Below are 57251 nucleotides of genomic sequence, written 5' to 3'. Positions count from 1 at the left end.
GATCCTGACTGCCTGCATCGTTGCTGCGGTGCTCTACGGCGTCGTGCTGGAGCGGGATCGACTGATCGGGTTCGCCCGCGCAGTTGCACCGGCCGCACTGGCGGGTGAGCCGGGCGTCACGGATCCGGACCCTGCGTCCGGCGATCCCGGCCCGGACCCGGCCCCGTTGGCAGAGAGTGCCGAGGACAGCGCCCTTCCCAAGGGGGCTGTGCGGGTGATGGCGCGCCGCTCGACCGCGCAGGTGGTCGACAGCGCCGTCATCCTGCGGGGCGAGACAGAAGCCGTCCGGCAAGTGGAGGTACGCGCCGAAACCAACGGCAAGATCGTGTCGGACCCGCTGCGCAAGGGCGCGATGGTCGAGGCGGGTCAACTGCTGTGCGAGATTGACCCCGGAACGCGCGATGTCTCGCTGCAAGAGGCGCTGGCCCGGTTGGCCGAGGCAAATGCACGCCTGCCCGAGGCCAACGCCCGGCTGGCCGAGGCCAAGGCGCAGGTGCCCGCCGCCAAGGCCCGCATTTTGGAGGCCGAAGCCGCCGTGCCCGCCGCCGAGGCGCAGTTGGCAGAGGCGCGCGCCGGTATTCCCGCCGCCGAGGCGCGCCTGATCGAAGCCAAGGCGCGCATCCCCGAATCCGAAGCCCGGCTGGCCGAGGCCAAGGCCAAGGTGCCCGAGGCGCAGGCCCGGCTTGAAGAGGCGCTGGCGCGTATCCCCGAAGCCGAGGCGCGCATCGCCGAGGCCGAAGCCAAGCTGCCCGAATCCGAGGCCCGTCTGCAAGAGGCGCTGGCCCGTGTCCCCGAAGCCAAAGCGCGGCTGGCAGAGGCAGAGGCCGGAGTGCCCGCCGCCGAAGCGCGGCTCGCAGAGGCCCGCGCACGCGTCCCCGAATCCGAGGCGCGGCTGGCAGAGGCCAAGGCCAAGCTGCCCGAGGCCGAAGCGCGTCTGGAAGAGGCGCTGGCCCGCGTGCCAGAGGCCCAAGCGCGGCTGGCAGAGGCCAAGGCCCGCGCCCCCGAGGCCGCTGCCCGCCTGGACGAGGCGCAAAGCCGCGTCCCCGAGGCAGAGGCGCGGCTGGCAGAGGCCAAGGCACAACTGCCGGCCTCCGAGGCCCGCCTCAAGGAAGCGCTGGCACAGGTACCCGCCGCCGAGGCGCGGCTGGCCGAGGCAGAGGCGCAGGTGCCCGCCAGTCAGGCCCGCCTGACGGAGGCCCGCGCCCGCATCAACGAGGCCGAAATCACCCTGCGTGCGTCTGAGGAACTGGCCCGCGACGGCTTTGCCGCGCAGACCCGGCTGGCCGCGTCGCAGGCCGCCTTTGAGTCGGCCAAGGCGCAGGAACAATCCGCACTGGCAGGGCTCAAGACAGCGGCCACCGCCATCGAGGCCGCCAAATCGCAACTCGAAGGCGCGCGCGCCGGGATCGACGCGGCACGCGGCGCGGTGCAAACCGCGATTGCGGCGGTCCGTTCTGCCGAAAGCCAGATCAACAACGCCAAGGCCGGCGTGCAATCGGCCAAGACACAGATCGAAAACGCCAAGGCCGGCATCCAGACCGCCGAGGCGCAGATCGTCAACGCCCGCGCCGGTGTTCAGGCCGCGCGCAGCCAGGTGCAGACGGCCAAAGCCGGAATCAAGGCCGCCGAAAGCCAGATCCAGAACGCACTGGCCGGGGTGAAAACCGCCATCAGCCAGCTTGAAACCGCAAGGGCCGACATCCAGTCCGCCAAAAGCCAGATCAACAACGCCGCCGCCGGTGTGCAGACAGCGCGCGGGCAGATCGTCTCGGCCAAGGCGCAGATCCAGTCGGCGCAAACCCAGATCCGCAACGCAGAGGCCGGTGTCACAACCGCGCGCAGCCAGATCGAAACCGCCAAAGCCGGGGTTCAGGCCGCCGAAAGCCAGATCCAGAACGCACTGGCCGGGATCCAGACCGCCGAGAGCCAGCTTCAGGGGGCCAAGGCCGCCGTGTCATCGGCCTTGTCAGGGGTCGAAGGCGCAAAGGCGGCGGTGATCTCTGCCAAGTCACAACTCGAAGGCGCCGAAGCAGGCGTGCAGTCGGCACGGACCGGCGGCGAAAGCGCACTGGCCGCGATCCAGTCCGCCGAGGCCGGTGTGGCCGCCGCGCGCAAGGAAATCGAGCGGCTGAAGATCCACGCCCCCTTTGCCGGGTTGCTGGAAACCGACACGGCGGAACTGGGCGCGTTGATGCAGCCGGGGTCGGCCTGTGCCACGGTGATCCAGATCAACCCGATGAAATTTGTGGGCTATGTCCCCGAAACCACCGTGGCCCGCGTCAAGACGGGTGCTCCGGCGGGCGCGCGCCTGACCAACGGACGCAAGGTCGAGGGCAAGGTCAGCTTTGTCTCACGCAGCGCCGATCCGACAACCCGCACCTTTGCGGTCGAACTGACGGTGGACAACGCCGATCTGTCGATCCGCGACGGCGAAACCGCCGAAATCGCCATCGAGGCAGAGGGCGCCAAGGCGCATCTGCTGGCGCAATCCACGCTGACCCTGAACGATCAGGGCAAGTTGGGGGTGCGGACCGTGACGGCGGATGACAGCGTCCAGTGGATGGACATCTCAATCCTGCGCGACACCCGCGAAGGTGTCTGGATCACCGGGCTGCCGGACGAAATCAACGTGATCACCGTGGGGCAGGAATACGTGACCAACGGCGTGCGGGTTGTCCCAAGCTATGAGGACGTCCTGCAATGACCGGCATCATCGACTGGGCCGCAGACCGCGCCCGAATGATCATCGCCTTCATCATTCTTGGCCTTGTCGCCGGGACATATGCCTATCTGTCGCTGCCAAAGGAGGGTGAGCCCGACATCGAGATCCCGGCGCTGTTTGTCTCGGTTCCCTTTCCCGGCATTTCCGCCACCGACGCGGAAAAGCTGCTGGTCAAACCGATGGAAACGGAACTGTCCGATCTTGACGGTTTGAAGGCCATGACCGCCACCGCCGCCGAAGGCTATGCCGGGCTGGCACTGGAATTCGAATTTGGCTGGGACAAGACAAAAATCATCGCCGATGTCCGCGACGGAATGAACAACGCCGAGGGGAACTTTCCCGTCGGGGCAGAGAAATACTCGATCAACGAAATCAACTTTTCCGAATTCCCGATCCTGATCGTCAACCTATCCGGCCCGGTACCCGAACGCACCCTGACGCAGGTCGCCAAGGACCTGCAGGACCGCGTCGAGGGGCTGGATTCCGTGCTGGAGGCCGGTATCGCCGGCAGTCGCGACGAAATGCTGGAGGTCGTGATCGACCCGCTGCGGCTGGAAAGCTACAACGTCACCGCGGATGAGCTGATCCGCGTGGTTCAGAACAACAACCAGCTGATCGCCGCAGGCGAAGTCGAGACGGATAATGGCACGTTCTCGGTCAAGATCCCGTCCAGTTTTGACGAGCCGCGCGACGTTTATGATCTGCCGGTCAAGGTCAACGGCGACCGGGTGGTCACGCTGGGCGAGTTGGCCACAATCAACCTGACCTTTGAGGACCGCAAGGGCACAGCGCGGTTCAACGGCGACCAGACCGTTGCGTTGCAAGTGGTCAAGCGCAAGGGGTTCAACATCATCGACACCGTGACGCAGGTGCAGGCGGTGATCGAGGCGGCGCAGGAAAACTGGCCGCCAGAGCTGCGGGCCGTGCTGGACGTGGGCACCTCCAACGACCAGAGCCGACAGGTCGCCAGCATGGTGGGCCAGCTGGAGGGGTCGGTGCTGACCGCCATTGCGCTGGTGATGATCGTTGTGCTGGCCTCGCTGGGTTTGCGCCCCGCCCTGTTGGTGGGGTTTGCCATTCCGACCAGTTTCATGCTGTGTTTCGTGTTGCTGGCGTTGATGGGGGTGACGATTTCGAACATCGTGATGTTCGGCCTCATTCTGGCGGTGGGCATGTTGGTCGACAGCGCCGTGGTGGTGGTCGAATACGCGGACAAGCGCATCAGTGAGGGCACCGGCCCGATGCATGCCTATGTCGAGGCGGCGCACCGGATGTTCTGGCCGGTGGTATCGTCCACGGCGACCACGCTGTGCGCCTTTCTGCCAATGCTGTTCTGGCCCGGCGTGGCGGGTGAGTTCATGGGGATGCTTCCGGTCACGCTGATCTTTGTTTTGTCCGCGTCTCTGGTGGTCGCGCTGATCTATCTGCCGGTCATGGGCGGCGTGTCGGGCCGCTTTTCCCGCAATGTCCACCGGGCAGGCAACTGGCTGCGCGCGCGCCTGCACTGGAGCCTGCGCATCCTGCTGGTGCCGCTAGCCTTGCTGGGGCTGTTTGTCGGTGCGATGATGGTGCTGAACCCCTCTTATCTGGTGCAGACCGACGCCACTGGCTGGGGCGCGCGCGTTCCCGGTGTCGTGGTTTTCATGCTGTTTGCGGTGATCGCATCGGTGGTCATGGACTCGGCCGAATTGCGCCGTCCGCCGCGCCGCATCGAGGGCCGCAACCGCCGGTCGCTGTTTGGCCATTTCACCAAGTTCATCGCCGGCAATCCGATCATGCCGCTGGTCACGGTCGCCGCCGTGATCTTCCTCGTGGTCAACGTCTTCACCTACTACGGTGAGAACAACAACGGCGTGGATTTCTTTGTCGAGAGCGAGCCGGAACAGGCCATCGTCTATGTCCGCGCACGCGGCAACCTGGGACTGGCCGAAAAGGACGCGCTTGTCCGCCGGGCCGAGGAAATCGTGCTGAACCACCCCGGCATCCTCAACGCGTTTTCCTTTGCCGGAGAAGGCGGGCTGGACAACAACACCGGCGGCGCGATTGCCCCCAAGGACACCATCGGACAGGTCCAGTTCGAAACCATTCCCTGGGAGGGCAGACCGGCCTACGCCCGCGACACTGGCGTGCCGCTGGCGCAACTGGACGGTGACGTCATCCTGGACGATCTGACCCGCAAGCTGGAACGCATCCCCGGCATCGAGGTCGAAATCCTCGCCCAGGCGCGTGGCCCGGCCAGCGCCAAACCGGTCCATCTGCGGATCAAGGGCGACGATTGGAACGCCCTGCTGGACGCCGCCGGGACAGTACGCGCAAAGTTTGGCGAAACGCCGGGACTGACCCTGATCGAGGACACCCGCCCCCTGCCCGGCATCGACTGGAAGATAGACGTGGACGTGGAAAAGGCCGGCCGCTACGGGGCCGACGTGGCCACCGTGGGCGCGATGGTGCAACTGGTGACGCGCGGCGTGCTGCTGGACAGCTACACCCCCGAGGGATCGGACGACGAGATCGAAATCCGCGTCCGCCTGCCGGAAAGTGACCGCGTGCTGTCGACGCTGGACAGCCTCAAGGTGCGGACTGCCGACGGTCTGGTTCCGCTGAGCAATTTCATCACCCGAGAGCCGGTCGCCAAACTCGCCGAAATCGAGCGCATCGATCAAAAGCGGTACTTTGACGTCAAGGCGGGGGTGCGTGAAAAGCTGATGGAGATCGGCTGGAACGTGACCTCGACCGCGCCGGATGGCACCGAAACGACCGTTTTTGAACCGCTCCTGACAGGGGTCGAGATGGACCCCGAAACGCAGGACGTGTCGACGGCGGAATGGGAGCGTGATTTTGGTCGGTCATCGGGATTTTACGAATGGCTGCTGGGGCCGAACCATCGATATTTCACCGACGTCCGATGGCTCACCGACCTGTCCCCGGCGGAAATTGACGCGGCCCTGACCCAAGAGGGTCACGCCCCGCTCAAGGCGGTGCCGGTGACCGGCCCCGAACGGATCGAGGTTCTGACCGCTTGGCTGGACACCAACCCGCTGCCCAGCGGCATCGAATGGGAATGGACCGGCGATCAGGAGGACCAGGAGGAATCGCAGGCCTTCTTGCAGTCGGCCTTTGGCGGTGCCCTGTTCCTGATGTTCATCATCCTGCTGGCGCAGTTCAACAGCTTTTACAACGCGGTGCTGGTGCTTTTGGCGGTGGTCATGTCGACCACTGGGGTGCTGATCGGGATGCTGGTGATGGATCAGTATTTCAGCGTCATCATGACCGGCACAGGGATCGTGGCGCTGGCGGGGATCGTGGTGAACAACAACATTGTCCTGATCGACACCTATCAGGACTATTCCCGTTTCATGCCCCGGATCGAGGCGATCGTGCGCACCGCGCAGGACCGGTTGCGACCCGTGCTGCTGACCACCATCACGACGATGGCGGGCCTGACGCCGATGATGCTGGGCCTGAGCCTCGATTTCTTTGGCGGTGGCTATTCCATCGACAGCCCCACGGCGCTTTGGTGGAAGAACTTGGCCACGGCGGTGGTCTTTGGTCTGGGCATTGCGACGGTGCTGACTCTGGTCTTTACCCCTGCCATGCTGGCGATCAGGGTCTGGTTTACCACCTATGTCGAATGGTTCGCCCGCCTGCTGGCCCGGCTGAGCTTTGGGCGCGGCAGTCGGGCAGCCCGCGACTGGGCGCTGAACCGCGCCGCCAAGCGGGTGCAATCGCCGGAAATTATTTGGGAAGACGCCCCGGAGGCACCAAAGGATCTGTCACCGGATCTGCGCGCAGCGGAATAATCGGCCAAGCCCGTCAGCGGTTCACGATGTCCCGGTCCTTGTCCTGCATGCTGGCGTAGAAATCCGACAGCTTGCGCCCCCTTTCCGGGCGAAAGCGGCCCGCATCCGTCATGCGGGCGATACGGTCGAGGCGGAACATCCGGAAATCCTCGCGCAATTCACACCAGCTGACCAACGTCCAGGCGGGTGCCCAGAACCACAGACCCAACGGGCGCACGACACGCGTGGTCTTGGCCCCGGCCTCATCCCGGTACGCCAGTTCCAGTCGTTCGCTCTGTTCGACCGCCTGTTCGATCCGGTCGATCCGGGCGCGCAAGTCCGGGGCCAGGCCAAGCCCCAGGGAATGCACATGCACCGCGCGGGCTCGGGCGCGGGCGGCTGCGGGCAGGACCGCGTCGATCTTGGCCAGCGCCTCTTCGGCGGCCCGCGCCATAGCCGCCCCGCCCCAGGCCTGCACCAACCGCGCGCCCGCCACCAGGGCGACAATCTCGTCGCTGTCGAACATCAGCGGCGGCAGGTCGAAGCCCTCTTGCATGACATAGCCAAACCCCGCCTCACCGTCGATCGGCACACCGGTGGATTGCAGGTCCGCAATGTCGCGGTAGATGGTGCGCCGCGACACTTCCAGCTTTTCAGCCAATGCCGCAGCGGTGGTGCGCCGACCGCCCCTAAGGGCCTGAACGATCTGAAACAGACGGTCGGCGCGGCGCATCAGCGGGTCTCGAAAAAGCCGATGGAATTGCCATCGAGATCCAAACTGTAAAAGAAGCGGCCCGGCGGGATGTCGATCACCGGAGAGACGACCTTGCCGCCTGCCTTTTCGACGCGGGCCATGGCCTCTTCGGCGGTGCCGGGAATGGCGAGGTGAATGGTCGGGCCAGACCCGTCCCCGGCGGGCTTGCCCGGATACAGGTGCAGCGCGACGCCCGTCTTGGGATCCTTCGGTCGGAACATCACGACGGGATTCGGCCCGGTGCTGTCCTCTTCCAGCGCTGCGTCGGTGACGGCTTGGTAAAAGATCATGGACGCCTCCATGTCCGTAACCGGAATTTCGGCCCAGACGGTGAAATGTTCAGGTGCGTAGGTCATCGTGTCCAACTCCTTGGGTAAGCGATGACACCCTTCTCGCATACCCCTGCTGACAGCGTTTTGTCAGCAGGATGTCAGGGGGACAGGATTGCAGCCCACGCGCACCCTGTTACACCTCTTACCAACCCCGCAATGGAGAGCCCCATGAAAGACGCAGCCCCCGTGACCATCCACCTCAAGGATTATACGCCCTTCGGCTGGCAACTCAGCGACGTGCATCTGACCTTTCATCTTGCGCCCAAATCCACGCGAGTGGTGTCCAAGATCCATTTTGCGCCCAACCCCGAAGCCCCGGCGCAGGACTTCTTTTTGCACGGGGAGCAACTGACCCTGATCCGCGCCGCCATCGACGGCGTCGAGGTCACACCGGAAGTGACCGAGGACGGGCTGCGCTGCGCCGTGCCGGACGGTCCGTTCCTGTGGGAATGCGAGGTCGAGATTGCGCCCGCGGACAACACCGCGCTGGAGGGGCTTTACATGTCCAGCGGCATGTACTGCACCCAATGCGAGGCCGAAGGGTTTCGCAAGATCACCTATTACCCCGACCGCCCGGATGTCATGAGCGTCTTTACCGTGCGGGTCGAAGGCGATCTGCCGGTGCTGCTGTCGAACGGCAATTCGGTCAAGCGTGGTGACGGATTTGCCGAATGGCACGATCCCTGGCCGAAACCGGCCTACCTGTTTGCGCTGGTGGCCGGTGATCTGGTCAATTTTCCCGACAGTTTCATCACGATGAACGGCCGCAAAGTCAAGCTGAACATCTGGGTCCGCCCCGGTGACGAGGGCAAATGCGCCTTTGGCATGGAGGCGCTGAAAAAGTCGATGCGCTGGGACGAAGACGTTTATGGCCGCGAATATGATCTGGACGTGTTCAACATCGTGGCGGTGGATGATTTTAACATGGGCGCGATGGAGAACAAGGGGTTGAACGTATTCAATTCCTCCTGCGTTCTGGCCTCGCCCGAGACCTCGACCGACGACAATTTCGAACGCATCGAATCGATCATCGCGCATGAGTATTTCCACAACTGGACCGGCAACCGTGTCACCTGCCGCGACTGGTTTCAGCTATGCCTGAAAGAGGGGCTGACTGTCTTCCGCGACCAGCAATTCACCAAGGACATTCGCTCTGCCCCGGTCAAGCGGATCGACGATGTCGCGTCCTTGCGCGGCCGCCAGTTCCCCGAGGATCAGGGGCCGCTGGCGCATCCGGTGCGGCCTGAGAGCTTTCAGGAAATCAACAACTTCTACACCGCGACTGTCTATGACAAAGGCGCCGAGGTGATCGGCATGCTCAAGACGCTGGTCGGGGATGAGGCCTACGCCAAGGCGTTGAACCTCTACTTTGACCGCCACGACGGCGACGCCGCCACGATCGAGGACTGGCTGAAGGTCTTTGAGGATACAACAGGCCGCGATCTGGCGCAGTTCAAACGGTGGTATTCTCAGGCCGGCACGCCGCGCGTCACCGTGACAGAGGATTGGGCCGATGGCACCTACACCCTGACCTTTGCCCAAACCACGCCGCCCACGCCCGGACAGACCGACAAGGCGCCGCAGGTGATCCCGATGGCGGTTGGCCTGCTGAACCCGAACGGTGACGAGGTGCTTCCGACACGCGTGCTGGAGATCACCGAAGAAACGCAGAGCTTCAGCTTTGACGGCTTGGCCGCGCGCCCTGTCCCGTCCATCAACCGCGGCTTTTCCGCGCCGGTGGTGCTGGACCGCGACTCGACCCCCGAGGAACGCGCCTTTTTGCTGGCCCATGACACCGATCCGGTCAATCGCTGGGAGGCCTCGTTCCTGTTGGGCCGCGACTGCCTGTTTGCCATGATCACCGAAAACACCGGCCCGGATGTGGCTTGGCTGGACGGCTTGGAACGGGTGCTGCGCGACCGCGATCTGGACCCGGCATTCCGGGCCATGATGATGGGCTGGCCGTCACAGGCAGAAATGGCGCAGGTGCTGTTCGAGCGCGGCGTGACACCGGACCCGGACGCGATCTTTGCGGCACAAGAAACGCTGACCCAGTTCAAGGCCGAACGCTGGGCCGATCTGTTGCCGGGACTGGCAGCCGAAGGCACAGTTGACGCCGCCTACAAACCCGACGCTGAACAATCAGGCAAACGGGCGCTGGGGTCCGCCGTGCTGGCGCTGACCTCGCGACTGGATGGCGGCAAGGCGGCGCAGGCGCAATTTGAGCGCGCAGACAACATGACGCTGCAACTGTCGGCGCTGGTGCAACTTGTGCGCGCTGGCAAGGATCAGGACGCCCTTGCGGCGTTTGAGGCGCAATGGCGCAAGGACCGTCTGGTCATGGACAAGTGGTTTGGCCTGCAGGTCGGCGCAACCGCACCCGACAATGTGGTTCCAAGGGCCAAGGCCCTGACACAGCACGCGGATTTCGACTGGAAGAACCCCAACCGCTTTCGCGCGGTTTTGGGGGCCATGGCGATGAACCACGCCGGGTTCCACCGCAAGGACGGGGCCGGGTATCGTCTGCTGACCGACTGGCTGATCAAGCTCGACGATCTGAACCCGCAGACCACCGCGCGCATGTGTTCCGCGTTCCAGACATGGAAACGCTATGACGCAGACCGTCAGGCGCTGGTTCAGGAACAGTTGGAACGCCTGCGCGACAAGCCCAAGCTGAGCCGCGACACTGCGGAAATGGTCGCGCGTATTCTGGGCGCATAGCAGTCCGAGACTCCTTTGCGGCTGGTGCGGGAAACCGCGCCGGCCGGTATGTCAAATCAAGCGTTGGGCGCACGACTGCCGCCCTGACACGTCAGGCAATCTTGTGGCCCGCTGCGAAACCGGGCTAGCCTGCCTCCGAACCGCTCCGGAGACGCCCATGCCGCCTGTTTTTGCCGATACCGACCATCCACTTGACGCGACGGAGATCCGCGCATGAACGGCGTTCTGATCGTGACCGGGGCCAGCGCCGGGATCGGCTCCACAACAGCGCGGATCGCGGCCTTTTCCGGTTGGCAGCGGATTGTGGTCCATTACGGTCAGGACCGCGACGGCGCAGAAACCACCGCCGCCATGGTCGAAAGCATGGGCGCGCAGGCCTATCTGATCCAGGCGGACGTCGCCAAGCCCAAGGCCATCGAAAAGATGTTTGCCAAGGTGCGCGACCTCAAACCCGGTCCCATCGGTCTGGTCAACAACGCCGGCATCGTCGCTCCGCACGGCAGCATCGCCGATCTGACACCTGACCGGGTGCGACATGTATTTGAGGTCAATGTCTTCGGCGCAATCGAAGTGGCACGGCAGTCCGTTGCCCTGATGCGCGACTGGGGCCATGGCGGCGCGATCGTCAATATCTCGTCCATGGCTGCGCGGCTTGGTTCGGCACATCAATATGTCGATTACGCCGCCTCCAAGGGGGCCATCGACACCTTTACCCTTGGGCTGGCCGATGAATTGGCGCCAGAGGGCATCCGCGTCAACGCCATCCGCCCGGGACTGATCGAGACCGGCATACACGCCAAGGGCGGGCAACCAGACCGTCTGGAACGCCTTGCCCCCACCACGCCCATGGGCCGGGCCGGCACCACCGAGGAATGCGCCGAAGCGATCCTGTGGCTGCTGTCGGAACGCGCGTCGTATGTCACACGGTCGATCCTCGACGTGTCGGGGGGGCGGTGACACCCCTGGAACACGCGTCGTCGGGCCGGAGCCTGCGCGCCTTTCTGGTGTTGATGCTGATCTGGATGGCGCTGCTGACGCTGTGGTTTGTACTACAGGCCTCTGTCTGGGTAGTGGGGTTTGTCATGCTTGCGACCCTGCCCGCCTTGCTGGATTTCGTGACTGGCCGCCGCGCCTGGTTGCGGCTGGACGACACCGTTTTGCGCTGGGGCTCGGGCAAGGCCGAGGGCGATGTGGCGCTGGCGCGCATTGATCACATCCGGCTGGAGACGCGACTCGATTTTTCGATCCGCGCGCGTCTGGTGTTGGAGGACGGTCGCCGCATCACTCTGCCGCAGGACAGCCTGCCGCCGCATCCCCTTTTTCAGGACGCAGTAGAGGCGCGCGGCATCCGGACCGAGAGGCATCATTTCGTGCTGTTCGGGTGATGGGCGACAAACCTTCGCCAAACCTTTAAAATAAAAGACTTTCTCTCACCAATCACCCCCGAAACTCGACCTGCATTCGGCAAGGTATCCAACCAGATGTTGCGGCAGGACGACAACAGGCTTGCGGTTGATTCGCCCATTGCGGCAAGGCATTGCCGAAACAATAGGTCACGGGCGTGCGTCCGCAGTCACTGTGGTGTACTATTCACTTTGACGAGGCGCCGCTGTCTTTGAAGCGTCACGAAATTATGATCTTGGGGCTAAAATGAAAGACCGCATTGATCCGCTGATCGCCGAGCGCGCGCCCTGGCTGTTTTCCAACTCGGCTTATGTCCGACCGGTCAGGTCCGTCCTCAATCGTATGTTGGGCTATGAGAAAACGTTGGAAATCGGCCGCTTGGTGCAGGATATGTCCGCCGACCAGATCATGCGCGTCATGGCTGAAATGCTGGCCATGGACACCGAAGTCATCGGTCTCGACAATCTGCCGCGTCAGGGCGCGGCGCTGATTGTCGCCAATCACCCGACCGGAATCGCCGATGGCATCATGCTGCATCACGCTCTGGGCCAGGTTCGGCGCGACACCTATTACTTTGCCAATCACGACATCATGCGGGTGCTGCCGCAATACGCCGAAATGATTGCACCCGTCGAATGGCGCAAGGAAAAACGCAGCCACGGCAAAACGCGTGAGACGATGGCCTATACCCGCCAAGCGGTGGATGAGGGGCGGCTTGGCGTGATCTTTCCCGCTGGTCGGCTGGCCAAGCGGCGCGGGCTGTCGCTGCACGAACGGCCCTGGATGGCGAGCGCCGCGATGATTGCACGCAAGTTCGACCTGCCGGTGATTCCGGTGCATATCCGGGCGCGCAATTCGGTTCTGTTCTACCTGTTCGACCTGCTGCACCCGACACTGCGCGACATCACCCTGTTCCATGAGACACTGAACAAGGCGCGTCAGCCCTACCGCATCACGCTGGGTGAGGCGATCTCACCCAAGGCGCTGCCGGCCAAGTCCGAAGAGGGCATTGAAATGCTGCGCCGCGCCACGCTGGCCTTGGGGGGCCCCAAGGCCCCTGCCGTGTCGCTGGTCGATGCCACGCGGCGGCCCAGCTGGCTCAAGGTCTGACCGCACCGGGCAAGTTCGCGCCGGGCCGTGTCCTATTTTCCGTCGGTGGACAGGACGCCCATTGGCATCGGCAACGGGGACATGTCTTCTTTTTGCGGACCAACCCCGTCCGGGCGCGCCATGGGGCGCAGCGATCGGGCAAGGCCAGTGCAGTAGTCCTGTGACCGGGTCCAGGACATGATATCCTCACGCTTGCGCCGAGAATGGAACGGTCCCCAGTCCGCCGCCACACCGCGCATCCCGCGGCTGATCACCATGTCACGCGGCACCGTCACCGCCATGATCCGCAGCGCGCAGGACAGGTTGTCTTCGGGATCTTTCAGCGCGCCGCCGCTCTTGGCCCGACACTGGTAGAATTTTGCCGTCGGTGGATAGATCTGAACCAACCCGTACCAGCGCCCGCCACCGCCCACAGCCGAGGGGCGGTGCGTGCTTTCGTGCCAAGCCAACGCAGAGACCAGACCGACCCAGAACGCCTCGCGCTGCGCGCGCCCGGCACTGGGATAGGCGGGGCAGTATTTCGCAATGTCTTTTGGCACAAGATCGGGCAGTTCATTTGCGTGGGTGCGCAGCGACTGCAGGATGGCGACGCTCCAGCTGCGGCTGCCGTTGATGTTGTCCCACCGGGCGTCGGGCACGGTCATCCGCTTGCGGGCCACCGGGCGCAAAGACACCGGGACAGCAAGGCCGGAAACCAGCTCAGCAGCGGGTGCCACAGGGCTGTGCAAGGCCACCGCAACCGCCGGATCGGGGTTGGCAAGGGCCGCAGCACCGAATAATCCGGCACCGCAAATTAGGGCGAAAAGCGTTTTCATGGCGTTGGAATGTCCCTGACCGGCCAAGGGGATGCAAGCGGCCCTGCCGCCGCAGGGGCGAAACCCGCTGCCGTGACAGCAAAAACCCGCCCGCGCCCCCAATGCTGGCGGAGCATTGTCCACGACCCCGCAACATCTTGTCAGCGGTCTTTCACCAAAGTCGGGCAATCGCCTGAAGAAGGTCGGCGCAATTCCCGGAAGCCGCCGGATTTTGGCCGCGAATCGCGGTCAAATTGCGGTCATGACATTGTGTACCCTGTTCCCCTTTTTCCGCTCCTTGGCTGCCCGACTGACGGCCTCGAATCCCGCGCCGGTTCAGCCTGTGGCGCCGGGGTTCCCCAGTCTGTCCAAACCGGGAGACCGCGATGCGCGACGCCTTGCGGTCCAGATCCCGGTGCGCGATCCGGAACCGGCCGCGCAGGATGCCGCGCAGTTGCGCGCGCGCGGTCGGTTCCTGGCCCGACAAGAGGACTGGGAGCAATTGGCGCTTGAGATCCGCACGGCCGACAGCACTCGGGCCCTGACCCCCGGCCTGCACTCACAGGCCGCTCTGATGTGCGAAGGAGCGCGGCAGGACATCACCGACGCTATTGTCGAAGGCGTGGAACGAGGCGATTTCCGGGCGGTGCAGGCGGCGGTGGCCTCGCTGGAGCCCCTGTTTGCGGAACTGCCCGGTTGTTCGGTCATCGCCCATATCGTCGCCATGGCCCATGTCGATGCGGCGCGGGCCTGGCGCGGGGCGGTCATGACCGGCAACCTGTCCGCCGAACGTCATGATGCCTATGCCCGCCACATGGCCGCCGCAGTTCGGTTGAACGACCGTTTCGACCCCTTTGAACACGACACCCCGCTTTGGGCGCTGGTGCGTTGCGCCGTGCTGGAGGCCGACCCGCAGCCACATGCGCGCGTCGCCGATGACTTTGAGGACTTGATCGACTTGGAGCCGGGCAATCCGCATCATATGATGGATTTCGGCAACGCCCTGCGCCCGGTGCGATTTGGCAGTTGGGAAATGCTGGATGCACAGGCGCGCCGAACGGCGGCGCGCACCGCCGACATCTGGGGCACTGGCGGGTATACATGGGTCTATCTCGGGGCGCTGGTCGAGGATCAGGGCGCCTTTCGTCGGCTCGACGTCGAGCTGTTCGTGGAGGGATTGCACGATATCCTGGCCCGACAACCGTCGCAGGTGATGGCCAACCGGATGGCGGCGTTGATTGGCTACCGGCTGGGCGGGGGCACCGATGAAGGCAGCTCTCGGAGGCGGATCGCGGATTGCCTTGGCTGGATCGTGCAGGATCACCTGCGTGAACTTCACCCGCTGATCTGGGCAGAGACCCCGGCCCGACCCTCAGCACCGTGCAGCGCCGAAATCGAGATCGGAAAGCTGGGCCATGAGCGCGCGATGGCGACCCTGAGCGAGTTTTTCACCCCGGCACTGGACGCCGGTCGGAAGCTGGTGCTGGAACCGGACGGCCTGCGCGTGATCAAAGGCGGCTGACGCGCCCCCCTTGCCCCCTTCTCGCGGCTGTTCTAGACCGCATCACAACCCTTTTCTTCCCCGCATAAGGACGCCCGTGATGCTGGATCTGACCTATGAAGCGCCCAAACCCAAGGTGATCGCCGGGGCCAAGCACGACTGGGAGTTGGTCATCGGCATGGAGATCCACGCGCAGGTGGCCAGTCAGGCCAAGCTGTTTTCGGGGGCTTCGACCAAATTCGGTGCGGAACCCAACTCCAACGTCTCTTTTGTGGACGCGGCGATGCCGGGCATGCTGCCGGTTATCAACGAATACTGCATCGAGCAGGCAGTGCGCACCGGGCTGGGTCTGAAGGCGCAGATCAACCTGACCTCTGCCTTTGACCGCAAGAACTATTTCTATCCGGACCTGCCGCAGGGCTACCAGATTTCCCAGCTGTATCATCCGCTTGTGGGTGAGGGTGAGGTGATCGTCGACATGGAACCGGGCGTGGCACGCCTTGTCCGCATCGAACGTATCCATGTCGAACAGGACGCGGGCAAATCGATCCACGACATGGATCCCAACATGTCCTTTGTCGATCTGAACCGCACCGGCGTCGCGCTGATGGAGATCGTCAGCCGCCCCGACATTCGCGGCCCCGAAGAGGCCGCCGCCTATGTGGTCAAGATGCGCCAGATCCTGCGCTATCTCGGCACCTGCGATGGCAACATGCAGAACGGCAACCTGCGCGCGGATGTGAACGTGTCGATCTGCTTGCCGGGCCAGTATGAGAAATACATGGAAACGCAGGATTTCGGCCACCTTGGAACGCGGTGCGAAATCAAGAACATGAACTCCATGCGGTTTATCCAGCAGGCCATCGACTATGAGGCCAAGCGCCAGATCGCGATTGTCGAGGCGGGCGGCAATGTGGATCAGGAAACGCGCCTGTACGATCCCGACAAGGGCGAGACACGGTCGATGCGGTCCAAGGAAGAGGCGCATGACTATCGCTACTTCCCCTGCCCCGACCTGCTGCCGCTGGAGATCGAACAGGGCTGGGTGGACGATATCGCCGCCAGCCTTCCGGAATTGCCGGATGAGAAAAAGGCGCGATTTGTCAAAATCTTCGGCCTATCGGAATATGACGCCAGCGTGCTGACCGCCGAGGTGGTGAATGCCGCCTATTTCGAAGAGGTGGTCACGGCGGCGGGCGACGGAAAACTGTCGGCCAACTGGGTCATCAATGAGCTGTTCGGGCGCCTGAAAAAGGACGACTGCGACATCGCCGATAGCCCTGTCAGCCCGACACAACTGGCCGGGATCATCAAGCTGATCAAGTCCGACGCCATCAGCGGCAAGATCGCCAAAGACCTGTTCGAGATCGTCTATTCCGAAGGCGGCGACCCCGAGCAGATCGTCGAAGATCGCGGCATGAAACAGGTCACCGACACCGGCGCGATTGAAACGGCGGTGGATGAGATCATCGCCGCCAACCCCGCGCAGGTCGAAAAAGCCCAGCAGAACCCGAAACTTGCGGGCTGGTTTGTGGGTCAGGTGATGAAGGCCACGGGGGGTAAGGCCAATCCCAAGGCGGTCAACGAACTCGTCGCGGCCAAATTGGGTCTGTAATCCGCGCGCGGGCAGCCGTGCATCGACCGGCCCAAAGAGTCGCTCTTTGTTTTGTATAGAGGCCCCGGATCAAGTCCGGGGCGGATTACTCTTTTGCGGTCGCGTTCCGGGATTGGGTCAGCGGCATTGCCTTACGCGGGTAAGGAATCCCTGACTGACCCTGCGTCATGCAAATATGTTAATAATGTGTTACCGTCGGCTGATAGCCATCACCAGCGTCAGGATTGATCGACGCGACACGCAAATGATTGAACTCGGGGGATTTCATCCGTTAGTTCATAGAAAGTCAGGGGCGCGGTCCGACAGGACCCGCCCCTTTTTCGTCCGGCGTGCGGCGTCTGTGTCCCGGCTGCGTGCCGCTCAGATATCCAGATCCAGTGACAACGCGTGGATCGCGCTCACCAACTCCGGCCCCAGGGCACTATGCACGGCACGGTGGCGCGCGATGCGGGACTGACCGGCAAATTCGGGCGCGCGCAGCATGACGTGGAAATGGCTTTCGCCACTGCCGTCATCGCCCGCATGGCCGGCGTGACGCCCGCTGTCGTTGCGGACCTCGATCTGGCTAGCCTCAAAAGCTGCCTCTAGTTTCGTCTGTATTTCATCCGCGCGCGACATTTTTCGCTGCCCCCCCTGTAAACTGATCGGCGATAGTCTATGCTCTGGCGTCCGAGTCGAGAAGAGGTGCGGTATGAGCAAAGATGATCCCTTCGGTTTCGACATGTCCGTGAGGTCCGCGAAAAAGAAAAATCCGCGCGGACGCAAGGGCATGACCGGCGCGCAGGAGACGTCGACACGGATCTGCGACCATGACGGTTGTGATGAGCCGGGCAAATTCCGTGCGCCCAAGGCACCGGATGTGCTGGATGACTACTTTTGGTTCTGCAAGGACCATGTGCGCGACTACAACGCCAAGTGGAGCTTTTTTGACGGCAAGACCGAGGCGGAGATGAACGCTCAGGAATCGTCGGACAAGGTTTGGGAACGCAAGACCAAGGATTGGCGCGACCCCGAGGCCAAGGCCTGGGCACGGCTGGGCATCGAGGACCCGCATCAGGTGCTTGGCAACAACGCAACCCGCAACCCTGGCCGGGCCAAGCCGGGCGGCGGGCGCAAGCTGCCTCCGACAGAACGCCGCGCGGTGGATATTCTGGACGCTAACGACAGCATGACAAAAGCGGACATCCGCAAGATCTACAAATCGTTGATCAAGGTGCTGCACCCGGACATGAACGGCGGCGACCGCAGTCAGGAAGAGCAGTTGCAACAGGTCGTCTGGGCCTGGGACCAGATCAAGGACAGCCGCAGCTTCAAATGACGGGACGGCCCGTGTGGTCCGGGCCTGACTTTCGGCATGGGAATTGAGGGAGCCGATCCTCTGATTTCAGGGGATCGTTTCGCTATGCCACTTCGCCACCTGATTGCCGCCGAAACAAGCGTTGTCCTTGCGGCCTCTGTGTACGCGCAGGATCTGCCACTGGGGCCAAGTTCGGATTTCGGGCGGGTGGTGCTCAGCAACACTCAGGCGTCCGGTGCCAAAGACACGCTGGAGCAGGCTTTTGGCGGTCAGTTCGATTCCGAACTGACCTACCAATACCCGGAGATTTCAGGCTATCGGAAAATGGGCCGCGCGGTTGGGCGGCTGGACATCGCGACCGTCATGGGCATGGCGTATTTTCTGGACTTTCAATCATAGGGAGAGTAAGGATTGAGATATTCATCTCCCAACACCTCCCCCACTCACGGGAACGGACGCGCGGCCATGACAGGCCGTGCGTCCGTCTTCCTGTGTCTGCATCACCCCGCACTGGGATCAGGCTGCATTGAACGTCAGGCTGACTCCGTTGAGGCAATGCCGCTTGCCGGTCGGGGCCGGACCATCGTCAAAGATGTGCCCAAGGTGTGACCCGCAGCGGCGGCAATGGCATTCGGTCCGGGTGTAAAACAGCTTGCGATCTGCCTTGGTCTCGACCGCGCGGGGGAGCGCCTCGTAGAACGAGGGCCAGCCGGTGCCGCTGTCGTATTTCGTCTTCGAGGAATACAGCGGCAGATCACAGCCTTTGCAATGGAACGTCCCCGCGCGCTTTTCATCGTTCAGTGGCGAACTGAAGGCGCGCTCGGTCGCTTCTTCACGCATCACCCGGTATTCAGCATCGCTGAGCATGGAACGCCACTCGGCCTCCGTCCGCGAGACTTCAAAATTGCCCCCGGCCGCCTGTGCGGCACGCGCAAAAAGGGGCGTGGCAAGAACACTCACAACAAAATCACGACGTTTCATCGGGGATCTCCTTTTTGGAAGAAAGGATGCGCGCCCCGCCATCCTGGGACAAGCACGAGGCGCGCACGATTGCGCGAGGGGGAACCCAGGGGGTTGGGGCCTCGCGCAACTTCGGGGGACTTACTGCTTGGGCAGCAGCACGCGGTCGATGACGTGAATAACGCCATTGGACTGCCGCACGTCGGCGATGGTGACGGTCGCCTCGCGGCCGTTTTCGTCGGTCAGAATGATGTCATCCCCGTCCATCTTGGCCTGCAGCGTGCAGCCACCCACGGTCGGCACCGGATGCATGCCACCGTCATCGGCGATCATCCCGGCGATGGCGTCGGACATGGCGTTGGCCGCAACGACGTGACAGGTCAGGATGGTGGCCAGCTGCGCCTTGGCTTCGGGCTGCATCAGGGCGGTCAGAGTATCCTCCGAGATCATCGCAAAAGCGTCGTTGGTCGGCGCAAAGACGGTAAAGGGACCGTCACCGGACAGCGTATCGACCAGGCCGGCGGCCTGAACGGCAGCAACCAGGGTTGTGTGATCGGCAGAGTTCACGGCGTTCTCGACAATGGTCTTGTCAGCGAACATCGGCGCGCCGCCAACCATCGGGTTGCCGGTTGCGGCATGGCTTTCCGCAAAGGCGGTGCCTGCGGTTGCGGTCAGTGCGAGGACGGCGAGCGTGGTAAAGCGTGTCATTGGAAACCTTTCCCTTATTGGTCTGTCAGGGAGCGCGTCTTGCGATCCCGATGCCCTCAGCCACGAAGCGATCCACCGGGTAGTTTCGCACAATCGATCACATAGCGATCACCAAAGCGTGAGCGCGCCTTTGGGTCGCCGCATGTCGCTTTCACATCGGCAGTTGCTGCGGTCTGAGGTAAGTGTCGGACCAGAACCACAGGAGGTGCGCCATGTTTCTATCGGTCTTCGAGATGTTCAAGGTGGGCATCGGGCCCTCGTCCTCGCACACCATGGGGCCGATGATGGCGGCGGCGCGTTTCCTGGATCTGCTGCGCGCGGCACCGTTTGCGGCGCATGGCGTCAAGGCCTCTCTGCATGGCTCTCTGGCGTTCACCGGCGTGGGCCATGCAACGGACCGGGCAACGGTGCTGGGACTGGCCGGGTTTGTGCCCGACACCTACGATCACACCCACGCCGAGGCCGCATTGGAACAGATCCGAGATACTTGTCGCGTGGCCCCGACAGGCTTGCCGGAATTGGTGTTCGACCCAAGGACAGACCTTGTCTTTGAATTTGGTGCGGCCCTGCCGGGGCACGCCAACGGCATGATCCTCAAGGCCACCGACGCCCAGGGCGACGTGATCCTGCAGGAAACCTACTACTCGGTCGGCGGCGGGTTTGTGCTGACAGAGGGCGAACTGGCCGCAGGCAAGGACACCGATGAGGGCGCGCCGGTCCCCTACCCGTTCAAGACCGCGACCGAGATGCTGGAAATGGCCAGGACATCCGGACACAGCATCGCTGCGATGAAACGCGCCAACGAAGTGTCGCGCGGCGGCAGCGACACTCTCGACAAAGGGGTGGCACGGATCTGGCAGGTGATGAACGACTGCATCGACCGGGGCATGGCCCATGACGGCATTCTACCCGGAGGGTTGGGCGTGAAACGCCGTGCCCGGAACATCCATGACCAGTTGATCGCCGAGCGCGGCATGAATCTGGCTCCGCCACATACGATCAACGACTGGATGAGCGTCTACGCCATGGCCGTGAATGAGGAAAACGCCGCCGGCGGACAGGTCGTGACCGCCCCCACCAACGGGGCCGCAGGCGTTGTTCCGGCGGTGATCCGCTACTGGCTGGATCATGTGCCCGGGTCCAGCCGCGCCCGCATCCCGGAATTTCTGCTCACAGCCGCCGCAATCGGCGGGCTTGTGAAATACAACGCCTCGATCTCGGGTGCCGAGGCAGGTTGTCAGGCCGAGGTCGGTAGCGCAGCCGCCATGGCGGCTGCGGGATTGTGCGCCGTCATGGGCGGCACCCCGGAACAAGTGGAAAACGCTGCTGAAATCGCGCTGGAACACCATCTTGGCATGACTTGCGACCCGGTCAAGGGGCTGGTGCAGGTACCTTGTATTGAACGCAATGGTCTGGGCGCGATCAAGGCAGTCTCTGCCGCCTCGCTTTCCCTGCGCGGGGACGGCACCCACCTTGTGCCGCTGGATGCCTGTATCGAAACCATGCGCCAGACCGGCCACGACATGAGCGAGAAATACAAGGAAACCTCTCTGGGCGGGCTCGCGGTGAACGTGCCGAATTGCTAGGCGCACCGCCCCCGGCTTCTTCTGCCCTGAAATATCCCGGGGGGCGGCTGCAGGCCGAGGAGGTCATGCTGCAAGCATGCCTCCGGCATGACGCCCCCTTGCCACCCTCAGCTTGTAACGCTGACCAGCATGAATTTGGCACCCTGACCCCGATCGGTGATCAGCCGCACCTCACCGTGTTCGCGGTAGCGCAGCGCATCCCCCGGACCCAAATCATAGCCCGATCCGTCCAGATTGACGTGCAGATAACCGGTCAACAGGACCAGATGATGCTCTTGCCCCACCACATCGGGTGAATCCTGCACCATCTCCGAATTGGGCGTCATCTTGCATTCCATCACCTCGCCCGACAGCGCCGCCGCCGCAGGTGAGACGAAACGCTTGGCCAGACCAGAGTCGCCATCACGCCAGACCGCCTGTTCATCCCGCGTGACATGCGCCGAAAACCCGTCCTCGATCATCGCAAAGAGACGCGACAGCGACATCTCGTGCGCCACCGCAAGACGTGACAGCACGTCCGCGGAGGGGCTGACCTCGGCGTTCTCGAGCCGCGACAGGGCCGCGCGGCTGACACCGCTGGCGGCGGCGAGTTGATCCAGCGTCCAGCCGCGGGCAGCCCGCAGCGCCGACAGGCGCCCGGCAAGGCGGACCGTCAGATCGCTTTTCATGTGTATCCCCCCGGGAATCTATCCCGTATCTCGAATTAGATAGGAATTCCCAAAAAAACGCAACATTCGCAGCCAGGGGCTTTGTCCGGAATTTGACAGACCCGAGGGGGGGGGATCAGGCGTTCCAGCGAACCGTTGCGACATCGCCAAGATCATAGCCGCCCAGCCTCTCCGCCTGAAGGCGCAGGGCGCTGCCGGTGCAAAACCGGATCAGCCGCTGCACCGGAGGATCGAAATAGGCGCGGCGGTCGACCAGCAGATCGAACCGCTCATCCATCAGCGGCACAAAACGCAGGCCAAAATCCCGCGCGACCGTCTCCAGCCCAAAGGTGACGTCCGCTTCTTGCCGCGCGACGGCCTGAACCGCCTCGGTTTCGGTCCGTGCGACTTGGGTCATGGTTAGTGAATCGCGCGCCAGTCCAGCCGCGTCCGAGAGGTGTCGGAACAGGGTTGCCGTGCCCGAAAGCGGCTGTCGCGGCGCAAAGCGCAGGCCCGCCAGATCCTCCAACGCCGACACCTGCGGACCATCGGGATGCAGCACAAGACCACGGCGACGGCAGGCAAAACCGATCAGCACAGCATCGCGCGCCTGCGCCACGGTCCCAAGGTTCCAGTCTTCGCTGTCCGCGTCATAGACATGCAGGCCACAGGCAACGCCCTCCCCCGCGAGGAACCGGGCCACGCCGTCAAGGGATCCGTCAAAATAGGTGGCAAGACCACAGCTGCTTTCGCGGACTGCCCAGTCCAGCAACGGATCATGACTGCCTAGCAGCACCTTGGGACGCGGCGTCGGGCCAAGGCTGGTTCCGGTGCTGTGTTCGGCGATCCACGCGCGGATGTCGCGCGCGGGAAACAGCAGTTTGCCGGTGGCGCGCGAACACGGCACCGCGCCAGAGGCGGCAAGATCATAGATCTTGCGTTCTTTCAGCCGCAACAGGTCGGCCAATTCGGCGACTGTCAGGTATTCGTGCAGATGTTCGGGCGCATCGGCGCGCATGGCGGGGGCCTCCTGTCGGCCCCCTGACCTAGCTCATTCCGGCGCGTTGGGAAAGAACAGCTGCTGGCCGTCCACCATGTAGGCGCCGATGGCCTCCTGCCCGGCGGCAGATGTCAGCCACTCCGCAAACGCCTGCGCGGCATCCGCATTGACCGACGGGCACACTTCGGGACTGACCGGGATCACACCGTACTGGTTGAACAGGTCGGCATCGCCTTGCACCACGATCTGGTAATCCTGCTTGTTTTTGAAACTGATCCAGGTGGCCCGGTCCGTCATGACATAGGCCCCCATGCCGATCCCGGCGTTCAGCGTGGCCCCCATGCCCGACCCGGTTTCCCGATACCAGTCCCCCGAACCGGTCGATGGATCGACAGATGTGCCGGCCCAAAGCGAAACTTCTTTCTTGTGCGTGCCAGAGTCATCGCCGCGCGACGCAAACAGGGCCCCGGCCCCGGCAATCTTTTCCAAGGCTGGCTGAACATCCTCCAGCCCCGCGACACCGGCCGGGTCGTCCGCCGGGCCAACGATGACAAAATCGTTGTACATCAGGTCGGTGCGCGACGTACCTCGACCATCGGCGACAAACTGTTCCTCGGCCGGTTTGGCGTGCACCAGCAGCACATCCCCGTCGCAGTTGCGCGCATTGCGAATGGCCTGCCCGGTACCGACGGCAACCACGTTAACCTCGATTCCCGTCGCCTCGGTAAAGATGGGCAGCAGGTAGGTATACAGCCCGGAATTGGCCGTCGAGGTGGTCGATTGCACAAGGATACTATCGGCGCTTGCGGCCATGGGAAGTGCTGTCGCGCAAAGCAGCGCGGCGAGGCGAAGACGAGTCATCGCTGTAGTCCTTTCGGTTGGTTTTCAGTCAGAGAACAAGGCCGCCCGTCACATGGGCGCGGGCAGCAAGGGTTTCGGGATGTGGGAAAAATCGGGTCGCGGGGGCATGTTCAGTAACGCGCCCGCCGTGCAGGAAAACAATGTCATCCGCCATGCGGCGGGCCTGACCGATGTCATGGGTCACAAGGATCACACGCGCGCCGCGCAGGGTGGCGCGGCGAATGATGTGCTCTATCCGGTTGACCGACGCCGGATCCAGGCTGGCGGTGGGTTCGTCCAGGAACAGAACATCGGGATCGGTGGCCAAGGCGCGCGCCAGGGCCAGGCGCTGCGCCTCACCACCTGACAGCAGGCGGGCGGGCTGGCGCGCCTTGTGGGCCAGTCCGACATGATCCAGCAGGTCGTCCCGCCGCGCCCGCGGCAAACCCCGGCTGCGCAGGACGAAATCGATGTTTGCAGCGACCGAGCGGCGCAGCAAAACAGGCTTCTGGAACACCAACGCCTGCCGGGACATGGCCTGCGCAGGCGTGACCCCGTTCCAGTCGACCACACCGGCGGCAGGTTGAAGAAGTCCGTGCAACGCCCTGAGAAGTTGGCTTTTCCCGGCCCCGTTTGGCCCGAGGATAACAGTACAGCCAGTCGGTCCCAGCTCCATGTTCAGCCCGTCCAGCACGCGCCGTCCGCCAAGGTCCAGCGTCAATCCCTCAACCCGCAAGGGCAGCAGGTTCGAGGCCGGAGTGGCGCCCTCGATCAGGGCTTCGGGTCCATGAATAATGGCTTCACGCATAAGCTTGTCTCACGGCTGTCAGGCGCAGGCTGTGCACCAAGGCATTGACGCCAAGCGCCAAGATCATCAGCACGATGCCCAGCCCCAAGGCCAGTGGTAGATCGCCCTTGGAGGTTTCCAGCGCGATGGCGGTGGTCATGACACGGGTCAAATGGTCGATGTTGCCACCGACGATCATCACCGCGCCCACCTCGGCCACGGCCCGGCCAAAGCCTGCCAAGGCGACGGTCAGCAGCGCGTAGCGCGCATCCCACAGCAGCGCCTGAACGGTCTGGCGCGTGCTGAGACACAAGGAACGGAAATGATCGGCATATTCGGCGTGCATGTCCTCGATCACCTGCCGCGACAGGGCGGCGGTGATGGGAGCAATCAGGATGGTCTGGGCGATGATCATCGCTGCGGGCGTATACAGCAGACCCAGAAAACCCAGCGGCCCGGCGCGCGACAGGTGCAGGTAGACGATCAGGCCGACAACAACCGGCGGCAGGCCCATAAGCGCGTTCATCACGACAAGAACAGCGCCGCGCCCCCGAAAGCGACTGGTTGCGACCAGTGCCCCCACCGGCAGGCCGATCGCACAGGCGGCGATGGTGGCGGTCAGACTGACCCGCAAGGACAGGGCGACAATCTCCATCAGATCCCCGTCCCCCGAGAGGACAAGCGCCACCGCGACGCCAAAAGCCTCCCCCATGTCCAGCATACTTATCCCTGCATAATTTCCGGCACCCGCGCGCCTGTCTTGCAGCAGAGTATGAAAGAAGAACGCAACGTTTCAAGCAAAAGAAGGGGTCAAGATGACCTTCCCGCAAGAATTTCTTGCGTCGGACGGGTCAATCTGTCCCGGCCGTGCTGGAAATACTGCAGCTTTATGCAGCTCCTCGATTCACTGCGGAAACTCTTGGCCGCGCGGGTGCAGGATCAACCGTCCTCTCCCCAGCTTGCGACCTTGCGATCCACCGTCTTGCGAGAGACGCCAAGGCGGCGCGCCGCCTCTGCCCGGTTGCCGCCGGACAGTTCCAAAACGTGGTGAATGTGCCGCTGCATGACCAGATCAAGGTTCTCGATCGCCTCGATCCCCGTCAGGGACCCGCTGCCGGCGAATTCGTCCGGAAACCCGCCCAGGATCACCGAGCGTTCCACCAGGTTGCGCAATTCACGCACGTTGCCGGGCCAGGCGTACCGGCTGAGCTTCATCAAGGTCTGGTCGTCCAGCCGCAGCGCGGGCATGCCCAATGCCTTTGAGAAATGCATCATGAACAGCGCGGCCAGTTCGACGATATCCTCGGAACGGTCGCGCAGCGGCGGCATCTCGATCCGCAGCACGTTGATACGGTGATAGAGGTCGGCGCGGAACCGCCCCTCTGCCACCGCCTGTTCAAGGTCGGTGTTGGTGGCAAATGTCAGCCGCAGGTTCAGCGGAATTTCCCGCTCCGCCCCAATCGGGCGCACGCGTTGATCCTCCAGCACCCTCAGCAGCGCCGCCTGGAGGGTGTCGGACATCTGCGCCACCTCATCCAGAAACAGCGTGCCGCCATCGGCCAGCAAGAACAGACCGGGGCGCAGGCGGTCGCCCTCGACCGCGCCAAACAGCTCTGCGGCAATTCGGTCTGGCGCGATGGCCGCGCAGTTGACAGCGACAAAGGGGCGTTCCGCGCGCCCCCCCATCCGGTGCAGCGTGCGCGCAGCAAGTTCCTTGCCGGTGCCGGTCGCGCCTGTAAACAGCACCGGCGTCGGCAGCGGCGCCAGTTTGCCCAGCATCCCGCGGACCGCCTGCATCGGCGCGGAACGGCCCAGCAATTGGGTATCGCCGTCCGTACCCAGCGCATGGCGCAACAGGCGGTTGTCCCGGCGCAACGCGCCCCGGTCCAACGTGCGCGCCACGGCGCCGACCAACTGATTGGCGCGGAACGGTTTCAGGACAAAATCGCTGACGCCCGCGCGCAGCGCGGCAATGGCGGTTTCAAGATCCGCATAGGCAGTGATCAGCACCGTTTCGGCGTACAGCCCCTTGCGTCGCTGGTCGCGCACCCAGTCGATGCCCGATCCGCCGGGCATCTTGTTGTCGACCACAATCACATCGAACTGCGCCTCATCCAGCCGCAGTGTCGCCTCCCGCGCCGAGGCCGCCTCGGCCACCAGCTTGACACGCGGGCCCAGGGTCTTGGCCAGAAAATTGCGCATCCCCGGTTCGTCGTCGACGACAAGCACCGAGGCCCCGGCGAGGCTGTGACCATAGTCATCCAATGGTGTCATGCGGACCGTCCAACCTGCTGAAAGTCCTAATCGAGCCGGACATTCCCACCGGAATAGACATCAGCCGAGGAAAAGCCCAGTTCGTTGAGGCCATACCAGGCCCCCACACCAAGCAGGATCATGGCGACAAAGCCGGTAAGCATGGCCTTCATTTGGCGTCTCCTAAGGTTGCGGACTTGAGAAACCCGATCAGGTCGGCCCGGTCTTCGGGGCGCGCGATCACCTGCATGGGCATCTTTGAGCCGGGGATATAGTGGTCGGGGCCGGTGTCAAACAGCGCGTCGATGGTTGTCTCTGACCAGATGATATCAGAACCGTCCAGCGTGTCGGAATAGCGGTAATCGGGCAGTGTCCCGGCCTGCCGCCCAAAGACACCGTGCAACGTCGGCCCCGCCTTGCGCGAGGGACCGGCGGTCAGCGCGTGACAGATCGAACATTTGCGCATGAACTGGCGTTCCCCGTTGGGCATGGTTTCGGGGTCACGCAGAAAGCTGCGCTGGCCGGACCCTTGGGGCGACTCCAGTTCATCCAGCAAGGCAACGGGCCACGCATAGACCACATCGTCCAGCCCGCCTGCATAGACTGTCTGCCCGTCGGGCGAAAAGGCCAGTGCCCAGACCGGCCCATGGCGCATGGCGCGGAAATCGCGGGCGATCTGCCAACGGTCGGTGTCGACGATCATGATGTATCCGTGTCCGTCGCCAACGGCGAGCTGGGCGGTTTCGGCGTGATAGGCCAGCGCAAGGATCGGGCGGCGGTCGAGTGTCAGATCGGCGATTTGCGCGCCGGTATCCGGCTGGATCACCCGCGTGCCGCCATCAACCGCGCCATAGGCGATCCAGTCGCCATTCGTCAGGACAACATTGATGCCAAACCCGTGCGAGACCAGCGGCAGCGGCGCGCTGTCCGTGGCAAGATCAAACAGCAACAAGACCCCGGTCGATGTTCCGGCATACAGCCGCGATGGCCCGTCAAAGGCCACCGCATTGACCCCGCCCGGAGCCGACAGGAAGCGGCCCCTTGGCGCATCCAGCGGCGGGTACATTGCCGGCCCCCATTCATTGGACAACGGCCAGAGGCCAATGGTGCCATCCCAACTGGCACTGGCGACCAGCTGTGCCTCTTGCGAGATCGCCAGATCCGTCACCTTGCCCAGATGTCGGCCCAGCACGCGCGAGACACTTACACCCGGCCAGAACCGGACGCTTAAATCGTCACCGCCAGACACCAGAGACACCTCGGACCAGTAGGCCAAGGTGGTCACGGCTGCGGCATGTCCATCGAGCCACTGCGGCACGCGCCCCGTCCACAGACCGACGGAGTTGTCGAAACTGGCTGTCGCCACCTGCCCGTCCATGTTCACGGCGATGTCCATGATCGGCCCGCCGTGCCCCTTGAGGGTGGTGAACTCCTGCGCCGCAAGGGGCGATGCGCAGCACACCAGCAACGCGATCCACAGCGCGCACATCATTCTGCCGGGGTTGTCGCGCCCCCGTCCCTGGGCGCGGTTGTGTCTTTGGATTTGACCTCATCCAGCCAGATCGAATGGTGCTGATGCGCCCATGCTTCATCCACCTCACCAGACCCCATGGCGTCATAGGCGCCCTGCATCCCGATTGAACCGATATAGATATGGGCGACGATAATCGCCATCAGAACAAAGGCGACAATGGCATGCCAGAGTTGCGCAAGCTGCATTTCTTCCTGCGGGCTGAGATCGACGGGCAGCACGCCATAGCCGATCCACTGCGGCAGACCGGTGTCGTTGATCAGGCCAAAGGTCTTGGCCATCAGCGGCAGTTCGAACGGAAACAGCAGCGACAGGCCCGACAACGAGATAGAGCCGCCCAGCAGGATCACCGACCAGAAGATGATCTTTTGCCCGGCGTTGAATTTCTTCGCGGGCGGATGGTTCTTGCCGATGATGCCGCCCGCCTGGGCAAACCATGTGATGTCGGTGCGGTTGGGAATGTTGTGCCAGACCCAAAGGAAGAAGACGAGCACGAGGCCCAGCATGAAGGGCCAGGCCAAATTGTTGTGCACGAACTTTGCCCCGATCAGCAGGGTTGAATTCACCTCTTTCCCGAACAGCGGCAGGATCGCCCAGCGGCCGAACAGTGTCAGCAGTCCCGACAGGCCCAACAGGACAAACGATCCGGCCAGCAACCAGTGCGAAAACCGCTCAAAGAACCGGAACCGGGTGACGGTGCGGCCGGTCATGGGCTCGTCGATCATCACCTTGCCGCGCAGCAGATAAAACAGGAGCAGCGCGCCGATGGTGCCCAGCAACAACCAACCGCCATAGGGGGCCAGCGTATTCTTGCGGAAATCGAACCAGGCCATGCCGCCGTCCTGCACCAGCACCTTGGCCACATCGCCCCCGGCAGAGACATTCAGGTCCGCCGCGTCATAGCGCAGCGCACGCCAGAAATCCGGATCCGACGCCCCGCCGCGTGTCCCAAGCTGTCCGGGCAAATCGGGGGCTGCGCCCGGCTGGCCGAATTCCTGACGGAACGTGTCGTCGATCTGTTCGCCGCGCTGGCGGGCAAGAATGTCCTCCAGCGTCTGCGCGCCGCCGGTCGCCTTGCGCGCCTCGGCCAGAACCGCTGGATCCGGGCCGGGTGCCGCGGGCGGCTGCAAAAAGTAGGTCAGCGCGGCCAGGCCAAGCGCCAAAAGCATGAACCATCCGAAACCGCTGGAGCGTTTTGACATGACTGTCCTCGTCGAAAAGTCACGCCGGGGGCACGGCGGCCGAAACGGCGGCACCGAAGGCCCGAGGCGTCATGATAAACCGTGACGAGAGGCCCGGTGAAACGGGCCTCTCTGAAGGATGAGCAGAGCGGGCGGGACCGAAATCCCGCCCGGCGGCATCAGCCGCCTTTCTGGTCGTAGGCGGTGCCCCAACCCCAAGCACCAGAGCCAAAGCCGCGCGACACCACGCGTTCGCGGTAGATGGAAGACACCACATCACCGTCTCCGGCCAGCAACGCCTTGGTCGAACACATCTCGGCGCAGATCGGCAGTTTGCCCTCTGCAATCCGGTTGCGACCGTATTTGGCGAACTCAGCCGACGAATGCGTCTCTTCCGGGCCACCGGCGCAGAAGGTACATTTGTCCATCTTGCCGCGAGAGCCAAAGTTGCCCGCCTGCGGGAACTGCGGCGCGCCAAAGGGGCACGCATAAAAGCAGTAGCCGCAGCCGATGCACAGGTCCTTGGAGTGCAAGACCACGCCTTCTTCGGACTGGTAGAAGCAATCCACCGGACAGACGGCCATACAGGGCGCATCTGAACAGTGCATGCAGGCCACCGAGATCGAGCGTTCACCCGGGCTGCCGTCCTGGATGGTCACCACGCGACGGCGGTTGATCCCCCAAGGCACCTCATGTTCGTTCTTGCACGCTGTAACGCAGGCGTTGCATTCGATGCATCGTTCGGCGTCACAGAGAAATTTAGATCTAGCCATATCAGTTTCTCCTTACGCCACTGTGATCTTGCACAGGGTGGCCTTGGTTTCCTGCATCTGTGTGACCGAGTCGTAGCCATAGGTCTGGGCCACGTTGGTCGATTCCCCCAAGACATAGGGATCGGCGCCATCCGGGTATTTGGACCGTAGATCCTGCCCCTGATAATGTCCGCCAAAGTGGAAGGGCATAAATGCGACGCCTGCCCCAACCCGTTCGGTGACCATGGCCATAACCTTGACCTTGCCGCCTTCCGGGCCTTCGACCCAGACATCCGCGCCGTCCCGAACACCCAGATCGTTGGCATCGCGGGTGTTGATCTCGACGAACATGTCTTGCTGAAGCTCGGCCAACCATGGGTTGGACCGTGATTCATCACCGCCGCCCTCATATTCGACCAGGCGACCAGAGGTCAGGATGATCGGATAGTCCTGGCTGAAATCCTGCTTCTGGATCGACGCATACATCGTCGGAACCCGCCAGAAGTGACGATCTTCGTAGGTTGCGTAATCCGGCAACAGGTCACGACGGTTGGTATACAGCGGCTCGCGGTGGATGGGCACGGGATCGGGGAAAGTCCAGACCACGGCCCGCGCCTTGGCGTTGCCAAAGGGCGCACAGCCATGGGCAATCGCGACCCGCTGGATGCCGCCCGTCAGGTCGGTTTTCCAGTTCACGCCGCCGATCTTGTCCTGCCAGTCCGACGGATAGGGCCCGGTTTGGGACTGTTCGCCCACTTCCTCGCCTTCTCCGGTCAGCTTCCCTTCGATATCGCGGTAACCTGCGACATACTCGATAGAGCGGCGTTCCTCGTCCGTCAGGTCGCCATCCCAGCCCAGGTCAATCAGCATCTGCATGGTGAATTCAGGATAACCGTCCTGAATTTCCGACCCGACGGAATAGACGCCATCTGCCAGCAGGTTGTCGCCATTCCGTTCAACGCCGAAACGCGCGCGGAAGGTCAGGCCGCCTTCGGCCACTGGCAGGGACATGTCGTACAGGTTGGCTGTCCCCGGATGGTTCATTTCCGGCGTGCCCCAGCAAGGCCACGGCAGACCGTAGAAATCGCCATCTGCCGGGCCGCCCACGGCACGCAGCGTTGTCCGGTCGAACGTGTGCTGGTTGGCCATGTGCAACTTGAGCCGTTCCGGCGACTGGCCGGTATAGCCCACGGTCCACATGCCCCGGTTAAACTCGCGCGTCAGATCCTCGATGTTGGGCTCATCGTCGGCGTCCATCGCGATGTTGCGGAACAGTTTGTCCGCAAAGCCGAACTTCTTGGCGAACTTCGCCATGATGATGTGATCCGGCAGGCTTTCGAACAGCGGGTCGACCACCTTTTCGCGCCATTGCAGCGACCGGTTCGACGCCGTGACAGAGCCACGCGTTTCGAACTGGGTGGTCGCCGGCAGCAGATAGACGCCATCGGTGCGGTCATGCAGGATCGCCGAAACCGTCGGATAGGGGTCAACCACGACCAGCATATCCAAGTCTTCCATGGCCTTTTTCATCTCGACCATACGGGTCTGAGAGTTCGGCGCATGGCCCCACAACACCATCGCGCGGGTGTTGTCCGGCTGGTCAAGGTTTTCCTTGGCCTCCAGCACACCATCGATCCAGCGGCTGACCGGAATGCCGGTCAGGTTCATCATGGCCTTTTCCTTGCCATCCTTGCCGGTGGTGGTGTCAAAGCGCCCCTTGAGCCAGTCCAGATCTTCTTCCCAGACGCGCGCCCAATGGGCCCACGATCCGGCAGAGAGGCCGTAATAGCCCGGCAAGGTATCAGCCAGAACACCAAGGTCCGTGGCACCCTGCACGTTGTCGTGGCCGCGGAAGATGTTGGTGCCGCCGCCTGCAGTGCCCATATTCCCCAGCGCAAGCTGCAGGATACAATAGGCGCGGGTGTTGTTGTTGCCGTTGGAGTGCTGCGTGCCACCCATGCACCAGATCACCGTACCCGGACGGTTGTTGGCAAGGGTCAGCGCAACGCGACGCAACTGCGATCCGGGCGTGCCGGTGACGCGTTCGACCTCTTCGGGCGTCCACTTGGCCACTTCTTCGCGGATCTGGTCCATGCCCCAGACACGGGTGCGGATGAACTCCTTGTCCTCCCACCCGTTCTCGAAGATGTGCCAGAGGATGCCCCAGACCAGCGCCACGTCCGTACCCGGCCGGAACCGCACATATTCATCGGCATGGGCCGCCGTGCGGGTAAAGCGCGGATCGCAGACGATCAGCGGCGCGTTGTTCTGCTCCTTGGCCTTCAGCAGGTGCAACAGCGAGACGGGATGCGCCTCTGCCGGGTTGCCGCCGATGATGAAAATGGCCTTGGATTTGTGGATGTCGTTGTAGCTGTTGGTCATGGCGCCGTAGCCCCATGTATTCGCAACACCCGCAACGGTGGTCGAATGGCAGATCCGCGCCTGATGGTCGACGTTGTTCGTGCCCCAATAGGCGGCGAACTTGCGGAACAGATACGCCTGTTCGTTGTTGTGTTTGGCAGAGCCCAGCCAATAGACACTGTCCGGTCCGCTCTCTTCGCGGATCTGCATCATGCCATCGCCGATCTCGTCGATCGCCTGCTCCCAAGAGATACGGACCCATTCGCCGTTCTCTTTTTTCATCGGGTACTTCAGGCGGCGCTCGCCATGGGCGTGCTCGCGCACGGCAGCGCCTTTGGCGCAATGAGCACCAAGGTTGAACGGGCTGTCCCAGCCGGGTTCCTGCCCGACCCAGACGCCATCGCTGACCTCGGCCACGACCGTACAGCCGACCGAGCAGTGCGTGCAGACGGATTTCTTCAGCTCCACCGCGCCCAGGGCGGCGGCGCTTGCGGCGCTGGCCTGCTGGACGGTGCCGCCGGTCGCGGCGATGGCGGCAATGCCGCCGATGGCCAGACCCGAGCCGCGCAGAAAGGCGCGGCGGTCAACCGAGGCGTTGGCGGCCTCGGACAGGATCGAAGTCCGCTGGGGGCGTCGCGCAACCCCGTTGGTCTTTTTCCTAAGCATGTTTCTCTCTCCCTAACGCGCGTTGCCCATTGGATCAGTGCCCGGGGCGCAGCTTGCTTGGCTATGACAGTGGCCTTGGCAGTCGGGCGTCACGCAACCAGTCGCCGTTGGCCGTGGAGCGTCGTCCGGGCAGATGCCGGGCGAAGCGGGACGCGCTGATCAGAAGCGCGCAGTCTCGTAAAACGCGCGGGTGTGCGCGGTGTCCTGCATCTTCTCCGATGTCAGGTCAGGCTCCGCCGGGCCGGCCTCGGCCACGGTGCCACTGGCGAGGGCGACAGCGGCCGCAGGGGCCGAAACGCTTGCCAGCTTGAGGAAATTCCGGCGCGAGGCCGTGGTCTCCTGGGTCATGAAAGGTACTCCTTTTAATGGTCTCTCATGGGTTCCGGCAGGTCTCTGCCGCTCGAAAAGGGCATGCGCCCCGGTTCAAAGTGTCATGTGCCGCTCATCCGAAAGGCCTCGGCCTCGATCAACATGAACAGCCGTCCGACGGTGCCGAAGGGCGTATAGAAAACCGAATTCTTGGCACCTTCGAGGTCGCCAAAGAAATGCGCGGCCCAAGGGCCGATGTGTTTGTTGAAAAAGGCGCGCTGCACCTCGATCGCTGCCGGCGGACCAAAACGGCCGACAATCATCGCGCCCATCATTTCCATCAGGCTGGCGATATTGTCCTCTGGCTCGAACACCGTGTCGGCCCGTTCAAGCCCCAGTCGCGTCATGTCCTGCCGCAGCAGCGCCAGCGGTTTTTCGTTGAGAAAGCCCGTCAGGTAATACGAGGCATAGGGCAGCAATTCGCCCCGCCCCAGCCCGATGAACAGCTTGTTGTACTCGGAGGTGACAGCCTTGGGTTTGGAGACCTTGGCCAGCTTGGCCAGGGTGCCGATGGCCCGCCCCATTTCGGTGTCGTCCCCGCTGAGCCCCGCCGTCTGGGCCAGCAACATGTCGTCCGGCGGACCGGACAGCATCAGGCCAAGGTAGTTGTACAGGTCGGCGCGCAGGCGATCTTCGTCGGCGATGTGGGGGGCCTGGGCGGTTTGGGCGGTTTGGGTCATCTGGTCCTTGTCCGTCATGTGGCGGTCTCGAAACGAAAGCGCATCCGGCGCGGGGTTTGCGCGGAGGCGGCGTCTACGTCTTCGGCCAGATCGGTTTTCCCCGGATCAACGTCCGCGGCGGCCTGGGTGTGAGTATCTGCGATTGGGTCGGCCTCAGGCACATCGTCGCCTCCGGCCTGATCCGGGGCCTCGGCGCTGTCGGCCTCCTTGGCCTCGGCCTTGGCCAAAGCGGCAGCCTCGGCCTCGGCCGCCTCTACCGCCTTGTCGAACATGCCTTTGCCGACCTTATAAAGCGTCTGAAGGTTTTCCACGACCACGGCTGCGTCGGTGTAGTCCTCACCGTAATCCACCAGCCCATCGACATTGGCCAGCACCGGGTTCAGCCGCCACATCCGGCGCAGTGCGCGAGTTTTCAACCGTTGCGGCACAGCGGCTTTGAGCAGTTTCTGAACCTGTTCGGTGCTCACCATCTCCTCGGGCGCGGGCAGGTCTAGGTCGGCCAGTATCTCTTCGTCCGGGCGCTGTTCGAGCTTGGCATCCTCAGCGGCCCGCGCCTCAACCTCGGCGGCCTGCACTTCGGCAGCCTCTGCCTTGGCCACTTGCGCGCGGCGGCGCGACCAGAAATCCCCCGATGTCGCGCTCATTGCAAACGCCTCCGCTGCAGGGCCGGTGAGGCATAGACATCCTCAAGCGAGCCGATGCGCGGATCGCCGATGCCGTCCTGAGTCAGATCGACCCGTTTCTTGTCGCGCTTGCGTTTGATGAAAACCTCTTCGTGATGGAACTCTTCGACGAACTCCGCCACCCAAGCAAAGAAGGCCGGCGTCATCGGCACCTTTTCGATGATTTCCTCACCGCTGTCGGCATAGTCCTGAGCCTCATACGGCGAGGCCGTGACGGTCAGGGCCCGCAACGGGAAATCGCCCGCCCCCTCCTGGCGCAGGATGATGTAGACGCTGGGTGTCTGGGCGCAGAGTTCATGCAGGTAGGCCTCTGTTTCGGCACCATGCAATTCCAGCTCCAGCGTCGCGGCGTGGTATTCCACCGTATCGCCCTCACGCCGCAGTTCACGCCAGTCGGCCGCACCGGCACCCGGCAAGATGGCAGAGGCGGTCCAGACCCATTTGGCCCAACGGGTCACACCGGGCGCGCGCCGCAGCACGATCCCAAGCGGAATAGTCCGATACGCATTCGGATTGTGGATCACAGTCGTCCTCCCCAACCTGAGTAAGCGCCACAACCCCCGCAAAGGAAAAGCGAAATCCCGCCATCCACCATTTTCGGAGGCGGTTTTGGACATTTTGGGCAGCCCGGACAAGGTCGCCGGGCGTCTCCGGTCGAATTGTCCAACCCGACATTTTCACTAAGGAAGCGAGTGCTGCGGAACAGCACGAATCAGCCGCGCCGCAGCAACTCGGGAACAGACGGGACGGGGCGCGGTCCGCGACCGATAAACGGTTGTGGCGGGGATCGAATCATGGCTAGGCTCTGGCCGGGTGAGGTAAATTCGGACCCGTCAAGCGGGCTCTGAACGAGGGGAAGAACAATGGTCAAGTCATTGATAACATGCGACTGCCAGGGCACGATGACACTGGACACAGAGGCGCTCTCCCGCACCACCGGGCTAAAGGTCCGCCGCCCCTGTTCCGCGCTCTGCACCACCCAGATCGACCGCGCCGCGGCGGCGCTCGAAGGGAGCGACACAATTTTTTGTTGCACCCAGGAATCGCGGGTCTTTGAAGGCCTGGCAGAGGAATTGGGCGTGTCGCCCCCCCCGGTGCTGGACCTGCGGGACCGGGCCGGTTGGACCGCTGACACCGGGTCAACAGTACCCAAAATGTCCGCCCTGATCGCCGAAGCGCTGCTGCCCGCCGCCCCGGACCGGACGCTGGACGTGATTTCAGAGGGCCTGTGCCTGATCATCGGCGCGCCAGAGGTGGCGCTGCCCGCCGCAGACCAACTGGCCCCGCATCTGGGGGTCACGGTGCTGTTGCCGGAGGGCGCAGACCTGCCGGACACACGCGCCTATGACGTTGTAACCGGTCGTTTGCGGCAGGCCAGTGGTGCGCTGGGGCAGTTTACCGTTGTGATCGACGCGCTGCGCCAGATCGAGCCGGGCGGGCGCGGCGGGTTCACGCTGTCAGAACCGCGCGACGGCGGCGGGTCGGACTGCGACATCCTGCTGGACCTGCGCGGTGCGACACCGTTGTTTCCGGCGCATGAAAAGCGTGAGGGCTATCTGCGCGCCGACCCCGGTCATGCGCCCGCCGTGGCGGCGTCGGTTCTGGCCGCCTCGCATCTGGTCGGCACCTTTGAGAAACCTCTTTATGTCCGGACAGAGGCGCTGCTCTGCGCCCATTCGCGGGCCGGCCAGACCGGCTGTACCCGCTGTCTGGACCTGTGCCCGACGGGGGCGATCACCCCGGACGGCGACCACGTCACCGTCGATCCTATGATCTGCGCAGGCTGCGGGGCCTGTTCGGCGGTCTGCCCCTCTGGCGCGATCAGCTATGACGCGCCGCCTGTGGATCTGACCATGCGCCGGGCGCAGACCTTGGCCAAGGCCTTCCTTGACGCGGGCGGCGCAGCACCGCGCCTGTTGGTGCATGACGCCCACGGGGCTGAGATGATCCGCCTGGCGTCACGGCACGGTCGCGGCTTGCCCGCTGACGTTGTGCCGCTGGAATTGCCCGCGCTTGGGGCCTTTGGCCATGCCGAGGCGGTGGCCGCCCTTGCCGCCGGGTTTGCCTCTGTCACCCTGCTGCCCGGGCCGGGCACCGACCGCGCTGCGCTGGCCCCTCAGGTCGCGCTGGCCACCGCCATTGCCGGTGAGGCCCGTGTGGGAATCCTTGACACGCCAGACCCAGAGGCCATGAGCGACGCGCTCTATGATGCCGTGGCCCCGGCCCCCGTCCCCGATCCCGTCCGCCCGCTAGGCACCCGGCGGCAGATCACCCGGCAGGCCGCCCGTGCGCTGCACGCGGACGCCACCGTCCTGCCGCTGCCAGAAGGCGCGCCCTATGGGGCGGTGCTGGTCGATACCGATGCCTGCACCCTGTGCCTGTCCTGCGTGTCGCTCTGCCCGTCGGGGGCCTTGGGCGACAACCCGGACAAGCCGCAATTGCGCTTTCAAGAGGACGCCTGCCTGCAATGCGGCATCTGCGCGACCATCTGCCCGGAAAAGGCCATCACGCTGGAGCCGCGCCTTGACCTCAGCGACGCGGCCCTGCGCCAAGAGGTGCTGAACGAGGAAGAGCCCTTTGCCTGCGTCGAATGCGGATCACTGTTCGGATCGAAATCCGCCATTGACCGGATCACCGAAAAGCTGTCCGGCCATGCGATGTTCCAGAGCCCGGAAAAGCTGCGGATGATCCAGATGTGTGACGACTGCCGGGTGAAATCGCAGATGAACGCCCAGGACAATCCCTTTGCCGGCGCCGAACGGCCGCGCCCCCGCACCACCGATGACTACCTGTCAAAGCGCCGGGATCACTGATGGATCAGCGGCGCCCCCAGATCGGCGGCCTGCAAGGCGGCGACATAGGCGACAATCGCGTCGACCTCTTCGACCGTAAGTTCGACCGGGGCGATGGGCGATGGCCGGTTCTTGGGAAACGGCAGCGTCAGCCCCTCGACCACGGTAAAGGCAGGGTGCGGGTTCAGCGTGTAAAAGGCATAGAACCGTTCATCCCAGTCGCTCAGCGTGCGCAGGACCATGAAACTGGGAGTAGAGTCGATGCCAAAGCCGCGCGTCGCCTCGTCGATCACATGGCAGCGGGTACATTTGGCGCGGCTGACCTTGTGCCCCAGCTTGGCGTCGCCCTCATAGGTCACGACAACCGCGACATCGGCGGCGTCGGGGGGCGGGCCGAACAGCGCCGCGCCATCGGGGGCAAAGCTGGCCACGGTGTTGGCGCCAACCTCGGATCCCAGCCAGTCCGCGAAACGCGCGGTCCCGGCGTGGTCCCCTTGAACCTGCAGGTGCCAGATGGCATCCAGCCCGGCAAACAGCGGCACGCCCGTGTCCCCCAGCGCGATATCAGCCGCCGCCGGGTCGTCGACCAGGTCGACACGCACCCGCGTCTTGAGCGTGAAGCGCGGCAGGATATGTTTGATCAGACCGCTGTCGACCAATGCGGGCGGCGCGTGCAGGCGCACGGGGCGGTTTTCCTGCGCGGCAAGGGGCATCGGAACAATGGACAGGCACAACGCCAGTCCGCGGATGGTATAGGCAACACCGGGGCTCATGGGGATATGCTAGGCCCCTGTCCCTTGGTGCGTCAAATGAAACAGGAGAATTGAAAAGATGAGCGACGATTTCAACATGTCGATGCGCAAGTTCCTCAAACAGGTCGGCGTGACCTCGCAGCAGGCCATCGAAGAGGCGATGCGCAACGCCGATACCGGCGGCAAGGCGTTCCCCGTCAAGGCCGTCATCACCATCCCCGAACTGGGCCTGAGCCATGAGGTCACGGGCGAGATCAAGGGGCAGGAATGACCGACGTGGCATTGGGACGCGAGGCCGTCCTGGAGGTACTCAAAGGCATCACCGACCCGGTAGCGGGCAGCGACATCGTTGCCAGCGGCGTGATGCGGGCGCTGAACGTCGAGGGCGGCACGGTGCGCTTTGTGATGGAAATCGCGCCGCAGCACGCCAAGGCCTATGAGGCGGTCAAGGCCGAGGCAGAGACCAAACTGCGCGCCCTGACGGGTGTGGACAAGGTCGCCATCGTGCTGACCGGCCACGCGGAAAAGGCCCCGCCGCCGGATCTGGGCCTGAAGAAAAAGGCCGACCCGACCGGCCCGCAAAGGATCCCCGGCGTCGACCACATCATCGCCATTGCCAGCGGCAAGGGCGGCGTGGGCAAATCCACCGTGTCGTCCAACCTTGCCTGTGCGCTGGCCGCGCAGGGGCGGCGCGTGGGACTGTTGGATGCGGATGTCTACGGACCGTCACAGCCCCGCATGCTGGGCGTCTCTGGCCGCCCTGCCTCGCCCGATGGCAAGACCATCCTGCCGTTGCGCAACCACGGCGTCACCATGATGTCGATCGGCCTGATGACCAATGAGGATCAGGCGGTGGTCTGGCGCGGTCCGATGCTGATGGGCGCGTTGCAGCAGATGATGAATCAGGTGCAATGGGGCGCGCTGGACGTGCTGATCGTCGATCTGCCGCCCGGCACCGGCGACGTGCAGATGACCCTGTCGCAAAAATTCCAGATCGACGGCGCGGTGGTGGTCAGTACGCCGCAGGACGTGGCGTTGTTGGACGCGCGCAAGGGGATCGACATGTTCAACCAGCTCAAGGTGCCGATCCTTGGTATGGTGGAAAACATGAGCACGCATATCTGTTCCAACTGCGGCCATGAGGAACATGTCTTTGGCCACGGCGGTGTCGCCGCAGAGGCGGCCAAACTAGGCGTGCCCCTGCTGGCCGAGGTGCCGCTGGACCTGCAAATCCGGCTGGCCTCGGATGGCGGGGCGCCCATCGTGGCCAGCCAGCCTGACAGTGCACAGGCGCAGGCATTCCATGCCATCGCACAGGCGCTGGTCGCCCGGGGCGTGGCATGAGCCTGTCGCCGGAACCGCTGACCTTTCCTCCCGCCATGAGCGGCGAAGAGGTCGGCGGTGATCCGTTCGACGGCGCGGTGATGCGCGCGGTTCGGGGCTGCGACGCGGGGCTGGTGTGTTACCGCACCGCCGCGGACCGCATGGGTGCGGCGCTGGTCTTTGCGCCCGAAGTACCGCTGGCGCAGGCGATGGCGATGCTGCCGCTCTGCGGTGTCGGGTTCCAGAACGCCCTTGGCGCGCTGGCCCCGCCCGAGGTGGCGGTGCATCTGGCCTGGGCGGGCGGCATTCTGATCAACGGCGCCTCCTGCGGGGCCTTCCGCGTATGCGCGGCAACGCAGGATCCCACCGCCGTACCCGACTGGCTGGTGGTGGGCTTTGACCTGCCGTTGATCCTGTCGGCGGTGCCCGGCGACGTCCCCGACCAGACCGCGCTCTATGAAGAAGGCTGCGCCGATGTCGATTCCGGCAGGCTGGTGGAATCCTGGGCGCGGCACGCGCTGAACTGGATCGCCCGCTGGGAGGAGGAAGGCACCAAACCGCTGCATGCGGAATGGCGTGGTCTGGCCCATGGCATGGGGGAGACCGTGGTGCAGGATGGCCGCCCCGGCACCTTTCTGGGCGTGGATGAGGATTTTGGAATGTTGCTGCGCGACACGGAAACCACCCATCTGATCCCCTTGACCTCACTGCTGGAGGAGGCCCCATGAAACTGGCCCGCGCGATCCACTTTGACGAAAGCGACATGAATGTCTTTGCCAGCCCCGCACGCACCGGCGAATGGTGTGTCTCCGGCGGGTTCGAGTTCTCCAACTGGACCGAAGGAGACCTGAGCGGCAAGGCGCGGCAGGCCTTTGCCAATGGCTGGTTCGGGTTGGAAACCGGCGGGCGGGTGACCTTTGTCGCCGTGACTTCGGTGGAACCCGCAGAGGTGGACGCCCTGACCACCCTGCTGGCGCAGCATTTCGTGACCTACTACGGCGCCCCCTCGGTCGAGGCGGCGCGCCCCGTGGCCGCCGATGAAATCGCCCATATGGCCGACTTGTGCGAGGATCACGACGCCAACACCCTGCTCACCGTCGCGCGGGAACTGACCCCGTCGGGTGTCCGAGAGGCGTTCCGCACGATCGAGGCGCAGGCCGCCGGACTGGACCAGTTTGCCATCCATGGATCGCTCGACGACTGATCGCCCCCGGCGTGCGCCTTGGCGCGCGTCCTCGGTACGCCTGCGCCTGCTTGTTCTGGCGCTGGCCCCCCTGACAGTGCTGATGCCGCTGTTGCTGATCCTGGGAATGACACGCTGGACCAGCGATTACGACGCGCTGCTGATCGCCAATGTGGATTCAGACCTGCGCATCGCGGAACAGTATCTTGCCCGCATCATGACGACGACGGGGGATGAGCTGACCGGCGTCGCCGAAAGCGCCGAATTCGCCCGCGTGCTGGCCGACAACGGGGTCGCGCTGACCAGCTACCTTGCCGAAAAACGCGAGGCGCTGGCGCTGGACTTCCTCTACTACCTGCCAGAGGAAGAGACCATTGGCGCGCCTTCACGCTGGCCGGTGATCGTCGCCGGACTGAACGGCCAACCGGCGACGGAAATCGACATCTTTTCAGGCGCAGAACTGGCCGCCTTTCCCGGCCAACTGGACCTGCGCGCCCGCATCCCCCTGATCGAGACAGAGGCCGCCGTCCCCACCAACCGCACCATCGAGGATCGCGGCATGGTGGTCCATTCCGCCGCCCCGGTGGCGCTGGATGGCGGGCAAGGCGTGCTGGTCGGCGGCATCTTGTTGAACCGCAACCTGCAATTCATCGACACGATCAACGCGCTGGTCTACCTCAACCCCGTCACCGGGGGCGAACGTCAGGGCACCGCAACCCTGTTCCTGGAGGACGTGCGCGTCTCGACCAATGTGCGCCTGTTCGAGGATGTGCGCGCCCTGGGCACCCGCGTGTCTGCGGTGGTCCGACAAGCGGTTCTGGACGACGGCACGACCTGGCTCGACCGGGCCTTTGTGGTGAATGACTGGTACATTTCGGGGTATCTGCCGGTGACCGACAGCTTTGGTGAGCGTGTCGGGATGCTCTATGTCGGCTTTCTCGAGGCCCCCTTTGCGGCGGCCAAGCGGCGCGCGGTGTTGTGGATGCTGGCGGCTTTTGTCGGGGTTCTGATCCTGTCGGTGCCGCTGTTCCTGACGCTGGCGCGCGGCATCTTTGCCCCGTTGGAGCGGATCACGCGCACCATGCAACAGGTGGGGGCGGGCGACCTGTCGGCGCGCTACGGCGATGTCGGCGCGCGCGACGAGATCGGACAGGTGGCGGCGCATCTGGATGACCTGCTGGGACAGGTACAGGACCGCGACGCCCGCCTGCGCGCCTGGGGCAATGAACTGAACATGCGGGTCGAGGAACGCACGGCCGAACTGCGAGAGGCCAACGCAAAACTGGAAGAGACTTACCGCCAACTGGTGATGAACGAGAAACTCGCATCGATCGGGGAAATCACCGCCGGTGTGGCGCATGAGATCAACAATCCGGTCGCGGTCATCCAGGGCAATGTGGACGTGATCCGCGAAACGCTGGGCGACAAGGCGGCGGCGGTCAAGACAGAGCTGGACCTTGTTGACCGTCAGGTCGCGCGGATCGACGCGATGGTGGGCAAGCTGCTGCAATTCGCCCGGCCCGGAGAGTTCCACGCCTATGACGACGTCGTGTCGCTGACGCCGCTGGTCGAGGATTGCCTGACGCTGGTCGAACACGTCCTGTCCAAAAGCGCGATCACCGTGGACACCCGGCTGGCGCCCTCGCCCGAGGTGCGCGCCGATCCGGGTGAGATGCAGCAGGTCATCATCAACCTGATCATGAACGCGGCGCAGGCCATGGGGAAAAACGAGGGGCCAAACGGCACGCTGACCCTCAGCCTGTCGGCCGAGACCCGCAATGGCCGGAACGGCACCTGCCTGACCGTTCAGGATAGCGGCCCGGGCCTGCCCGACGGCATGGCAGAGGCGGTGTTTGATCCGTTCTTCACCACCAAACACGGCGAGGGCACCGGGCTTGGCCTGTCGATCTCGCAAACGCTGGTGCAACGCGCCGGTGGGCTGATCACCGCCACCAATGCCCCGGACGGCGGGGCGTGTTTCCGGGTCTGGCTGCCAGCGGCCTAGGTCCAGGCAATCACAGCCCGCAAGACCCAGTCCCGAACGCACCTGTCAGAGAAAGCATCCGCAACCCTGAAATCTGACTGTATTTGTCGGATTGACAATTCCGACTGAAAAAGTCACCTTTGATTCACACCAGCCAGCCCCCTGAGTTCGGGACCAGCCACTCCAAAACCCTGACACCAGGAGGTCCTTGATGCCGCTTGCCAGTCTACTCGCCCGATCCGGTGCCCCCCAATCCGGCCGCCAATGCACCCATCCGCAACCACAGGACGCCCCCATGCGTCTCTCCATTGCAGCCCAGTCCACACAGGCCGCCGCCCCGGACCCCCTGCCCCTCTATGATGCGCGCACTTTGACTGACGGCGGCGGACTTGCCCGCATCCGCCTGGCCGACCAAGTGTACACCCTGCGCATCACCCGCGCGGGTAAGCTGATCCTCACCAAATGAGCGACCCAGCACACAGAGGCGGTGCGCCCGTCGGCTACCTGTCAGAACTGGCCCCGGTCGAGGCAGGCGCAGTGCTGTACCTGCGGCTTTGGTGTGACGGAGCCGAGGCCCGTACCCAGGTCTGGAGCGATTTCGCGCGCCATCTGGGACCAGCGCAGGGCCGCCACGCCCTTGGCGCGTTCGAATCGCTGTGCGATCTCTGCGCCCGGCACGGGCGGCGACCGCTGATGCGCCACCATGTCAGCTGCAAATGCCTGGGCGCCGACGAATCCTGCTTTGCCACCTTCATCGGCTACGCCAGCGCCGGCCAGCGTGAGGATGCCATGTTGCTGGCCATGACGCTGGTGCGCCCGGACATGGCCATGTCCCTCACCGGGCTGGCCCAGGAGGTCGGCTTTGCGCTTCGAAAGATGACCCTTGCCGACAGACGGACCGCCCCCGTCCCACCCCGCCACTCTCTTCACTAACGACGACCAAAAGGACACCTGACAGTGACACGCTTGAATACCCTGACCGCCGCCAACGCGCTTGCCCTTTGCGCAGGTATCGGCAGCGCCGCCACCGCCGAAACCGCAAAGGCCGATGTGCTGAACACCTACGCCGACATCGCCCAGGCCACCTACGCCGACAGCCTGATCGCCGCCCAGCGCCTGCGCACCGCGGTTGATGCGCTGATCGCCACGCCGTCGGCAGAGGCGCTGCAAACAGCCAAGGCCGCATGGCTCGCCGCGCGCGTGCCCTATCAGCAAAGCGAGGTCTTCCGGTTCGGCAATGCCATCGTCGACGACTGGGAGGGCAAGGTGAACGCCTGGCCGCTGGACGAGGGTCTGATCGACTATGTCGACCTGTCCTATGGCGGCCCGACCGATGAGAACGCCTTTGCCGCGCTGAACGTCATCGCCTCGACCGACCTGCCACTGTCCGGCACAACTGTCGACGCGACCGACATCACCCCCGCCCTACTGTCCGACACCCTGCACGAGGCCGACGGGATCGAGGCGAACGTGGCCACCGGCTATCACGCCATCGAATTTCTGCTCTGGGGTCAGGATCTGAACGGCCACGCGGCCGGTGCGGGCAACCGCCCCTGGACCGACTACGCGCAGGGCGACGCCTGCACCCACGACAATTGCGACCGCCGGGGCGACTACCTGCGCGCCGCGACTGAACTGCTGGTGTCGGATCTGGACTGGATGGCGGCACAATGGGCCGAGGGCGGTGCCGCGCGGACCCAGATCCTGGCCGACGAGGCCGCAGGCATCACCGCGATGCTGACCGGCATGGGATCGCTGTCCTACGGTGAACAGGCGGGCGAACGGATGCGTCTGGGCCTGATGTTGAACGACCCGGAGGAAGAGCACGACTGCTTCTCTGACAACACCCACAACAGCCATTACTACGACGGTCTGGGCGTGCAGAACGTCTATCTGGGCGAATATATCCGCATCGACGGCACGCTGATCTCTGGCCCGTCGCTGTCCGACCTGGTGGCCGAAACCGACCCGGCGCTGGACACAGAGATGAAGACAAAGCTGGCGGGCACCATGATGGCGCTGGCCCGGATCAAAAGCGCGGCAGAGGCCGGTTTCCGCTATGACATGATGCTGGATCGCGCCTCGACCGCCGGTGAGGCGCTGATCATGGGCGGCGTCGACGGGCTGATCGACCAGACCCGCAGCATCGAACGCGTGGTCGCGACGTTGGGCGCGGGGTCCATCGCCTTTGAAGGCTCTGACAGCCTCGACGATCCCGACGCCGTATTCCAGTAACCTCCCCGGAGCCATCGCCATGGGTTTGTGTCACCACCGTCACCGGGCGTCCCCCGCCTGGCATCTCTCCGCCGCCGCGCTTGTCGCGGCGGCTTTTGGCTCTGCCGCATCGGCGGGGCCATTGGACGAACCGCACCTCAACTTCCTCCCCCGCACGACAGAGGAAACCGCCCGCATCGCCCGCGTGCTGGCCCCGCCAGCCTCGTTTGATGTGCCGCAACGGTTCGAGGACAAGCCCGCCGGCGCCGCCACCGTGCGTGTGACCCCGGACGCCAACGCCTTTTCCCTGCCCTCGGCCAGCCTCGACTTTGAGGGAGAGCTGAATTTCAAGGTCGGCAATGGCCTGTTCCGCAAGCTCTGGGTGTCGTCGCCCTCTTCGACCCTTGCCTCTGACGGATTGGGGCCTCTGTACAACGCCCGCTCTTGCCAGCGCTGTCATATCAAGGACGGGCGCGGCCATGCGCCCGCAAATCCGCAGGACGATGCCGTGTCGATGTTCCTGCGTGTCTCGGTGCCGGGCGGCCCCGACGACATGATCCCCCAGATACAGGATTTCATCGCCACCGCACCCGACCCGACCTATGGCCGCCAGTTGCAGGATTTCAGCCTGCCCGGCCATGCCGCCGAATACCGCCTGCAGGTCGACTATGAAGAGATCGACGTGCCGCTTGAGGGCGGCGAGGTCGCGTCGCTGCGCAAGCCGACCTATACCGCCGCCGATCTTGGCTATGGCGCGCTGCACCCCGATGCCATGCTCAGCCCGCGTGTCGCCCCCCAGATGATCGGCCTTGGCCTGCTGGAGGCGGTGCCTGCGGCGGACATCCTTGAACTGGCCGATCCGCTGGATACCAACGGCGACGGCATTTCGGGCCGCGCCAACGTGGTCTGGTCAAACGAATACGACATGCCCATGCTGGGCCGCTTCGGACTCAAGGCCGGGGCCCCCACGATCCGCCATCAAAGCGCTGCCGCCTTTTCCGGCGACATCGGCATTTCCACACCGCTGTTCCCCGCCGGTTGGGGAGAATGCACCGAGGCAGAGGCCAATTGCCGGTCAGCACCGCACGGCGATGGCGATGACCGCGTGTTCGAGGTCGACGCCGAGGGGCTGGACCTCGTCAGTTTTTACAGCCGCAACCTTGGCGTGCCCGCCCGCCGCAATGTGGAGGCCCCGCAGGTGTTGCGCGGCAAGGAGATCTTTTACGGCACCGGCTGCGTGGACTGTCACCAGCCCGCCTTTGTCACCCATCGGATGGAGGACCGCGCCGAACACAGCTTTCAGCTGATCTGGCCCTACACCGACATGCTGCTGCACGACATGGGCGAGGGTCTGGCCGATCACCGCCCGGAGGCGCGCGCCACCGGCACCGAATGGCGCACCCCGCCGCTGTGGGGGATCGGATTGACGCCGCAGGTCTCGGGGCATGGCACCTATCTGCACGATGGCCGCGCGCGATCGTTGCTGGAGGCGATCCTCTGGCACGGTGGTGAGGCGCAGCTGCACCGCGACAGCGTGGCTGCCATGCCCGCGCCCGACCGCGCCGCCCTGATCGCCTTTCTGGAGAGCCTGTGATGCGTATCCACCTTGTCGCCCTGACACTCGCTGCCTTGCCTGCCCTGTCCGCCCCGCGTGCATGGGCCCAGACCCCCGATGTGGCGGCCATCGTCGATGGCCATGTGCTGCCGCACTACCGGGCGCTGGCCTCTGAAAGCGCGGAACTGGCGGGGGCCGCCGCCGCGGACTGCGCCCCCGACAGCGTGCAATTGCGAACCGCCTATGGCGACGCCTTCGACGCATGGATCGCGGTCAGCCATCTGCGCTTTGGCCCGTCCGAAGCCGACGACCGCGCCTTTGCGCTGGCCTTCTGGCCGGACAGCCGGGGTGCCACGCCCAAGGCTCTTGGCCGTCTGATCAGCGCCGAGGATCCGGTGATCGCCAGCCTTGAGGCGTTCCAGACCGTGTCCATCGCCGCGCGCGGGTTCTACGCGATGGAGTTCATGCTGTATGATCCGCAATTCGCCTCAGTGGGGGACGCGGACTATCGGTGTTCGCTGGTACAGGTGATGGCGGCAGACATCGCAGGCAACGGTGCCGCGATCCTTGCCGGGTGGGAGGACGGCTATGCCGACCTGATGCGGCAAGCCGGAAATGACACCTACCGCACCCCCGACGAAGCGGCCAAGCAACTGTTCACCGCCCTGTCCACCGGGCTGGAGTTCACCGCCGACACGCGGTTGGGCCGCCCCTTGGGCAGCTTCGACACGCCCCGCCCCAACCGGGCAGAGGCGCGCCGCTCCGGGCGGTCATTGCGGCATGTGGTGCTGTCGCTAAGGGCGTTGCGCGACCTTGCGGCGCGGCTGTCGGGGGGCGATGCGGGATTGGACGCCGCGTTTGCGCGCGCCTTGCAGCGGGCCGACCTGCTGGACGATCCGGTCTTTGCCGGGGTCAGCGACCCACAGGGCCGTCTGCGGGTCGAAACCCTGCACCAGCGCATTTCCGAGATCCGCGAGCATGTCAGCAGCCAGCTTGGCCCGCGCCTTGGCATCGCCGCCGGGTTCAACGCGATGGATGGCGACTGATGACCAACCGTCGCCGCTTTCTGGCCGGCGTACTGGCCGCCGGGGCCTGTCCGCGCCCAACATGGGCCGAGGCAGGCGCGCCTGCGTTCCTGTCCGCGGCACGGGCATCCGATGGACGCTATCTATTGTGCGGGCTTCGGGCCTCTGGAGAGGTCGCCTTTACCCTGCCCCTGCCCGACCGGGGCCATGCCGCCGCCGCCCACCCGGTCCACCCTCTGGCGGTCGCCTTTGCCCGTCGCCCCGGGCGCTTTGCCGTGGTTCTGGACTGCGTGACGGGGCAGGAAATCGCCCGGCTGGACGCGCCCGAGGGCCGACATTTCTACGGTCACGGGGCGTTCTCCCCCGATGGCGCACATCTGTTCACCAGCGAGAATGCCTATGACGCCGCGCGGGGCGTGATTGGCGTCTGGTCGCTGGCCTCCGGCAAGCGCCTGACCGAGTTCGCATCCGGTGGCGTGGGACCGCATGACATCAAACTGATGCCGGACGGTCAGAGGCTGGTGGTGGCCAATGGCGGCATAGAAACCCACCCCGACGCGGGGCGGGCCAAGCTGAACATCCCGCTGATGGAACCGAACCTCAGCTTTCTCGGCCTTGACGGCGCTGTGCTGGATCAACAAGCGCTGGACCGCCCCCTGCACAAGAACTCGATCCGGCACCTTGCCGTCGCCCCCGACGGCCTGATCGGCTTTGCGATGCAGTGGCAGGGCGATCTGTCCGACGACCCGCCGCTGTTGGGCCTGACGCGCTTGGGGGAAACGCCGATGCTGGTCACGCCGCCCAAGGCGCAGGCCAAGAGGATGATGGGCTACGCGGGCAGCGTCGCCCTGCTGGCCGACCACAACGAGGTGGCGATCACCTCTCCGCGTGGCGGGCTGGCGCAGGTCTTTGACACCGATACCGGCGCGCTGAAGCGCAGCTTTGACATGGCCGATGTCTGCGGCGTCGCCGCCACGGCGCAGGGGTTCGTCCTGACCTCCGGCACCGGCGACATCACCCATGAGGCGCAGGGCTGGACCACCTCCCACGCCCTGCAATGGGACAATCACCTGGTGCCGGTCTGAGCCCCCTCAGGCCAGCGCCATCGCGGCGCGGGCAATGACGATTTCCTCATTCGTCGGCATGACCAACACCCGCACCCGCGACATGTCGGTGCTGATCACCCGGTCATTGCGGGCGTTGCGGTCCTCGTCCAGCTCTATCCCCAGCCAACGCAGCCCCCGGCAGACCTGCGCCCGCACCGGGGCGGCGTTCTCACCGATGCCCCCGGTGAACACCACCGCATCCAGCCCCTCCAGCGCCGCCGCCAGACCGCCCAGTTCGCGCCGGATGCGAAAGCAGAAATAATCCACCGCCTCCCGCGCGCCGGGGTCTTCAGACGCCAGCAAGGTGCGCATGTCGCTGCTGACACCCGACATGCCCAGCAGCCCGGACTGCCGGTACAGCAGGTCCGATATCGCCGCTGCGTCCATTTTTTCTGAATCCATCAGGTACAGCAGAACACCGGGGTCCAACTGCCCCGACCGGGTGCCCATCGGCAGGCCATCCAGCGCGGAAAACCCCATGGATGAGGCGATCGACCGCCCGCCGAGCAGCCCGCACATCGACGCCCCATTGCCCAGATGCGCCACCACCACCCGGCCCGCGTGCAGGGTCGGGGCGTTTTCGGCCAACGCGCCGGAGATGTAGTCATAGCTCAGCCCGTGGAACCCATAGCGCCGCACACCCTTGTCGTAATAGGCGCGCGGCAGCGCAAAGGTGTCGTTTACAAACGGGTGGTTGCGGTGAAAGGCCGTGTCGAAACAGGCCACCTGCCGCGCGTCGGGGAACGCGCCCAGCGCGGCGCGGATACCGGCCAGGTTATGCGGCTGGTGCAGCGGGGCGAACGGCTCCAGCTTTTCCAGATCGTGCAACACCTTGGAGGTGATGACCGTAGGCGCGGCATAGTCCATGCCGCCATGCACAACCCGGTGCCCCACCGCACTGATCTGCGCATCGGGAAAGCGGCCCGTGATCTCATGCAGCACGGCGGCCAATGCGCCCGCGTGATCCCCTGCCGCGTGCGGCGGCAGCGCGGTGTCGACCAGTGGCACGCCCTCCGCGTCCCGAAGGTGCAGCACCGCAGCCCCCCCGATCTTTTCGACCTGTCCGCCAACAATCAACCCCGGATGCCGCCCCTCGAACAGACCGAATTTCAACGACGACGACCCGGCGTTCAGAACCAGCGCAAAGGTCATCCCTTGCCTCCCGTGATGCGGGCATGGTGCAGAGCCGCCACCGCGCAGGACGCCAGCCGCGACATGTCATCGTCCGCCCGAGAGTTCAGGATGATCGGCACCCGCGCGCCCAACACCAGACCCGCGCTTTCAGCGTGGCTGATATAAGTCAGCTGCTTGGCCAGCATATTGCCCGCGTCGATGTTGGGCACCACCAGCACCTCGGCCTGACCGGCCACCGGGGATGACAGTCCCTTGGTCCGCGCGGCGGCCAGATCGACGGCATTGTCCATCGCCAGCGGCCCGTCCACCAGCCCGCCGGTGATCTGCTTGCGCTCTGCCATCTTGGACAGCAGCGCCGCATCGACGGACGAGGGAATATCCGGGTTCACCGTTTCCACCGCCGACAGCACGCCGACCTTGGGCACCTCGATCCCGATGCTGATGGCGATGTCGATGGCGTTCTGCACGATGTCCATCTTGGTCTTGAGATCCGGCGCGATGTTGATTGCCGCATCGGTAACGATCAAGGGATGCGACAGCCCGGGCACGTCCATCACAAACACATGGGTAAACCGCCGTCCGGCGCGCAGGCCCGCCTGCTTGTCCAGCGCGGCGCGCAACAACAGATCGGTGTGCAGGTGCCCCTTCATCAGCGCGCCTGCCCGGCCTTCGGTCACCAGCGCCACGGATTTGCGCGCCGCAAGCGCGTGGTCGGGTTCGGCGATGATCTCGACCCCCTCCAGACTGCGGCCCAGATCCTCGGCGGCGCGGGCAATCCTGTCCGGATCGCCCACCAGGATCGGCGTGATCAGCGTATGGTCGCGCGCCAGCAGCGCACCGCCAAGCGAGTTGGGTTCCTCCGGCGCAATCACCACTGTCACCAGCGGCGGCAATGGCGCAGCCCGTGCCAGCAGTTTTTCGAAATGGCGGTGGCGCTGGACGATCAGGCCGGGCAGATCGTGACTGTTATAGCTGAGCTTGCGGCGCGGGGCCTCGACCTCGGCCACGCCGGACAGGATCAATGCACCATCGGCGGGGCGCGTCACCTCTGTCGCCAATGTCACTGTGCATTCGCGTTCATTGCGGTCGGTCACGGTGACCCGGCTTTCCAGCTCATCGCCCGCGTGCGCCCGGTTGTGGAACACCAGGCTCTGCGAGCGGTACAGCGTCCCCGCCCCCGGCAGCAGGTTGCCCAGCACGGCGGAAATCAGCGAACCGACAAACATTCCCGGCGCAACTGCCTCATTCACGCCGTCGCCGTCGCCATCGGCGTCAAAGACGTGCATCGGATTGTGGTTGCCCGACACATTGGCAAAGACCAGCAGATCGTCCTGCGTACACAACCGGCGCAGTGTGGCGGTCTCGCCCACGTGCAACTCGTCGAATATCCTGTTTTCAATCTTCAATGCTCAAAGCCTTTTCCTTGTCCCCATCAATCCCGGCGTCCCCCGTCTTGAGGGTGAGTCCCGATCCACGCCGGTTCCCCGTGTCGTCTGAACATCAGCCGGGGCGGGCTATTGTTTGCAGACAAAGCCCGGTGCCACAACAGACCCGCCCACCGCGCCGACCGCGTCGCCCGCACCATGGATCAGGCGGACAAAGTCCGACTTGACGCATATCAACCCGTCAGACCTCAGGTCGGAAATTGTAGACCGGCCCGGCGGTCTGCGCTGGGTTTCGTGGCGGTTCGCCAACGCGTTACGGCCCGACCGCAAGGATCAACCCGCATCACCCCTTCACCGATCGACTAGGAGCAGCGTTTCGCCAGATAGGTGTAACCGTTGTCTGACACCGTCAAAAGATCATCCGCCCCGAGGGAAAAATAGGTAGTCTTGTCCATGCCATTGTCACATCTCACGACATAGGTGGCAGTCGCCCCGCCCTGCCCCACCTGCGGCGGTGTCGTCGTCTGGCAACTGGTCTCGAAATACTCCAGCTTGGTCAAACTGATCGTAAAGGCCGCGCTGGACGGATAGCCGCCATCGTAGACGCATTGCTGATCAAGGCTGACCCATGTTCCGTACATCCCGGACGATTCCGCCAACGCGGGCCCGACCAGGGTCAATCCGGTCGCCAGCGACAGTGCCAGTCTTGCAGACAAATTCATCGTGTTCCCTCCGGCCATGCCGCGCCCCGTCGGCGCGTGGCCCTGAATAGCATTTTTCAATCAAAACGGTGGCACCTCGTCGCCGTCGCCGAGTTTGAGCGTTGAGAGAGGACTTGTCGAGAACGACGTCCGTCCCCGGTCGCCATGAGGCGCACCGATGGTCACCGCGCGGCCCTTCGCCACGACTTCATCTGTCGCTTGGCTCTGCGCGTTCCAGCGGTTAAATAGGCGGTCCACATCACGCAGGGAGCCTTGCCTTGACCACAGCCCAGGACCGCATTCACCGCAAGATCGCGACGGAAATCGGCGCGGCCCCCGGACAGGTTTCGGCCACGGTCGACCTGCTCGACGGCGGCGCCACGGTGCCCTTTGTCGCGCGCTACCGCAAGGAGGCGACCGGCGGGTTGGACGACACGCAGTTGCGCACCTTGGCAGAACGGCTGGGCTATCTGCGCGAGATGGAGGCGCGGCGCGAGACGATCCTTGGCTCGATCCGCGATCAGGGCAAGCTGACCGATGCGCTGGCGCTGTCCATCGCCAAGGCCGAAACCAAGGCCACGCTGGAAGACATCTACCTGCCCTACAAACCCAAACGCCGCACCAAGGCGATGATCGCGCGCGAAAACGGGCTGGAGCCGCTGTTGCGCGCCATCCTCTCCGACCGCCGCGCTGACCCAGAGACGCTGGCCACGTCCTACCTGTCCGACGCGGTGGCCGACACCAAGGCGGCGCTGAACGGCGCGCGTGACATTCTGGTTGAGGAACTCGCCGAAAACGCCGTTCTGCTGGGCCGCTTGCGCGGCTTCATGCGGGCTGAGGCGCGCATCACTTCCAAGGTGGTGGCGGGCAAGGAACAGGAAGGCGCCAAGTATTCCGACTATTTCGACCATGACGAGGCATGGAACAAGATCGCCGCCCACCGGGCGCTGGCGATCCTGCGCGCCGCCAAGGAAGAGATCGTAACCGTCGAGATCGCGCCAGAGCCCGAGACAGGCGTGGACCGCGCCATCGGCATGATCGCGCTGGAGATCGGCATTCCCGGCGACGGGCCAGGGGATCTGTGGCTGCGCAAGGCCGCCACCTGGGCGTGGAAGGTCAAGCTGAGCCTTGCCATGTACGTCGACCTGATGAGCGACCTGCGCGCTAGCGCCTTTGAAGAGGCGATTGCCGTCTTTGCCCGCAACCTGCGCGCGCTGCTGCTGGCCGCGCCCGCGGGCGCACGGGCGACGCTGGGTCTGGACCCCGGTCTGCGGACCGGCGTCAAGGCGGCGGTGGTCGATTCCACCGGCAAGGTGCTGGAAACCGCGACGCTGTATCCGCACCAGCCCCGCATGGACCTGCGCGGCACCGAGGCCAAGATCCTCGAGATGGTCAAACGCCACGGCGTCGAACTGATCGCCATCGGCAACGGCACCGCCAGCCGCGAAACCGAACGCGTGGTCGCCGATACCCTGCGCCTGCTACCCGACGGCGCGCCGCGCCCGGTCAAGGTGGTGGTGTCAGAGGCGGGCGCATCGGTTTATTCTGCCTCTGAACTGGCGGCACGAGAGTTTCCCGATCTCGACGTCTCGCTGCGCGGCGCGGTGTCCATCGCGCGCCGCTTGCAGGATCCGCTTGCCGAACTGGTCAAGATCGAACCGAAATCCATCGGCGTCGGCCAGTACCAGCACGACGTCGACCAACGCAAACTCGGTCAGGCGCTGGAGGCGGTGGTCGAGGACGCGGTGAACGCGGTCGGCGTCGATCTCAACACCGCCTCCGCGCCGCTGCTGGCGCGGGTGTCCGGTCTGGGCACCCGTCTGGCAGAGGCCATCGTGGCACAGCGCGACGCCTCCGGTGCCTTTGCCTCGCGCAAGGCCCTGCTCAAGGTGCCGGGGCTGGGCCCCAAGGCGTTTGAGCAATCCGCCGGCTTTCTGCGCATCCGCGACGGTGAAGAGCCGCTGGATGCCTCGTCGGTCCACCCGGAGGCCTACGGCGTGGCGCGGCGCATCGTAAAGGCCTGCGGCCGCGACCTGCGGGCCATCATGGGCGATGGAACAGCCCTGCAACGCCTGCGGGCCGAGGATTTTGTAGACGACCGGTTCGGCCTGCCCACGGTGCGCGACATCCTTGTGGAACTGGAAAAGCCCGGCCGTGACCCCCGCCCCGGATTCAAGACCGCATCCTTTGCCGATGGCGTCGAAGAGATGAAAGACCTCAAACCCGGCATGTTGCTGGAAGGCACCGTGACCAACGTCGCCGCCTTTGGCGCGTTCGTCGATATCGGCGTGCATCAGGACGGGCTGGTGCATGTCAGCCAGTTGGCGGATCGGTTTGTCAAAGACCCGCATGAGGTGGTCAAGGCGGGCGATGTGGTCAAGGTCCGCGTGCTGGAGGTGGATCTGCCGCGCAAACGCATCGCCCTGTCGATGCGCAAGCAGACCAGCGACGCGCAACCGGACACCGGCTCCAAACGCTCCGCGCCCGCACCGGGACGCGGAAAACACGGTGGCAATCCAACAGGTGGCAAACCCAAAGGTGGTCACTCCAAGGGACCGTCAAATCGTCCGCAGGGCAATGACACCGGCGCGCTGGGGGCCGCCCTTCAGGCGGCGATGAAGAAAAAGACCTGACTGCCGCTCCGATTCCGGGTCGGGGCGGACAGACGCCCCGGCCCTGACCGCCATCCTAGACCTGTGATCGCTGGTTGGGGGGTCGCAACTGGACAAAGCGCAACTAGACAAGCCAATGCCTTGACCGCCGACCGCGTCTCATCGCCCGGATCGGGTCTTTGGGTATATGGATATACCAGTCGTCCAAAATCTGCGGGTGTCGCCATGCTCATGGCTGCCCACCGGGAACATCCCCAATCACATCGGGGTCCACTGATTTCAAAGAGACAAAATGGTGCGGTCGAGACGCATTGAATTGCTGTTCACATCCGTCTAGTAACGCCCATATCTCTCAATGAAACAAAGACCTAACGTCTCGAATTATCCAAAATCGTCTTGACGTGTTCGCCCACATCCCCCAGTTATCGGGGATAAATTGGGGGATATTGTTGGGGACCGAAACTGTGAAATTGAACGCATTGTTCATCAAGAACGCCCTGCCGGGGAAATACGAAGATGGGAACGGATTGCGCCTAGTCAAACGGGCAGATGGTGGGGGGCAATGGGTCTTCAGGTACACCGTTCTTGGACGTAGGCGGGAGATGGGGATCGGCGGGCTGCCCGCGTTGACCCTTAAGGATGCCCGCGAGATCGCAGCTGAATACCGGGCGATGGTCGCCCGGGACATCGACCCGATCGAGCAGAGAAAGAAGAAACGGCTTGACGCCATAAGTCGGCGCAAGGTTTTGAACGACGTTGCGCACGACGCCTTCAAGAGCAGACAGGCCGAACTGAAGGGGGACGGCAAGGCTGGGCGGTGGTTCAGCCCGCTGGAATTGCATGTGCTCCCGAAACTGGGCGACTTGCCGGTCACGGAAATCACCCAGTCCGACGTGCGCGATGCGCTGGAACCGATCTGGAACAAGAAAGCGGCCACCGCCAAGAAGGCCGCAGACCGCCTCAAGATCGTGCTGGATCACGCCGCTGCCCTGGGTTTCGACGTTGACTTGCAGGCGGTCGCGAAGGCCAAAAAGTTGCTGGGACGCCAGCGCCACGAAGTTGTGTCGATACCGAGTATGCCTTGGCGAGAGGTCCCCGCCTTCTACACATCCTTAGAGGACCCGACCGTCACGCACTTGGCTCTTCGGCTCCTGATCCTGACCGGACTTCGCTCGGCGCCTGTGCGATTCGCCAGGCTGGATGAGATTGATGGCGTCGTATGGACCGTCCCGGCCGCGAACATGAAAGCGCGGGTAGGCGCCGCACAAGACTTTCGCGTGCCACTCTCAACCGAGGCGCTGAGGGTCATAGACTTAGCAACGCGGTTCGAGAAAGGCGGGTTTCTATTCCCGTCGGTTCGAAAGACCGCGCACCGCAGCTTGCGGACGATCTTCGATTTTTCCGGTGGCTTCGTCATGTCCGAGCCCTGTGGTTCTTGAGGCCAAAGAACACCCAGCCGTTCCAGCGCGTGCCGGTGATCGCGCGCGCGATGGCCGACAGCGACTTGTAGGGCCGACGCTGAACCACGCGACCGTGCCCGCGCGCTGACGCGCGCATTCACCCAACCCCCTGAAATCGCAGAGACGCGCGACGTCCTGACCTGGCCACGAGAAGGCGCCGGACGCCTGGCCGCAAGGCAGGCGTCCGATGTCCTTCGCGTGGCACGAGATCCGTGATCACCTCATGCATTCATCCTCAAACCTTCACTTCCAGCGCAGTTTCGACGCCGTCCGACGTGCGCAGGTCGCCCTCGCGCCGTTTCGGGATCCGGCGGCCCTGCTGGACGGGCTGCACCGCACGCTCGGCGATCAGGGCCAGAAGAACCTTATCCTCTCCGCGCTCGTCAGGGTGGCGCAGGGCGACGGGCCCGCGTCCGACTGCGCGCTGACGCTGCTGTTGCTGGCGCTCTGGCCCGGCCTCGACGCCATCCGGCGCCGGTCGATCTGGCGCAGGATCGGCACCGCCGACGAGGTGGCGTCCGATGTGCTGGCGCGCACCACCGAGGCGGTCCGCAGGCTCGACCTAGGGCGGGTCAACTGGATCGCCGCGACGGTACTGCGCAACGTCGAGCGCGACATGATCCGGGTGCGCGAGCGCGACCAAGCACGCGAACGTCTCGCCAGCGGCGCCGATCCCGACGAGGTGGCGGACAGCGGCGACAGCGGGATCGGCGCGGCCGGGTACGCGCGGCTGAACGGGGCCGTGCGGAAGCTGCTCGGCGATGACGCCCTGCTGGTGATCCGCGTGGCGATCGAGGGCTTCTCGCAAGCCGAGGTCGCCGTCGAACTGGGCCTGACCGAGGCCGCCGCCCGCAAGCGGTACCAGCGCGCCATGCGCCGACTGAACGACGCCCTCAACCCGGCTTATTCATCCAAATCAGGGGAAATAGCTGGCGTGCCCGCGAAAGCTTTGTAGAATCAAGCTGCTAGACAAAATCCGACAGCAGCCATCG

51 protein-coding genes and 1 pseudogene (1 of these 52 running past the window's edge) are annotated in these 57251 nt (G+C 64.3%); 26 read left to right on the top strand and 26 right to left on the bottom strand.

The features are described 5' to 3' along the window. Both CHB90_RS26980 and CHB90_RS11715 read left to right on the top strand, forming a co-directional pair. A protein-coding gene (locus CHB90_RS26980) for an efflux RND transporter periplasmic adaptor subunit (RefSeq protein WP_245823229.1) crosses the window boundary here: on the top strand, nucleotides 1–2704 show its 3' portion. The gene continues 5 nt to the left of window position 1, outside the view; 2704 of the gene's 2709 nt are visible here — the last part of the coding sequence; the start codon falls outside the window, past its left edge; the stop codon is at nucleotides 2702–2704. Continuing rightward, complete coding sequence (locus CHB90_RS11715) at nucleotides 2701–6522, top strand: efflux RND transporter permease subunit (RefSeq protein ID WP_089278060.1); 3822 nt, start codon at nucleotides 2701–2703, stop codon at nucleotides 6520–6522. The genes CHB90_RS26980 and CHB90_RS11715 overlap by 4 nt, the downstream gene beginning before the upstream one ends. Nucleotides 6523–6535: 13 nt before the next feature. Here the strand turns inward: CHB90_RS11715 and CHB90_RS11710 are convergent, their stop codons facing one another. Next, a complete protein-coding gene (locus CHB90_RS11710; protein ID WP_089278059.1) occupies nucleotides 6536–7234 on the bottom strand; it encodes a helix-turn-helix transcriptional regulator in 699 nt (232 codons plus the stop codon). Next, on the bottom strand, nucleotides 7234–7611 hold the full coding sequence (locus CHB90_RS11705; RefSeq protein ID WP_089278058.1) for a VOC family protein: 378 nt from the start codon (nucleotides 7609–7611) through the stop codon (nucleotides 7234–7236). Before CHB90_RS11705 ends, CHB90_RS11710 begins: the two co-directional genes overlap by 1 nt. Before the next feature lie 144 nt (nucleotides 7612–7755). On the opposite strand from CHB90_RS11705, the gene pepN reads away from it, so the two are divergent. The 4 genes from pepN to CHB90_RS11685 all read left to right on the top strand — a co-directional run bounded on the left by pepN (nucleotide 7756) and on the right by CHB90_RS11685 (nucleotide 12822). After that, a complete protein-coding gene (pepN, locus tag CHB90_RS11700; protein WP_089278057.1) occupies nucleotides 7756–10308 on the top strand; it encodes an aminopeptidase N in 2553 nt (850 codons plus the stop codon). Nucleotides 10309–10521: 213 nt separating this feature from the next. Continuing rightward, entirely contained in the window at nucleotides 10522–11265 is a 744-nt protein-coding gene (locus CHB90_RS11695; RefSeq protein WP_089278056.1) for an SDR family oxidoreductase, read from the top strand. Further along, on the top strand, nucleotides 11262–11693 hold the full coding sequence (locus tag CHB90_RS11690; RefSeq protein WP_089278055.1) for a hypothetical protein: 432 nt from the start codon (nucleotides 11262–11264) through the stop codon (nucleotides 11691–11693). The genes CHB90_RS11695 and CHB90_RS11690 overlap by 4 nt, the downstream gene beginning before the upstream one ends. Before the next feature lie 265 nt (nucleotides 11694–11958). Next, complete coding sequence (locus CHB90_RS11685) at nucleotides 11959–12822, top strand: lysophospholipid acyltransferase family protein (RefSeq protein WP_089278054.1); 864 nt, start codon at nucleotides 11959–11961, stop codon at nucleotides 12820–12822. Between the two features lie 32 nt (nucleotides 12823–12854). Here the strand turns inward: CHB90_RS11685 and CHB90_RS11680 are convergent, their stop codons facing one another. After that, nucleotides 12855–13637: a transglycosylase SLT domain-containing protein gene (locus tag CHB90_RS11680; RefSeq protein WP_089278053.1), complete on the bottom strand. Its 783-nt coding sequence runs from the start codon at nucleotides 13635–13637 to the stop codon at nucleotides 12855–12857. A gap of 241 nt (nucleotides 13638–13878) precedes the next feature. On the opposite strand from CHB90_RS11680, the gene CHB90_RS11675 reads away from it, so the two are divergent. Both CHB90_RS11675 and gatB read left to right on the top strand, forming a co-directional pair. Continuing rightward, nucleotides 13879–15138: a hypothetical protein gene (locus CHB90_RS11675; protein ID WP_141135858.1), complete on the top strand. Its 1260-nt coding sequence runs from the start codon at nucleotides 13879–13881 to the stop codon at nucleotides 15136–15138. Nucleotides 15139–15217: 79 nt separating this feature from the next. Then, complete coding sequence (gatB, locus tag CHB90_RS11670) at nucleotides 15218–16732, top strand: Asp-tRNA(Asn)/Glu-tRNA(Gln) amidotransferase subunit GatB (RefSeq protein WP_089278051.1); 1515 nt, start codon at nucleotides 15218–15220, stop codon at nucleotides 16730–16732. A gap of 360 nt (nucleotides 16733–17092) precedes the next feature. Here gatB and CHB90_RS11665 read toward each other — a convergent pair whose 3' ends face one another. Next, nucleotides 17093–17350: a BolA family protein gene (locus tag CHB90_RS11665; RefSeq protein ID WP_089278050.1), complete on the bottom strand. Its 258-nt coding sequence runs from the start codon at nucleotides 17348–17350 to the stop codon at nucleotides 17093–17095. A 73-nt stretch (nucleotides 17351–17423) separates the two neighbouring features. Between CHB90_RS11665 and CHB90_RS11660 the strand changes: the two genes are divergently transcribed. Both CHB90_RS11660 and CHB90_RS11655 read left to right on the top strand, forming a co-directional pair. After that, a complete protein-coding gene (locus CHB90_RS11660) occupies nucleotides 17424–18050 on the top strand; it encodes a J domain-containing protein (RefSeq protein ID WP_089278049.1) in 627 nt (208 codons plus the stop codon). Nucleotides 18051–18134: 84 nt separating this feature from the next. Continuing rightward, on the top strand, nucleotides 18135–18428 hold the full coding sequence (locus CHB90_RS11655) for a hypothetical protein (protein ID WP_089278048.1): 294 nt from the start codon (nucleotides 18135–18137) through the stop codon (nucleotides 18426–18428). Between the two features lie 117 nt (nucleotides 18429–18545). Here CHB90_RS11655 and msrB read toward each other — a convergent pair whose 3' ends face one another. Together msrB and CHB90_RS11645 are read right to left on the bottom strand one after the other, a co-directional pair. Then, the gene (msrB, locus tag CHB90_RS11650; RefSeq protein ID WP_089278047.1) at nucleotides 18546–19010 is read right to left on the bottom strand and encodes a peptide-methionine (R)-S-oxide reductase MsrB; all 465 of its coding nucleotides are present in this window, start codon (nucleotides 19008–19010) and stop codon (nucleotides 18546–18548) included. Between the two features lie 120 nt (nucleotides 19011–19130). Next, nucleotides 19131–19697: a fasciclin domain-containing protein gene (locus CHB90_RS11645; RefSeq protein ID WP_089278046.1), complete on the bottom strand. Its 567-nt coding sequence runs from the start codon at nucleotides 19695–19697 to the stop codon at nucleotides 19131–19133. A gap of 212 nt (nucleotides 19698–19909) precedes the next feature. Here CHB90_RS11645 and CHB90_RS11640 point away from each other — a divergent pair, with 212 nt between their 5' ends. Beyond that, a complete protein-coding gene (locus tag CHB90_RS11640; RefSeq protein WP_089278045.1) occupies nucleotides 19910–21283 on the top strand; it encodes an L-serine ammonia-lyase in 1374 nt (457 codons plus the stop codon). A 107-nt stretch (nucleotides 21284–21390) separates the two neighbouring features. On the opposite strand, the gene CHB90_RS11635 is transcribed toward CHB90_RS11640, so the two are convergent. From CHB90_RS11635 to CHB90_RS11570, 15 genes are all read right to left on the bottom strand, one after another. Continuing rightward, nucleotides 21391–21951 (bottom strand): helix-turn-helix domain-containing protein, encoded by a 561-nt coding sequence (locus CHB90_RS11635; protein ID WP_089278044.1) that lies wholly within the window; start codon nucleotides 21949–21951, stop codon nucleotides 21391–21393. 115 nt (nucleotides 21952–22066) lie between these two features. After that, entirely contained in the window at nucleotides 22067–22948 is an 882-nt protein-coding gene (locus CHB90_RS11630) for a helix-turn-helix transcriptional regulator (protein ID WP_089278043.1), read from the bottom strand. 33 nt (nucleotides 22949–22981) lie between these two features. Further along, complete coding sequence (locus tag CHB90_RS11625) at nucleotides 22982–23791, bottom strand: ABC transporter substrate-binding protein (protein WP_089278042.1); 810 nt, start codon at nucleotides 23789–23791, stop codon at nucleotides 22982–22984. Between the two features lie 28 nt (nucleotides 23792–23819). After that, nucleotides 23820–24578, bottom strand: coding sequence for an ATP-binding cassette domain-containing protein (locus CHB90_RS11620; RefSeq protein WP_089278041.1), 759 nt, complete (start codon nucleotides 24576–24578; stop codon nucleotides 23820–23822). Then, nucleotides 24571–25278 carry an ABC transporter permease gene (locus tag CHB90_RS11615; protein ID WP_089278040.1) on the bottom strand — a complete coding sequence of 236 codons (708 nt, stop codon included), beginning with the start codon at nucleotides 25276–25278 and terminating at the stop codon, nucleotides 24571–24573. Before CHB90_RS11615 ends, CHB90_RS11620 begins: the two co-directional genes overlap by 8 nt. 218 nt (nucleotides 25279–25496) lie before the next feature. Next, on the bottom strand, nucleotides 25497–26831 hold the full coding sequence (locus CHB90_RS11610) for a sigma-54-dependent transcriptional regulator (RefSeq protein ID WP_089278039.1): 1335 nt from the start codon (nucleotides 26829–26831) through the stop codon (nucleotides 25497–25499). A 26-nt stretch (nucleotides 26832–26857) separates the two neighbouring features. Next, nucleotides 26858–26983: a hypothetical protein gene (locus tag CHB90_RS27315; protein ID WP_281256100.1), complete on the bottom strand. Its 126-nt coding sequence runs from the start codon at nucleotides 26981–26983 to the stop codon at nucleotides 26858–26860. Continuing rightward, nucleotides 26980–28299, bottom strand: a complete 1320-nt coding sequence (locus CHB90_RS11605; protein ID WP_089278038.1) for a c-type cytochrome — start codon at nucleotides 28297–28299, stop codon at nucleotides 26980–26982. The genes CHB90_RS27315 and CHB90_RS11605 overlap by 4 nt, the downstream gene beginning before the upstream one ends. Next, nucleotides 28299–29543: a formate dehydrogenase subunit gamma gene (locus tag CHB90_RS11600; protein WP_245823228.1), complete on the bottom strand. Its 1245-nt coding sequence runs from the start codon at nucleotides 29541–29543 to the stop codon at nucleotides 28299–28301. Before CHB90_RS11600 ends, CHB90_RS11605 begins: the two co-directional genes overlap by 1 nt. 158 nt (nucleotides 29544–29701) lie before the next feature. Beyond that, on the bottom strand, nucleotides 29702–30295 hold the full coding sequence (gene fdh3B / locus CHB90_RS11595; RefSeq protein ID WP_089278037.1) for a formate dehydrogenase FDH3 subunit beta: 594 nt from the start codon (nucleotides 30293–30295) through the stop codon (nucleotides 29702–29704). 12 nt (nucleotides 30296–30307) lie between these two features. Then, the gene (locus CHB90_RS11590) at nucleotides 30308–33301 is read right to left on the bottom strand and encodes a formate dehydrogenase subunit alpha (protein WP_089278036.1); all 2994 of its coding nucleotides are present in this window, start codon (nucleotides 33299–33301) and stop codon (nucleotides 30308–30310) included. Between the two features lie 159 nt (nucleotides 33302–33460). After that, nucleotides 33461–33649 carry a twin-arginine translocation pathway signal protein gene (locus tag CHB90_RS11585; protein WP_089278035.1) on the bottom strand — a complete coding sequence of 63 codons (189 nt, stop codon included), beginning with the start codon at nucleotides 33647–33649 and terminating at the stop codon, nucleotides 33461–33463. 83 nt (nucleotides 33650–33732) lie between these two features. Then, entirely contained in the window at nucleotides 33733–34368 is a 636-nt protein-coding gene (locus tag CHB90_RS11580; protein ID WP_089278034.1) for a TorD/DmsD family molecular chaperone, read from the bottom strand. Continuing rightward, nucleotides 34365–34994 carry a DUF3306 domain-containing protein gene (locus tag CHB90_RS11575; protein ID WP_089278033.1) on the bottom strand — a complete coding sequence of 210 codons (630 nt, stop codon included), beginning with the start codon at nucleotides 34992–34994 and terminating at the stop codon, nucleotides 34365–34367. Before CHB90_RS11575 ends, CHB90_RS11580 begins: the two co-directional genes overlap by 4 nt. Then, nucleotides 34991–35527 (bottom strand): DUF3305 domain-containing protein, encoded by a 537-nt coding sequence (locus CHB90_RS11570; protein WP_245823232.1) that lies wholly within the window; start codon nucleotides 35525–35527, stop codon nucleotides 34991–34993. Before CHB90_RS11570 ends, CHB90_RS11575 begins: the two co-directional genes overlap by 4 nt. A gap of 369 nt (nucleotides 35528–35896) precedes the next feature. Between CHB90_RS11570 and CHB90_RS11565 the strand changes: the two genes are divergently transcribed. Then, entirely contained in the window at nucleotides 35897–37846 is a 1950-nt protein-coding gene (locus CHB90_RS11565; protein ID WP_089278031.1) for a 4Fe-4S binding protein, read from the top strand. Here the strand turns inward: CHB90_RS11565 and CHB90_RS11560 are convergent. Continuing rightward, nucleotides 37840–38598: a c-type cytochrome gene (locus CHB90_RS11560; RefSeq protein ID WP_089278030.1), complete on the bottom strand. Its 759-nt coding sequence runs from the start codon at nucleotides 38596–38598 to the stop codon at nucleotides 37840–37842. The genes CHB90_RS11565 and CHB90_RS11560 overlap by 7 nt on opposite strands. A gap of 58 nt (nucleotides 38599–38656) precedes the next feature. Between CHB90_RS11560 and CHB90_RS11555 the strand changes: the two genes are divergently transcribed. The 11 genes from CHB90_RS11555 (at nucleotide 38657) to CHB90_RS11505 (ending at nucleotide 48946) form a co-directional block, all read left to right on the top strand. Further along, entirely contained in the window at nucleotides 38657–38848 is a 192-nt protein-coding gene (locus CHB90_RS11555; protein WP_089278029.1) for a DUF6494 family protein, read from the top strand. After that, complete coding sequence (gene apbC / locus CHB90_RS11550) at nucleotides 38845–39921, top strand: iron-sulfur cluster carrier protein ApbC (RefSeq protein WP_425426618.1); 1077 nt, start codon at nucleotides 38845–38847, stop codon at nucleotides 39919–39921. The genes CHB90_RS11555 and apbC overlap by 4 nt, the downstream gene beginning before the upstream one ends. Further along, nucleotides 39918–40628: a biotin/lipoate--protein ligase family protein gene (locus tag CHB90_RS11545; protein WP_089278028.1), complete on the top strand. Its 711-nt coding sequence runs from the start codon at nucleotides 39918–39920 to the stop codon at nucleotides 40626–40628. Before apbC ends, CHB90_RS11545 begins: the two co-directional genes overlap by 4 nt. Continuing rightward, nucleotides 40625–41104, top strand: coding sequence for a DUF6505 family protein (locus CHB90_RS11540; protein ID WP_089278027.1), 480 nt, complete (start codon nucleotides 40625–40627; stop codon nucleotides 41102–41104). Before CHB90_RS11545 ends, CHB90_RS11540 begins: the two co-directional genes overlap by 4 nt. Continuing rightward, the gene (locus tag CHB90_RS11535; protein WP_089278026.1) at nucleotides 41085–43088 is read left to right on the top strand and encodes a sensor histidine kinase; all 2004 of its coding nucleotides are present in this window, start codon (nucleotides 41085–41087) and stop codon (nucleotides 43086–43088) included. The genes CHB90_RS11540 and CHB90_RS11535 overlap by 20 nt, the downstream gene beginning before the upstream one ends. Nucleotides 43089–43362: 274 nt before the next feature. Further along, nucleotides 43363–43533, top strand: a complete 171-nt coding sequence (hemP, locus tag CHB90_RS11530) for a hemin uptake protein HemP (protein WP_089278025.1) — start codon at nucleotides 43363–43365, stop codon at nucleotides 43531–43533. Beyond that, nucleotides 43530–44000 carry a hypothetical protein gene (locus tag CHB90_RS11525; RefSeq protein ID WP_089278024.1) on the top strand — a complete coding sequence of 157 codons (471 nt, stop codon included), beginning with the start codon at nucleotides 43530–43532 and terminating at the stop codon, nucleotides 43998–44000. The genes hemP and CHB90_RS11525 overlap by 4 nt, the downstream gene beginning before the upstream one ends. 24 nt (nucleotides 44001–44024) lie before the next feature. Beyond that, the gene (locus CHB90_RS11520) at nucleotides 44025–45302 is read left to right on the top strand and encodes an imelysin family protein (protein WP_089278023.1); all 1278 of its coding nucleotides are present in this window, start codon (nucleotides 44025–44027) and stop codon (nucleotides 45300–45302) included. Between the two features lie 19 nt (nucleotides 45303–45321). Next, nucleotides 45322–46875, top strand: coding sequence for a di-heme oxidoreductase family protein (locus CHB90_RS11515; protein ID WP_089278022.1), 1554 nt, complete (start codon nucleotides 45322–45324; stop codon nucleotides 46873–46875). Then, nucleotides 46875–47882, top strand: a complete 1008-nt coding sequence (locus CHB90_RS11510) for an imelysin family protein (RefSeq protein WP_089278021.1) — start codon at nucleotides 46875–46877, stop codon at nucleotides 47880–47882. Before CHB90_RS11515 ends, CHB90_RS11510 begins: the two co-directional genes overlap by 1 nt. Continuing rightward, nucleotides 47882–48946 carry a DUF1513 domain-containing protein gene (locus tag CHB90_RS11505; RefSeq protein WP_089278020.1) on the top strand — a complete coding sequence of 355 codons (1065 nt, stop codon included), beginning with the start codon at nucleotides 47882–47884 and terminating at the stop codon, nucleotides 48944–48946. Before CHB90_RS11510 ends, CHB90_RS11505 begins: the two co-directional genes overlap by 1 nt. A 6-nt stretch (nucleotides 48947–48952) precedes the next feature. Here CHB90_RS11505 and CHB90_RS11500 read toward each other — a convergent pair whose 3' ends face one another. The 3 genes from CHB90_RS11500 to CHB90_RS11490 form a co-directional block, all read right to left on the bottom strand. After that, complete coding sequence (locus CHB90_RS11500) at nucleotides 48953–50119, bottom strand: acetate/propionate family kinase (RefSeq protein ID WP_089278019.1); 1167 nt, start codon at nucleotides 50117–50119, stop codon at nucleotides 48953–48955. Next, nucleotides 50116–51507: a bifunctional enoyl-CoA hydratase/phosphate acetyltransferase gene (locus CHB90_RS11495; protein ID WP_089278018.1), complete on the bottom strand. Its 1392-nt coding sequence runs from the start codon at nucleotides 51505–51507 to the stop codon at nucleotides 50116–50118. Before CHB90_RS11495 ends, CHB90_RS11500 begins: the two co-directional genes overlap by 4 nt. A gap of 341 nt (nucleotides 51508–51848) precedes the next feature. Beyond that, entirely contained in the window at nucleotides 51849–52208 is a 360-nt protein-coding gene (locus tag CHB90_RS11490; protein WP_089278017.1) for a hypothetical protein, read from the bottom strand. A gap of 257 nt (nucleotides 52209–52465) precedes the next feature. On the opposite strand from CHB90_RS11490, the gene CHB90_RS11485 reads away from it, so the two are divergent. Both CHB90_RS11485 and CHB90_RS11480 read left to right on the top strand, forming a co-directional pair. Then, nucleotides 52466–54820, top strand: a complete 2355-nt coding sequence (locus tag CHB90_RS11485; protein ID WP_089278016.1) for a Tex family protein — start codon at nucleotides 52466–52468, stop codon at nucleotides 54818–54820. A gap of 443 nt (nucleotides 54821–55263) precedes the next feature. Continuing rightward, entirely contained in the window at nucleotides 55264–56238 is a 975-nt protein-coding gene (locus CHB90_RS11480) for a tyrosine-type recombinase/integrase (protein ID WP_089278078.1), read from the top strand. Here CHB90_RS11480 and CHB90_RS11475 read toward each other — a convergent pair. Continuing rightward, a pseudogene (locus CHB90_RS11475) lies at nucleotides 56213–56320 on the bottom strand (DUF2924 domain-containing protein); the annotation flags it as partial. The gene CHB90_RS11480 and the pseudogene CHB90_RS11475 sit on opposite strands and share 26 nt — an antisense overlap. A gap of 126 nt (nucleotides 56321–56446) precedes the next feature. On the opposite strand from CHB90_RS11475, the gene CHB90_RS11470 reads away from it, so the two are divergent. Further along, complete coding sequence (locus CHB90_RS11470; protein WP_089278015.1) at nucleotides 56447–57214, top strand: RNA polymerase sigma factor; 768 nt, start codon at nucleotides 56447–56449, stop codon at nucleotides 57212–57214. Nucleotides 57215–57251: the final 37 nt, after the last annotated feature.

Origin of the sequence: Antarctobacter heliothermus, assembly GCF_900188425.1 — a bacterium.
Classification (GTDB): domain Bacteria; phylum Pseudomonadota; class Alphaproteobacteria; order Rhodobacterales; family Rhodobacteraceae; genus Antarctobacter; species Antarctobacter heliothermus.
Note: the sequence above shows the minus strand (reverse complement) of the source record. Positions and strands in the feature narration are given on the sequence as shown.

Coding starts and splice junctions, on each gene's coding strand:
- CHB90_RS11705 (WP_089278058.1), bottom strand. CDS start 7,611: ATGACCTACGCACCTGAACATTTCACCGTCTGGGCCGAAATTCCGGTT.
- CHB90_RS11665 (WP_089278050.1), bottom strand. CDS start 17,350: ATGTCGCGCGCGGATGAAATACAGACGAAACTAGAGGCAGCTTTTGAG.
- CHB90_RS11685 (WP_089278054.1), top strand. CDS start 11,959: ATGAAAGACCGCATTGATCCGCTGATCGCCGAGCGCGCGCCCTGGCTG.
- CHB90_RS11620 (WP_089278041.1), bottom strand. CDS start 24,578: ATGCGTGAAGCCATTATTCATGGACCCGAAGCCCTGATCGAGGGCGCC.
- apbC (WP_425426618.1), top strand. CDS start 38,845: ATGACCGACGTGGCATTGGGACGCGAGGCCGTCCTGGAGGTACTCAAA.
- CHB90_RS11630 (WP_089278043.1), bottom strand. CDS start 22,948: ATGCGCGCCGATGCGCCCGAACATCTGCACGAATACCTGACAGTCGCC.
- CHB90_RS11555 (WP_089278029.1), top strand. CDS start 38,657: ATGAGCGACGATTTCAACATGTCGATGCGCAAGTTCCTCAAACAGGTC.
- CHB90_RS11640 (WP_089278045.1), top strand. CDS start 19,910: ATGTTTCTATCGGTCTTCGAGATGTTCAAGGTGGGCATCGGGCCCTCG.
- CHB90_RS11525 (WP_089278024.1), top strand. CDS start 43,530: ATGAGCGACCCAGCACACAGAGGCGGTGCGCCCGTCGGCTACCTGTCA.
- CHB90_RS11540 (WP_089278027.1), top strand. CDS start 40,625: ATGAAACTGGCCCGCGCGATCCACTTTGACGAAAGCGACATGAATGTC.
- CHB90_RS11710 (WP_089278059.1), bottom strand. CDS start 7,234: ATGCGCCGCGCCGACCGTCTGTTTCAGATCGTTCAGGCCCTTAGGGGC.
- CHB90_RS11715 (WP_089278060.1), top strand. CDS start 2,701: ATGACCGGCATCATCGACTGGGCCGCAGACCGCGCCCGAATGATCATC.
- CHB90_RS11600 (WP_245823228.1), bottom strand. CDS start 29,543: ATGTCAAAACGCTCCAGCGGTTTCGGATGGTTCATGCTTTTGGCGCTT.
- CHB90_RS11645 (WP_089278046.1), bottom strand. CDS start 19,697: ATGACACGCTTTACCACGCTCGCCGTCCTCGCACTGACCGCAACCGCA.
- CHB90_RS11680 (WP_089278053.1), bottom strand. CDS start 13,637: ATGAAAACGCTTTTCGCCCTAATTTGCGGTGCCGGATTATTCGGTGCT.
- CHB90_RS11585 (WP_089278035.1), bottom strand. CDS start 33,649: ATGACCCAGGAGACCACGGCCTCGCGCCGGAATTTCCTCAAGCTGGCA.
- CHB90_RS11695 (WP_089278056.1), top strand. CDS start 10,522: ATGAACGGCGTTCTGATCGTGACCGGGGCCAGCGCCGGGATCGGCTCC.
- CHB90_RS11575 (WP_089278033.1), bottom strand. CDS start 34,994: ATGAGCGCGACATCGGGGGATTTCTGGTCGCGCCGCCGCGCGCAAGTG.
- CHB90_RS11590 (WP_089278036.1), bottom strand. CDS start 33,301: ATGCTTAGGAAAAAGACCAACGGGGTTGCGCGACGCCCCCAGCGGACT.
- gatB (WP_089278051.1), top strand. CDS start 15,218: ATGCTGGATCTGACCTATGAAGCGCCCAAACCCAAGGTGATCGCCGGG.
- CHB90_RS11510 (WP_089278021.1), top strand. CDS start 46,875: ATGCGTATCCACCTTGTCGCCCTGACACTCGCTGCCTTGCCTGCCCTG.
- CHB90_RS11470 (WP_089278015.1), top strand. CDS start 56,447: ATGTCCTTCGCGTGGCACGAGATCCGTGATCACCTCATGCATTCATCC.
- CHB90_RS11635 (WP_089278044.1), bottom strand. CDS start 21,951: ATGAAAAGCGATCTGACGGTCCGCCTTGCCGGGCGCCTGTCGGCGCTG.
- CHB90_RS11500 (WP_089278019.1), bottom strand. CDS start 50,119: ATGACCTTTGCGCTGGTTCTGAACGCCGGGTCGTCGTCGTTGAAATTC.
- hemP (WP_089278025.1), top strand. CDS start 43,363: ATGCGTCTCTCCATTGCAGCCCAGTCCACACAGGCCGCCGCCCCGGAC.
- CHB90_RS11625 (WP_089278042.1), bottom strand. CDS start 23,791: ATGACTCGTCTTCGCCTCGCCGCGCTGCTTTGCGCGACAGCACTTCCC.
- CHB90_RS11490 (WP_089278017.1), bottom strand. CDS start 52,208: ATGAATTTGTCTGCAAGACTGGCACTGTCGCTGGCGACCGGATTGACC.
- CHB90_RS11560 (WP_089278030.1), bottom strand. CDS start 38,598: ATGAGCCCCGGTGTTGCCTATACCATCCGCGGACTGGCGTTGTGCCTG.
- CHB90_RS11545 (WP_089278028.1), top strand. CDS start 39,918: ATGAGCCTGTCGCCGGAACCGCTGACCTTTCCTCCCGCCATGAGCGGC.
- pepN (WP_089278057.1), top strand. CDS start 7,756: ATGAAAGACGCAGCCCCCGTGACCATCCACCTCAAGGATTATACGCCC.
- CHB90_RS11660 (WP_089278049.1), top strand. CDS start 17,424: ATGAGCAAAGATGATCCCTTCGGTTTCGACATGTCCGTGAGGTCCGCG.
- CHB90_RS11655 (WP_089278048.1), top strand. CDS start 18,135: ATGCCACTTCGCCACCTGATTGCCGCCGAAACAAGCGTTGTCCTTGCG.
- CHB90_RS11565 (WP_089278031.1), top strand. CDS start 35,897: ATGGTCAAGTCATTGATAACATGCGACTGCCAGGGCACGATGACACTG.
- CHB90_RS11580 (WP_089278034.1), bottom strand. CDS start 34,368: ATGACGGACAAGGACCAGATGACCCAAACCGCCCAAACCGCCCAGGCC.
- CHB90_RS11505 (WP_089278020.1), top strand. CDS start 47,882: ATGACCAACCGTCGCCGCTTTCTGGCCGGCGTACTGGCCGCCGGGGCC.
- CHB90_RS11515 (WP_089278022.1), top strand. CDS start 45,322: ATGGGTTTGTGTCACCACCGTCACCGGGCGTCCCCCGCCTGGCATCTC.
- CHB90_RS11610 (WP_089278039.1), bottom strand. CDS start 26,831: ATGACACCATTGGATGACTATGGTCACAGCCTCGCCGGGGCCTCGGTG.
- CHB90_RS11675 (WP_141135858.1), top strand. CDS start 13,879: ATGACATTGTGTACCCTGTTCCCCTTTTTCCGCTCCTTGGCTGCCCGA.
- CHB90_RS11615 (WP_089278040.1), bottom strand. CDS start 25,278: ATGCTGGACATGGGGGAGGCTTTTGGCGTCGCGGTGGCGCTTGTCCTC.
- CHB90_RS11605 (WP_089278038.1), bottom strand. CDS start 28,299: ATGTGCGCGCTGTGGATCGCGTTGCTGGTGTGCTGCGCATCGCCCCTT.
- CHB90_RS11535 (WP_089278026.1), top strand. CDS start 41,085: ATGGATCGCTCGACGACTGATCGCCCCCGGCGTGCGCCTTGGCGCGCG.
- fdh3B (WP_089278037.1), bottom strand. CDS start 30,295: ATGGCTAGATCTAAATTTCTCTGTGACGCCGAACGATGCATCGAATGC.
- CHB90_RS27315 (WP_281256100.1), bottom strand. CDS start 26,983: ATGAAGGCCATGCTTACCGGCTTTGTCGCCATGATCCTGCTTGGTGTG.
- msrB (WP_089278047.1), bottom strand. CDS start 19,010: ATGAAACGTCGTGATTTTGTTGTGAGTGTTCTTGCCACGCCCCTTTTT.